57 protein-coding genes and 1 tRNA gene (2 of these 58 only partly in view) are annotated in these 54,586 nt (G+C 66.8%); 14 read left to right on the top strand and 44 right to left on the bottom strand.

The annotated features are described in order from the left end of the window. Both ABNK63_RS14300 and fdxA read right to left on the bottom strand, forming a co-directional pair. Window positions 1-1,504 carry the 5' portion of a cbb3-type cytochrome c oxidase subunit I gene (locus ABNK63_RS14300; protein ID WP_007807515.1) on the bottom strand. Its footprint begins 806 nt before the window's first position, so 1,504 of the gene's 2,310 nt are visible here — the first part of the coding sequence; its start codon is at window positions 1,502-1,504; its stop codon lies beyond the left edge, outside the window. A 195-nt stretch (window positions 1,505-1,699) separates the two neighbouring features. Further along, window positions 1,700-2,023 (bottom strand): ferredoxin FdxA, encoded by a 324-nt coding sequence (fdxA, locus tag ABNK63_RS14305; RefSeq protein WP_056713957.1) that lies wholly within the window; start codon window positions 2,021-2,023, stop codon window positions 1,700-1,702. 143 nt (window positions 2,024-2,166) lie between these two features. On the opposite strand from fdxA, the gene azu reads away from it, so the two are divergent. Next, window positions 2,167-2,613: an azurin gene (azu, locus tag ABNK63_RS14310; RefSeq protein WP_040673172.1), complete on the top strand. Its 447-nt coding sequence runs from the start codon at window positions 2,167-2,169 to the stop codon at window positions 2,611-2,613. A 101-nt stretch (window positions 2,614-2,714) separates the two neighbouring features. Beyond that, the gene (locus ABNK63_RS14315; RefSeq protein ID WP_007807510.1) at window positions 2,715-3,122 is read left to right on the top strand and encodes a group III truncated hemoglobin; all 408 of its coding nucleotides are present in this window, start codon (window positions 2,715-2,717) and stop codon (window positions 3,120-3,122) included. A 63-nt stretch (window positions 3,123-3,185) separates the two neighbouring features. Here ABNK63_RS14315 and tpx read toward each other — a convergent pair whose 3' ends face one another. From tpx to hppD, 12 genes are all read right to left on the bottom strand, one after another. Then, window positions 3,186-3,686 (bottom strand): thiol peroxidase, encoded by a 501-nt coding sequence (gene tpx, locus ABNK63_RS14320; RefSeq protein ID WP_350016000.1) that lies wholly within the window; start codon window positions 3,684-3,686, stop codon window positions 3,186-3,188. Between the two features lie 26 nt (window positions 3,687-3,712). Beyond that, window positions 3,713-4,150, bottom strand: coding sequence for a hypothetical protein (locus ABNK63_RS14325; protein WP_350016002.1), 438 nt, complete (start codon window positions 4,148-4,150; stop codon window positions 3,713-3,715). A 269-nt stretch (window positions 4,151-4,419) separates the two neighbouring features. Continuing rightward, the gene (locus tag ABNK63_RS14330; RefSeq protein WP_040673160.1) at window positions 4,420-5,004 is read right to left on the bottom strand and encodes an SCO family protein; all 585 of its coding nucleotides are present in this window, start codon (window positions 5,002-5,004) and stop codon (window positions 4,420-4,422) included. A gap of 9 nt (window positions 5,005-5,013) precedes the next feature. Next, a complete protein-coding gene (locus ABNK63_RS14335; protein ID WP_007807491.1) occupies window positions 5,014-5,775 on the bottom strand; it encodes a formylglycine-generating enzyme family protein in 762 nt (253 codons plus the stop codon). Window position 5,776: 1 nt separating this feature from the next. Further along, the gene (gene nirK, locus ABNK63_RS14340; protein WP_350016003.1) at window positions 5,777-7,288 is read right to left on the bottom strand and encodes a copper-containing nitrite reductase; all 1,512 of its coding nucleotides are present in this window, start codon (window positions 7,286-7,288) and stop codon (window positions 5,777-5,779) included. Window positions 7,289-7,442: 154 nt separating this feature from the next. Then, a complete protein-coding gene (locus ABNK63_RS14345; protein WP_007808208.1) occupies window positions 7,443-8,693 on the bottom strand; it encodes an NnrS family protein in 1,251 nt (416 codons plus the stop codon). A 149-nt stretch (window positions 8,694-8,842) separates the two neighbouring features. Then, window positions 8,843-9,613 carry a helix-turn-helix domain-containing protein gene (locus ABNK63_RS14350; protein WP_007808209.1) on the bottom strand — a complete coding sequence of 257 codons (771 nt, stop codon included), beginning with the start codon at window positions 9,611-9,613 and terminating at the stop codon, window positions 8,843-8,845. Between the two features lie 39 nt (window positions 9,614-9,652). Next, window positions 9,653-11,053: an oxygen-independent coproporphyrinogen III oxidase gene (gene hemN, locus ABNK63_RS14355; protein ID WP_350016004.1), complete on the bottom strand. Its 1,401-nt coding sequence runs from the start codon at window positions 11,051-11,053 to the stop codon at window positions 9,653-9,655. A gap of 100 nt (window positions 11,054-11,153) precedes the next feature. After that, a complete protein-coding gene (locus tag ABNK63_RS14360; RefSeq protein ID WP_007808211.1) occupies window positions 11,154-12,140 on the bottom strand; it encodes a fumarylacetoacetate hydrolase family protein in 987 nt (328 codons plus the stop codon). A gap of 81 nt (window positions 12,141-12,221) precedes the next feature. Next, window positions 12,222-12,833 (bottom strand): hypothetical protein, encoded by a 612-nt coding sequence (locus ABNK63_RS14365; RefSeq protein WP_040673314.1) that lies wholly within the window; start codon window positions 12,831-12,833, stop codon window positions 12,222-12,224. 17 nt (window positions 12,834-12,850) lie between these two features. Next, window positions 12,851-14,212 (bottom strand): homogentisate 1,2-dioxygenase, encoded by a 1,362-nt coding sequence (gene hmgA / locus ABNK63_RS14370; RefSeq protein ID WP_350016005.1) that lies wholly within the window; start codon window positions 14,210-14,212, stop codon window positions 12,851-12,853. A gap of 12 nt (window positions 14,213-14,224) precedes the next feature. Next, complete coding sequence (gene hppD, locus ABNK63_RS14375) at window positions 14,225-15,319, bottom strand: 4-hydroxyphenylpyruvate dioxygenase (RefSeq protein ID WP_350016006.1); 1,095 nt, start codon at window positions 15,317-15,319, stop codon at window positions 14,225-14,227. A 109-nt stretch (window positions 15,320-15,428) separates the two neighbouring features. On the opposite strand from hppD, the gene ABNK63_RS14380 reads away from it, so the two are divergent. Then, window positions 15,429-15,926, top strand: coding sequence for a MarR family winged helix-turn-helix transcriptional regulator (locus ABNK63_RS14380; RefSeq protein ID WP_007808226.1), 498 nt, complete (start codon window positions 15,429-15,431; stop codon window positions 15,924-15,926). A gap of 54 nt (window positions 15,927-15,980) precedes the next feature. Here the strand turns inward: ABNK63_RS14380 and ABNK63_RS14385 are convergent, their stop codons facing one another. The 3 genes from ABNK63_RS14385 to ABNK63_RS14395 form a co-directional block, all read right to left on the bottom strand. After that, window positions 15,981-17,489, bottom strand: a complete 1,509-nt coding sequence (locus tag ABNK63_RS14385; protein ID WP_350016007.1) for a peptide MFS transporter — start codon at window positions 17,487-17,489, stop codon at window positions 15,981-15,983. Between the two features lie 133 nt (window positions 17,490-17,622). Continuing rightward, the gene (locus ABNK63_RS14390; RefSeq protein ID WP_350016008.1) at window positions 17,623-19,122 is read right to left on the bottom strand and encodes a peptide MFS transporter; all 1,500 of its coding nucleotides are present in this window, start codon (window positions 19,120-19,122) and stop codon (window positions 17,623-17,625) included. 73 nt (window positions 19,123-19,195) lie between these two features. Continuing rightward, on the bottom strand, window positions 19,196-20,044 hold the full coding sequence (locus ABNK63_RS14395; protein WP_350016009.1) for a tryptophan 2,3-dioxygenase family protein: 849 nt from the start codon (window positions 20,042-20,044) through the stop codon (window positions 19,196-19,198). 323 nt (window positions 20,045-20,367) lie between these two features. On the opposite strand from ABNK63_RS14395, the gene pdhA reads away from it, so the two are divergent. The 3 genes from pdhA to ABNK63_RS14410 all read left to right on the top strand — a co-directional run bounded on the left by pdhA (window position 20,368) and on the right by ABNK63_RS14410 (window position 23,969). Then, window positions 20,368-21,453: a pyruvate dehydrogenase (acetyl-transferring) E1 component subunit alpha gene (gene pdhA / locus ABNK63_RS14400; protein WP_007808232.1), complete on the top strand. Its 1,086-nt coding sequence runs from the start codon at window positions 20,368-20,370 to the stop codon at window positions 21,451-21,453. A gap of 3 nt (window positions 21,454-21,456) precedes the next feature. Then, a complete protein-coding gene (locus tag ABNK63_RS14405) occupies window positions 21,457-22,437 on the top strand; it encodes an alpha-ketoacid dehydrogenase subunit beta (RefSeq protein WP_007808233.1) in 981 nt (326 codons plus the stop codon). Between the two features lie 149 nt (window positions 22,438-22,586). Further along, the gene (locus ABNK63_RS14410; RefSeq protein WP_350016010.1) at window positions 22,587-23,969 is read left to right on the top strand and encodes a dihydrolipoamide acetyltransferase family protein; all 1,383 of its coding nucleotides are present in this window, start codon (window positions 22,587-22,589) and stop codon (window positions 23,967-23,969) included. 130 nt (window positions 23,970-24,099) lie between these two features. On the opposite strand, the gene ABNK63_RS14415 is transcribed toward ABNK63_RS14410, so the two are convergent. From ABNK63_RS14415 to ABNK63_RS14425, 3 genes are all read right to left on the bottom strand, one after another. Further along, window positions 24,100-25,230 (bottom strand): immune inhibitor A domain-containing protein, encoded by a 1,131-nt coding sequence (locus ABNK63_RS14415; protein ID WP_350016011.1) that lies wholly within the window; start codon window positions 25,228-25,230, stop codon window positions 24,100-24,102. 196 nt (window positions 25,231-25,426) lie between these two features. Then, a complete protein-coding gene (locus ABNK63_RS14420) occupies window positions 25,427-26,071 on the bottom strand; it encodes a DUF6348 family protein (RefSeq protein WP_350016012.1) in 645 nt (214 codons plus the stop codon). Then, window positions 26,071-26,592 (bottom strand): M48 family metallopeptidase, encoded by a 522-nt coding sequence (locus tag ABNK63_RS14425; protein ID WP_007808242.1) that lies wholly within the window; start codon window positions 26,590-26,592, stop codon window positions 26,071-26,073. Before ABNK63_RS14425 ends, ABNK63_RS14420 begins: the two co-directional genes overlap by 1 nt. Window positions 26,593-26,645: 53 nt before the next feature. Here ABNK63_RS14425 and ABNK63_RS14430 point away from each other — a divergent pair, with 53 nt between their 5' ends. Beyond that, on the top strand, window positions 26,646-27,029 hold the full coding sequence (locus ABNK63_RS14430; RefSeq protein ID WP_007808243.1) for a VOC family protein: 384 nt from the start codon (window positions 26,646-26,648) through the stop codon (window positions 27,027-27,029). A gap of 7 nt (window positions 27,030-27,036) precedes the next feature. Here the strand turns inward: ABNK63_RS14430 and ABNK63_RS14435 are convergent, their stop codons facing one another. From ABNK63_RS14435 to ABNK63_RS14490, 12 genes are all read right to left on the bottom strand, one after another. Further along, window positions 27,037-29,265: a DUF5916 domain-containing protein gene (locus tag ABNK63_RS14435; RefSeq protein WP_350016013.1), complete on the bottom strand. Its 2,229-nt coding sequence runs from the start codon at window positions 29,263-29,265 to the stop codon at window positions 27,037-27,039. Window positions 29,266-29,416: 151 nt separating this feature from the next. Beyond that, window positions 29,417-29,740, bottom strand: a complete 324-nt coding sequence (locus ABNK63_RS14440; RefSeq protein ID WP_350016014.1) for a hypothetical protein — start codon at window positions 29,738-29,740, stop codon at window positions 29,417-29,419. Window positions 29,741-29,773: 33 nt separating this feature from the next. Next, a complete protein-coding gene (locus ABNK63_RS14445; protein WP_350016015.1) occupies window positions 29,774-31,138 on the bottom strand; it encodes a tryptophan--tRNA ligase in 1,365 nt (454 codons plus the stop codon). 555 nt (window positions 31,139-31,693) lie between these two features. Further along, window positions 31,694-32,626, bottom strand: coding sequence for an arginase (gene rocF, locus ABNK63_RS14450; protein WP_007808248.1), 933 nt, complete (start codon window positions 32,624-32,626; stop codon window positions 31,694-31,696). A gap of 287 nt (window positions 32,627-32,913) precedes the next feature. Next, entirely contained in the window at window positions 32,914-33,372 is a 459-nt protein-coding gene (locus tag ABNK63_RS14455; protein WP_350016016.1) for a DUF3617 family protein, read from the bottom strand. A 175-nt stretch (window positions 33,373-33,547) separates the two neighbouring features. After that, window positions 33,548-33,748 carry a hypothetical protein gene (locus ABNK63_RS14460; RefSeq protein ID WP_350016017.1) on the bottom strand — a complete coding sequence of 67 codons (201 nt, stop codon included), beginning with the start codon at window positions 33,746-33,748 and terminating at the stop codon, window positions 33,548-33,550. Between the two features lie 176 nt (window positions 33,749-33,924). Continuing rightward, entirely contained in the window at window positions 33,925-34,161 is a 237-nt protein-coding gene (locus ABNK63_RS14465; protein ID WP_007808250.1) for a hypothetical protein, read from the bottom strand. Window positions 34,162-34,332: 171 nt separating this feature from the next. Beyond that, window positions 34,333-34,584, bottom strand: a complete 252-nt coding sequence (locus tag ABNK63_RS14470) for a hypothetical protein (protein ID WP_040673304.1) — start codon at window positions 34,582-34,584, stop codon at window positions 34,333-34,335. Between the two features lie 216 nt (window positions 34,585-34,800). Next, a tRNA-Thr gene (locus tag ABNK63_RS14475) sits at window positions 34,801-34,876 on the bottom strand. A gap of 39 nt (window positions 34,877-34,915) precedes the next feature. Next, entirely contained in the window at window positions 34,916-35,581 is a 666-nt protein-coding gene (locus ABNK63_RS14480) for an SPOR domain-containing protein (protein ID WP_350016018.1), read from the bottom strand. Window positions 35,582-35,617: 36 nt separating this feature from the next. Further along, window positions 35,618-36,361, bottom strand: coding sequence for a type III pantothenate kinase (locus tag ABNK63_RS14485; protein WP_350016019.1), 744 nt, complete (start codon window positions 36,359-36,361; stop codon window positions 35,618-35,620). Further along, window positions 36,358-37,356: a biotin--[acetyl-CoA-carboxylase] ligase gene (locus ABNK63_RS14490; RefSeq protein WP_007808262.1), complete on the bottom strand. Its 999-nt coding sequence runs from the start codon at window positions 37,354-37,356 to the stop codon at window positions 36,358-36,360. The genes ABNK63_RS14485 and ABNK63_RS14490 overlap by 4 nt, the downstream gene beginning before the upstream one ends. A 215-nt stretch (window positions 37,357-37,571) precedes the next feature. On the opposite strand from ABNK63_RS14490, the gene ABNK63_RS14495 reads away from it, so the two are divergent. Together ABNK63_RS14495 and ABNK63_RS14500 are read left to right on the top strand one after the other, a co-directional pair. Next, complete coding sequence (locus ABNK63_RS14495) at window positions 37,572-37,889, top strand: hypothetical protein (protein WP_040673306.1); 318 nt, start codon at window positions 37,572-37,574, stop codon at window positions 37,887-37,889. Window positions 37,890-37,901: 12 nt separating this feature from the next. Next, window positions 37,902-38,675, top strand: a complete 774-nt coding sequence (locus tag ABNK63_RS14500; protein WP_007808264.1) for a M90 family metallopeptidase — start codon at window positions 37,902-37,904, stop codon at window positions 38,673-38,675. A gap of 10 nt (window positions 38,676-38,685) precedes the next feature. Here ABNK63_RS14500 and ABNK63_RS14505 read toward each other — a convergent pair whose 3' ends face one another. The 10 genes from ABNK63_RS14505 to ABNK63_RS14550 all read right to left on the bottom strand — a co-directional run bounded on the left by ABNK63_RS14505 (window position 38,686) and on the right by ABNK63_RS14550 (window position 49,843). After that, window positions 38,686-40,107 (bottom strand): ATP-binding protein, encoded by a 1,422-nt coding sequence (locus ABNK63_RS14505; protein ID WP_007808265.1) that lies wholly within the window; start codon window positions 40,105-40,107, stop codon window positions 38,686-38,688. Continuing rightward, the gene (locus ABNK63_RS14510) at window positions 40,073-40,765 is read right to left on the bottom strand and encodes a response regulator transcription factor (RefSeq protein WP_007808267.1); all 693 of its coding nucleotides are present in this window, start codon (window positions 40,763-40,765) and stop codon (window positions 40,073-40,075) included. The genes ABNK63_RS14505 and ABNK63_RS14510 overlap by 35 nt, the downstream gene beginning before the upstream one ends. A gap of 1 nt (window position 40,766) precedes the next feature. Continuing rightward, window positions 40,767-41,084 (bottom strand): hypothetical protein, encoded by a 318-nt coding sequence (locus ABNK63_RS14515; RefSeq protein WP_007808268.1) that lies wholly within the window; start codon window positions 41,082-41,084, stop codon window positions 40,767-40,769. A gap of 82 nt (window positions 41,085-41,166) precedes the next feature. Further along, window positions 41,167-42,147 carry a tRNA dihydrouridine(20/20a) synthase DusA gene (gene dusA, locus ABNK63_RS14520; RefSeq protein WP_040673307.1) on the bottom strand — a complete coding sequence of 327 codons (981 nt, stop codon included), beginning with the start codon at window positions 42,145-42,147 and terminating at the stop codon, window positions 41,167-41,169. A 62-nt stretch (window positions 42,148-42,209) separates the two neighbouring features. After that, complete coding sequence (locus ABNK63_RS14525; RefSeq protein WP_007808272.1) at window positions 42,210-42,458, bottom strand: hypothetical protein; 249 nt, start codon at window positions 42,456-42,458, stop codon at window positions 42,210-42,212. A 6-nt stretch (window positions 42,459-42,464) separates the two neighbouring features. Continuing rightward, window positions 42,465-43,790 carry a C2 family cysteine protease gene (locus ABNK63_RS14530; protein WP_007808273.1) on the bottom strand — a complete coding sequence of 442 codons (1,326 nt, stop codon included), beginning with the start codon at window positions 43,788-43,790 and terminating at the stop codon, window positions 42,465-42,467. A 224-nt stretch (window positions 43,791-44,014) separates the two neighbouring features. Next, window positions 44,015-46,204: a hypothetical protein gene (locus ABNK63_RS14535; protein ID WP_007808274.1), complete on the bottom strand. Its 2,190-nt coding sequence runs from the start codon at window positions 46,202-46,204 to the stop codon at window positions 44,015-44,017. 177 nt (window positions 46,205-46,381) lie between these two features. Beyond that, window positions 46,382-47,716 (bottom strand): hypothetical protein, encoded by a 1,335-nt coding sequence (locus tag ABNK63_RS14540; RefSeq protein WP_007808275.1) that lies wholly within the window; start codon window positions 47,714-47,716, stop codon window positions 46,382-46,384. Window positions 47,717-47,962: 246 nt separating this feature from the next. Further along, window positions 47,963-48,940 carry a sigma-54 dependent transcriptional regulator gene (locus tag ABNK63_RS14545; RefSeq protein ID WP_157582168.1) on the bottom strand — a complete coding sequence of 326 codons (978 nt, stop codon included), beginning with the start codon at window positions 48,938-48,940 and terminating at the stop codon, window positions 47,963-47,965. Window positions 48,941-49,210: 270 nt separating this feature from the next. Then, entirely contained in the window at window positions 49,211-49,843 is a 633-nt protein-coding gene (locus ABNK63_RS14550; RefSeq protein ID WP_350016020.1) for a TMEM175 family protein, read from the bottom strand. Between the two features lie 240 nt (window positions 49,844-50,083). Here ABNK63_RS14550 and ABNK63_RS14555 point away from each other — a divergent pair, with 240 nt between their 5' ends. After that, window positions 50,084-50,860, top strand: coding sequence for a ferredoxin--NADP reductase (locus ABNK63_RS14555; protein ID WP_350016021.1), 777 nt, complete (start codon window positions 50,084-50,086; stop codon window positions 50,858-50,860). A gap of 84 nt (window positions 50,861-50,944) precedes the next feature. Further along, window positions 50,945-51,427, top strand: a complete 483-nt coding sequence (locus ABNK63_RS14560; protein WP_007808279.1) for a DUF456 domain-containing protein — start codon at window positions 50,945-50,947, stop codon at window positions 51,425-51,427. A 22-nt stretch (window positions 51,428-51,449) separates the two neighbouring features. Here the strand turns inward: ABNK63_RS14560 and ABNK63_RS14565 are convergent, their stop codons facing one another. Both ABNK63_RS14565 and ABNK63_RS14570 read right to left on the bottom strand, forming a co-directional pair. Next, window positions 51,450-52,118 (bottom strand): hemolysin III family protein, encoded by a 669-nt coding sequence (locus tag ABNK63_RS14565; RefSeq protein WP_007808280.1) that lies wholly within the window; start codon window positions 52,116-52,118, stop codon window positions 51,450-51,452. Between the two features lie 90 nt (window positions 52,119-52,208). After that, window positions 52,209-52,592, bottom strand: coding sequence for a hypothetical protein (locus ABNK63_RS14570; RefSeq protein ID WP_238530929.1), 384 nt, complete (start codon window positions 52,590-52,592; stop codon window positions 52,209-52,211). Window positions 52,593-52,933: 341 nt separating this feature from the next. On the opposite strand from ABNK63_RS14570, the gene ABNK63_RS14575 reads away from it, so the two are divergent. The 3 genes from ABNK63_RS14575 to ABNK63_RS14585 all read left to right on the top strand — a co-directional run. Continuing rightward, window positions 52,934-53,602, top strand: coding sequence for an energy transducer TonB (locus ABNK63_RS14575; RefSeq protein WP_007808282.1), 669 nt, complete (start codon window positions 52,934-52,936; stop codon window positions 53,600-53,602). 132 nt (window positions 53,603-53,734) lie between these two features. Continuing rightward, window positions 53,735-54,307, top strand: coding sequence for a cysteine dioxygenase (locus ABNK63_RS14580; protein WP_007808283.1), 573 nt, complete (start codon window positions 53,735-53,737; stop codon window positions 54,305-54,307). Between the two features lie 25 nt (window positions 54,308-54,332). Next, window positions 54,333-54,586 carry the 5' end (the start) of an FAD/NAD(P)-binding protein gene (locus tag ABNK63_RS14585; RefSeq protein ID WP_350016022.1) on the top strand. 1,111 nt of this gene lie beyond the right edge of the window, so the window shows 254 of its 1,365 coding nt (coding positions 1-254); the start codon lies at window positions 54,333-54,335; its stop codon lies off the right edge, out of view.

A 54,586-nucleotide genomic window follows, 5' to 3' on the forward strand; every position in this document is an offset into this window, starting at 1 on the left:
AGAACTCGAAGAAGCCCTCGACCCACAGATGGATGATCCAGAAGCGCCAGGTATCGACCACCGTGTAATTGGTCTTGGCGCCAAAAAACAACGCCGGCACGTAGAACACCGGAATGGCGACCGCGGCGAACATGAACATTTTCGCCAGCGGTCGGGCGGCCACGTTGGCCACTGCGCGCGGTCGCGCCAGCACCCACAGGATGGCGAACCAGACCAGCAGACCAACCACCAGCAGGTATTGCCATACGCGTCCGAGCTCGAGGTACTCCCAGCCCTGGTCGCCAAGCCAGAACCACAGATTGCCCAGCTTCTGCTCGATGCCGGCCCAGACCCCGAGCAGGCTGCCGCCGATGACCACCACGAAGGCCGCAAACAGCACGTGCACCCAGCCGGCCAGCCAGCGCGGCTCGTCATCCGGCGCGCGCAACGAGCGGCCAAGGAACAGGGCGGCAGCCACATATGCCGTGGCGATCCAGAAGATCGCGGTTTGCAGATGCCAGGTGCGCAGCAGGTTGCTGGGGAAGATGTTCTCCAGCTGGAAACCGTAGAAGCTGCCCGGATCGGCACGGAAATGCGCCACGCCGCCGCCGACCAGGGTCTGCATCAGGAACAGCAGCGCCACCACCACGAAGAACTTCACCAGCGCACGCTGCCCCCGGCTGGACTGACCCGGCAGCAGCTGCGGGTGCACGTGATGGCCGCGACTGATCCAGCCGAGGTAGTCGAACTTGCCGAATGCCAGCAGCACGGTCGCGATGCCCGCCAGCAGCACCAGCAGGCTCAGCGCGCTCCACAGCAGTGCGCTGCCGGTGGCCACGTTGCCCACGCTCGGGTCGTAGGGAAAGTTGTTGGTATACGACGCATCCGTGCCGGGCCGCGTCGCCACCGAAGCCCACGCCGCCCAGGTCACGAAGGCGGTGAACTGGTGCAGCTCCGCGGGGTCGGTGATCAGGTTCGGCTTGAGCCCGCCATTCTTCGTCGAGTCCCTGAAGTAATCCGTCCAGTAGGCAACCTGCCGCCGGTAGGCGACGGCCTCGGGTTCGATCAGCCGCAGCACGCCGCTCTGCGCGTCGTAGCGGTTGGCTTTCAGGGTCACCGCCGTTTCGGCATGCACCGCGGCCTGCTGCCGGGCATCCAGCGCAGCCACCGGTTTCCCGTACTGCGTGCCGGCAATCGCCGCGGCGGTGTCTTCGCCCAGCCGATGCAACGCCTCGGCAGAGTAGTCGGGCCCCAGGTAGGCGCCGTGTCCCCAGATGCTGCCGTTGTCCATCAGCCCGTACTTGAGGAACACCGCCTGGCCATCGCCGATGTCGTCGCCGCTGAACAGCACCCCGCCCTGGGCGTCGACCACCTGTGTGGGAATCGGTGGCGCATTGCGGTAGGCGAGCAAGGTGACGGCAAGCAATCCGGCGAAACCGATCACCATCACCAGCGCCACCGTTCGCAGCCACCACGGCGACAACTCGGTATCGTCTTCGGTCAAGGGTTGTGCGGCTTCATTCATCGCTACTTTCTCCGGCAAGGCGAGAGAATGCGGGCCGATGCGACGAAAGATCGCATGATCATGAGCATGACCATGCCGGTTGGGCCCGCGCGCAAGCATCGATGCGACGACCCCACTCCCCTGCCGTCGCGCCGAGCCGTCCCACCATAAACCTTTTCTTTTCGCGTCGCCCGTATCGGCGCGGAGCCAATGAGGTCAGCGTTGCAGCAGCGGCAGCTTGTCCGGCACGCCGTCCCACTTCGCGGCGTCCTCCATCGCCGGGATCTTGCTGGTCAGCACCGGCCATTCGCGCGCCAGCTCGGCGTTGATCGACATGAAGATCTCCTGCCCCGCCGGCACGTCGAGCTCGGGGAAGATCGCGCCGACCGGGCACTCCTCCACGCACAGCGTGCAGTCGATGCATTCGTCGGGATCAATCACCAGGAAATTGGGACCGGCGTGGAAGCAGTCCACCGGACATACCTCGACGCAATCGGTGTGCTTGCAGTTGATGCAGTTTTCGGTGACGACGTGCGTCATCTTGCCTCCTTCCGACGCCTGCCGGTGTGTCGCTAGAGTGTCCGGGACGGATAGTGCGAAAGCCATGATCCAGGTCAGTGCCGATGACGCACCGCCATCGCAGAATTCACCCGATTCCCAACTTCCCCAAGGAGCAACCCATGATGCGCAAATTGATTGCCATTGCCCTGCTCGGCCTGCTGTCCACTCCGCTGATGGCCGCCGAATGCGCGACCACGGTCGAGGCGAACGACGCCATGCAGTACAACACCAAGACGATCACCGTACCCAAGACCTGCAAGTCGTTCAAGGTCACCCTGAAGCACACCGGCAAGCTGCCGGCCACCGCGATGGGGCACAACTGGGTGCTGTCGCACGCCAGCGACGAAGCGGGCGTGATTTCCGACGGCATGAAGGCCGGCGCGGGCAGCAGCTACGAAAAGCCGGGTGACGCGCGCATCATCGCGCACACCAAGCTGATCGGCGGCGGCGAATCCGATGTCGCCACCATCGACGTGGCCAAGCTGAAGGCCGGCGAGCAGTACGCGTTCTTCTGCACCTTCCCCGGCCATGCCGCGCTGATGAAGGGCACCTTGAGCCTGGGCCAGTAAGCTCCTTGGACCAGCGACGCATCCGGCCGCCATGGCCGGGTGCGTTTTTTGTTGGTGCCGGCATCACGCAGCGCTCCACGCACGGATCTACCATGTCCCGCATGAACCCGCAGTCGACCCTCGATGAAACCGCCCTGGCCAGGCTGGTCGACCACTTCTACGAGAAGGTGCGGCGCGATGCGCAGATCGGCCCGATCTTCAACGCGGCCGTGCATGACTGGAACGAGCACAAGCGCCTGCTCACCTCGTTCTGGGCCTCGGTGGCGCTGCGTGCCGGCAGCTATCGCGGCAACCCGATGGGCGCACACCGGCCCCACCCGATCCGCGCCGAACACTTCGACCGCTGGCTGGCGCTGTGGCGAGAAACCTGCGCGGAAGAACTGGACGAAACCGCCGCCGCCACGATGCTGGAATACGCCGAGCGCATCGGCCGCAGCCTGAAATACGGGCTGGGCCTCCCTCCCCAGGCTCAGCCGTTCGGCGTGCCGATCGTCGGCATCGAGCGTTGAAGCAAACCCGGGTTGCCACAGGGTGGGCGCTGCCCGTCCTGCGACAACCCCGTGCGACCTGGCTCAGGCCAGCGCTTTCAACGCCGCGTCGTAGTCCGGTTCGTGGCCGATCTCGCTGACCAGCTCGGCGTGGATGACCTTGTTGCGTTCGTCCAGCACCACCACCGCACGCGCGGCCAATCCCGCCAGCGGTCCGCTGGCGATCGCCACGCCGTAGTCGTTGAGGAACTGGCGGCCGCGCATCAGCGACAGGTTGATCACCTTGTCCAGTCCTTCGGCGCCGCAGAAGCGCGCCTGCGCAAACGGCAGGTCGGCCGAGATGCACAGCACCACGGTGTTGTCGAGCTGGCCGGCCAGCTCGTTGAAGCGGCGCACCGAGGTGGCGCACACGCCGGTGTCGATGCTGGGGAAGATGTTCAGCACCTTGCGCTTGCCGGCATGGCTCGACAGCGTCACGTCGGACAGGTCGCCGCCGACCAGGCTGAAGGCCGGCGCGGTCGAACCTGGCGCTGGAAACTGGCCGTCGACGCTGATCGGCTGGCCCTTGAATGTGACTGCGGACATCGTGCACCTCGTTGCTGGATGGATGGCTACAAGTAGAACATGGTCTTGGCCAGGAACACGATGCCGACCATCAAGCCCAGCACGATGCGATGGGTATGCCTGAAGCGACAGACGTCCATCTTGCCGCTGCGCATCGCCCACATCGCGTTGACGAACACTCCCAGCACGCCGAACGCCAGCAGCACCTTGAGCAGCAGCCAGTTGCCGAAGCGGCTGCCGACGCACTCCAGCCCGCCGCAGCGGATATCGAACAGGACGCCGCCGCTGACGAACAGCAGGATCACCACCACCGGCATGAAACGGCGCACCCGCGCCATCACCGCCTTCTCGATGCGCTGCATGGTGGCGATGTCGAAATGCCGATGCAGCGCTTCGAGCACCACCACCTCGAAGGTCACCGCGCCGACGAAGACGATCGCGCAGGACAGATGCAACAGCACGATCCACGGATACCAGGCACTCATGCGCACTCTCCGGAAACATGCGCCCGAGTCTGCGCGTGAGCGCCGCAAGTCGCGCTGACATGGATCAACCCGCGTTGCCGCCCTGCGCTCAGAGCCTTTGGTTTTCTTCTATCGCACGTCCGGTACATGCCCGGACGTGCTCACGTGAATCAGTCACTTGCGTGACCGATCCACGTCCGGCCATCGGGCAACTGCTCCTGCGTTGCCTCAATTCGGGCATCCATGCCCTCGCCATGGCCGGGCTTCGAGGTTGGAAAAATCACAACCTCTCAGCCCTGCGGCGTGGCCGCCACCAGCTTGCGGATCGCCTCGACGAAGGCCGGGTCAAGCTTGCCGATGCGGGTGGTGCGCGCGGCGATGCGGCCGTCGCTGTCCAGCAGGATCAGTTCGCTGCTGTGGTTGAATTCCTTGTCCGGCAGCTGCCGGTACTGCAGGCCCAGCACGCCGGACAGCTGGCGCACCTGTGCCGGCTCGGCCCGCGCCAGGGTCCAGATGCGCGAATCCAGCTTGCGCTTGTCGGCGTAGTTGCGCAGCGTGGCCACGTCGTCACGCGCGGGGTCGAAGCTCACCGCCAGCAGGTCGATCCGGGCACGGGTGGCCGGGTCCAGTGCATTGCGGGTCAGCCGCATGCTGTCGATGATCATCGGGCAGACCATCTGGCACGAGGTGTAGAACATGGTGACCAGTTGCGGCCGGCCGCGTCGCTCGGCCAGATTCTGTCGATGGCCGTCCTGATCGGTCAGCTGCACCGAGAGGTTGTAGACCGAATCGCCGGGCAGCGGCGCGGCGGCATCGGTGGCGTTCGCGGCGCCGATCAGCAGCCACATCGCAAGCAGGGACAACAGACGTTTCATGTGCAGGCCTCATTCGGACTTCGCGCAGCGGAAGCCCATGTTGTTGGTGGTGTTGGCGGCCTTGAGCGCGGACAGCATCGCAATGCGCATCAGCACCGCGTAGTTTTCCTTTTCCTGCAGGCTGATCGCGCCCGCGCCGCAGAACTTCAGCAGGTCCGGATCGCCCTGGTCGCGGCTGTCGCTGGCAACCATCAAGGCGTTGAAGTCGTCCACCCACTCCCACACCAGCCCGTTGATGTCCCGCACGCCATAGACGTTGGCGATCCCGCCCACGTCGGGCAGGGCCGAGTTGGACGGCCGCGCATACCAGCCCAGGATGCTTTCGCGCCAGGCCGGATCGGCGCGGGCATCGCGGCGGGTGGCGTCGGCCGCCGCCGCGTATTCCCATTCGTACCAGCTGGGCAGGCGCGCGTTCTCGCTCTCGCAATAGGCTTGCGCCGCAAACCAGCTGACCCGGGTCACCGGCTGGCGCGGCAGCGCCGTGTCACCCAATGCATCGGCGCTGCCCCACTGGGTGAGGTAGCGGGCATCGGCGAGGATGCTCGCCACCTTGTCACGTCGCCACTCGGGGTGTTTCTTCACGAAGGCCAGGAACTCGCCGTTGGTGACCAGTTCGGTGCGCAGGCGAAACGGTGCCACCTGCGCCGGCGCCGCCTTGCCATCGGCCGGCAATACGCTGGTGAAGGTACCGCCAGGCAGGGCGACGTAGTCCGCCGCCGCTGCCGGCAGTGCCAGCATCAGGCCCAGGACGAACAGCAGGCCTGCGCGCATCTCAGTGCTCCGGAGCCGCCGTTGCGGGAGCCGCGGCACGTGCCTTGGCCACCTCTTCCTTGCTGATCTGGCCACCCGGGTTGCCCCAGCTGTTCAGCACGTAGGTCAGGATGTTCGCCACCTCGTCGTCGTTGAGCTGGCTCATCGGCGGCATCACCGAGTCGTACTCGTGCCCGTTCACCGTGACCTTGCCGGTCAGGCCGTGGGTGACGATGGTCATCGCCCGCTTCGGATCGGCCGCCAGGAAGTCCGACTTCGCCAGCGGCGGGAACACGTTGGCCAAGCCTTCGCCGTTGGCCTGGTGGCAGACCGAGCAGGTGCCGGTGAACAGCTGCTTGCCCGCGGCGATCTGCTCTTCCTTGGTCAGCGTGCCGGCCGCATGCGCCTTGGCTGCCGTGGTCACCGCCTTCAGGTTCGGCTCCGAGCGGTCGCCCAGGTAGACCGAGTCCACTTCCTTGCCCGAGTAGATCGACTTGTCTTCCGGGCCATCCACCTTGAGGATGCCCAGCGCGCCCTTGTTGAAGGCGCGGAAGATCGAGTGGTCGACCAGCACGTAGCTGCCCGGCACGTCGGTGTGGAATTCCACGATCGCCGCGCCGCCGGACGGGATCAGCGTGGTCTGCACGTTGTGCTGCGCCACCGTGCCGCCTTCGGGCTGCACCTTGTCGAAGATCTCGCCGATCACGTGGAAGCTCGACACCAGGTTCGGACCGCCGTTGCCCACGAACAGGCGCACCGTCTCGTTGGTCTTGGCGGTCAGCGCGTTGTCGCCGGTGAGCGCGCCTTCCTTGCCGTTGAACAGCACATAGGTCGGGTTCTCGTCGATCGCCTTCTCCATGTCGAACGGCTGCAGGCCCTTCTGCCGGTACTTGCCGGTGGTATAGAAGTCGCCCTGCATCACGTAATACTCGTGGTCGACCGGGCTCAGGCCCTCCGGCGGCTCGACCAGGATCAGGCCGTACATGCCGTTGGCGATGTGCATGCCCACCGGCGCGGTGGCGCAGTGGTAGACGAAGATGCCCTGGTTCAGCGCCTTGAAGGTGAACTGCGATTCGTGGCCCGGCGCGGTGAAGCTGGAGGCCGCACCGCCGCCCGGACCGGTCACCCCGTGCAGGTCGATGTTGTGCGGCATCTTGCTGTCCGGCGCGTTCTTCAAGTGGAACTCCACCGTATCGCCCTGGCGCACCCGGATGAAGCTGCCCGGCACGGTGCCACCGAAGGTCCAGAAGGTGTAGCTGACGCCTTCGGAAATCGGCATCTCCTTCTCGACCACTTCCAGCTCGACGATGACTTTCGCCGGATGGTTGCGATGGATCGGTGGCGGCACGTGCGGCGGGCTGGTCAGCACCGCGTGGATCGGCTCGCCCTGGGGCGGACCGAAGTCGCCGTGAATCGAGGCGGCAGGGGCCGCAGCGGCCGGAGCAGCACCGGCGGTGGCCTGCGGCTTGCCGGAGCAGGCCGCCAGCGTGAACAGCGCCGCCGTGGCGAGAAGGAATAGACCTGGACGTGACATGGACGCTCTCCGTTGGTTCTTGCGATTGCAAGCCTAGGCTATCTGACGGACGCCCATGTGACGTGAGTCAATTGTCGGGTCTTCTCGACCCGACTGCGTCACCCCGCCACGGCGGAGCCTGGCCCGCCCAGGCCAGCCTGCCAGGCGAGCGCGCTCAACCGGGCTTGCCGTCCGCCCGCGGCGTCAGGTAGATCCACGCCGAACGCAGCACCCACGGCAGGAAGGCCAGCAGCCAGCCGTAGGCGGCCATCACCAGCCACAGGTAGACGTCGCCACCCAGTTCGGCACGAATGCGCAGCAGGGTCACCACCTGCAACAGGGCGAAGCACAGCCACGCGACCTTGCCCATCTGCATCGGTCGACCGGAGTGGCCCTGGGTGACCCGGGTGACCATCGCCACCAGCATCGAGCCGAAGAAACCGATGCCCAGCGCATGCAGCGGGGCGCGACCCAGGATCAGCTGCCCGCTCAGGGCGTGCACCACGTCCTGGATGGCGAACAGCGCGAACGCCACCGGCAACCAGGCAAACGCCAGGTGCAACACCGCGAGAATGCCCGGGTGCATCGCCTTCCATGGCCGCCAACGCAGCGAGTGCCAGGCAAACACCAGCGCCAGCGGAATGTCGACCACCCACAGCCAGTCCAGCACGCCACGCCAGTCCAGCAGCAGGTGGGCCAGCAACAGCACCCACACCACCGGCATGCTCCAGTCCGGCCGGATCACGTCATATCCCTTCACCATGTTGCCGGTGAAGAACGGCAGCATGCGGTGCATCACCGAGAAATAGATCGGCAGCAGCAGGCCGAAGGTGCCCAGCTTGATCGCCAGCAGCGCGCATTCGGCCGGTGCGCCGAACAGATACGCCAGGAAGATCGCCAGCCCCAGCGTGCCCAGGCACAGCGCCGCGAGGCAGGAGCGCGCGTGGCCCTTGCGCTCGGCCACCGAAGCACGCAACACGCCGGCCAGCGTCACGACGCCGAGCAGATAGCCCGCCAGCATCACCGCGATGCCCAGCTTGAGCAGCCATCCCAGGTCGAGCAGGCCCGCATTCGCCAGCACGTAACCGCCGAAGACCGCGCCGGCGACCGGCAGGAAGCGCGTGCGCGGCAGATCGGGGCGGCCCAGCCACTTGGGAAACGTGGTCATCAGGAAGCCGAACATGAACAGCGGAAACAGGCCGTACTGGATCAGCATCGCGTGCGCCCAGCCCGGCGGGATCGTGGGCTGCGGCCAGCCGGCCAGGCCGAAGCGCATCCAGGTCAGCTCCACCGCCCACCACGCCATGCTCAGCAGCACCGCGACCGTGCCGGCCAGGAACAGCGGCCGATGCGGCGCGGTGGCCAGCAGGCGGGCGGCTTCGGCGAACGCCGGCGGCGTGTTGCCGGCAGATGGCGAATCAGACATGGCGTGTCCACACGAATGCGAATGATTCCCCATGCTGCCACAGCGCCTTCGCCGGCAACCATGACATGCATCAACCACGCCCCGCGGCATGGCCGGCGCTTCAGCGAATCATCGGGTCGGGCCATGCCCGGACGGCATCCCGCTCGAGCTCAATCCGGCAACAGGGCTTCGCCGATCTTGCGCAGCGCCGCCACATTCAGCAGCTCCAGCTCGCGTCCCTCGATCGCGATCAGCTTCTGCGCGCGGAAGCGGCTCAGCACGCGGCTGACGGTTTCCGCTGCCAGCCGCAGGTAGTTGGCGATGTCGCCACGCGACATGCTCAAGTGGAACTGGGCGCCGGAGAAACCCCGCACCGCGTAGCGGTTGCCCAGGTCGAGCAGGAAAGCGGCGACGCGCTCGTCGGCGCTGTGGTCGCCGGCCAGCAGGCTGGCCGTGCCCAGTTCCTTGCTCAGCATGCGGAACAGGTGCTGCTGCACGGCCGGCACGCGCGAGGCCAGCGCGCTCATCGCGGGGAACGAGAAACGGCAGAAATACGCCGTGTCCAGCGCCACCGCGTCACAGGGGAAATGCTCGGGATAGATCGCATTGAGGCCGATCACCTCCCCCGGCAGATAGAAGCCCAGCACCTGCTCGCGGCCTTCCTTGTCGACCATGCGCGTCTTCACCGTGCCCGAACGCACCGCGAAGATCGCCCGGAACGGATCGCCGGTACGGAAGATGTGCTCGCCGACGCGGAACGGCCCGACGTGCTCGACCAGGCATTGCAGCTCGGCCAGCTCGGGCTTGTCGTAGCCGGCGGCGATGCACGCGCTGGAAAACGCGCAGGTACCGCAGAAGCGCGTTTCATCGCCGTCGTCGGCAATCGGGCTACGCGGCTCGGGCAGGCGACCTGGCCGGCCTGGCGTGGGCTTGAATTGCATGATTGTGATGAGGCCGGGTTGGGGCTGCGTCGTCGTCGATCAGATCACGCGCGAGAAACGCGGTGCCTGTGCCGCTTCGTCCAGATAGGCGTCGAAGCACATGGCGATGATACGCAACAGCAACCTTCCCCGCGAGGTGACCCGGATCTCGCGGTCACTTTCCAGCACCAGGCCATCGGCGACCAGCGCCTGCAGCCGCTGGCGTTCACGCATGAAATATTCGTCGAACACCAGCCGGTGACGCGCCCCGAAGCCGTGCTTGTCCAGCACGCCGTGGCACATCAGTTCGTTGATCAGCTCGCGGCGGATCAGGTCGTCCTCGTCCAGTTGCAGGCCGCGCATCAGCGGCAGGCGGCCCGCATCCAGCGCCGCGTAGTAGCCGACCAGATCACGCGCGTTCTGCGTGTAGCTGTCGCCGATGCGGCCGATCGCACTGACGCCCAGGCCCACGATGTCGCAGTCGCCGTGGGTGGAGTAGCCCTGGAAATTGCGCTGCAGGGTGCCCGCGCGCTGCGCCAGCACCAGCTCGTCGCTGGCCTTGGCGAAGTGGTCCATGCCGACGTAGACGTAGCCGGCGGCGGACAGGTGCTCCAGCGCGCGGCCGAACAGCGCCAGCCGGGTCGCGGCATCGGGCAGGTCGGCGGCGTCGATCTGCCGCTGCGCCTTGAACATCTCCGGCAGGTGGGCGTAACCGTAGACCGCCACCCGGTCGGGGTTGAGCGCCACGATCTGGTCCAGCGTGCGGCTGAAGCCGGCCACGGTCTGGAACGGCAGGCCGTAGATCAGGTCGACGCTGGACGAGCGGAACGACGATTCGCGCGCGGCGTCCAGCACCTCGCGGGTCTGCTCGAAACTCTGGATGCGGTTGACCGCCTGCTGCACCACCGGGTCGAAATCCTGGATGCCGACCGAGATCCGGTTGAAACCCAGCTGGCCCAGGTTGCGGATGTAGTCGCCGTCGGCGAAGCGCGGATCGATTTCGATGCCGTACTCGCGATCCGCCTCGTGGCTGAAGCTGAAATGCCGCGCCAGCGACTCCAGCAGCTCGCTCATGTGCGCGGTATCGAGGAAGTTCGGCGTACCGCCTCCGAAGTGCAGCTGGCGAACCGGGCGGTCGCGGTCGAACAGCGGCGCGATCAGCTCGATCTCGCGATACAGTCGTTCGAGGTAGCGATCGGCCTGGGTCACGTCGCGGGTGATCACCCGGTTGCAACCGCAGTAGAAGCACGGGCTCATGCAGAACGGCACGTGCACGTAGAGCGACAGCGGCCGCGGGATCGGCTCCTCGTTGGAGGCACGGATCACGCCGCGCAACACCGTTTCGTCGAAGTCGGGCTTGAACTGCGGCGCGGTCGGGTAGCTGGTGTAGCGCGGACCGGCCACGTCGTAACGGGCGATCAGCGCCGGGTCGAATTCGGGAGTGCTTATGGGAATGGCCATGGAGCGAGTCTGTCCCCGCGCCCATCCGGCTGCCTTGATCCGGATCAATTGCGCCATCGGCCGCGACGCCACGCCGCAGCCGCCAGCGCTGCCCGACAACTCACGCCTTGTGCGGTTCGACCTGCTGTTCGATCGAGCCGAAGATCGAGGCGCCGCCCGCATCGGTGACGTCGATCTTCAGGCGGTCTCCGAACTTCAGGAACGGCGTGCTGGGATGGCCGTCGCGCAGGGTTTCCACCGTGCGCTGTTCGGCCAGGCACGACGCACCCTTGCCGGTGTCCTCGTTGGCGATGGTGCCGGAGCCCACGATGGTGCCGGCGGTCAGCGGCCGCGTCTTCGCCACGTGGGCGACCAGCTCGGCGAAGCTGAACTGCATGTCCACGCCGCACTCGGCCTCGCCGAACCATGCGCCGTTCAACCACGTGCGCATCGGCAGGTGCAGCTTGTCGCCCTGCCATGCGTCGCCCAGCTCGTCGGGCGTCACCAGCACCGGCGACAGCGCCGAGCGCGGCTTGCTCTGCAGGAAACCGAAGCCCTTGGCCAGCTCGCCCGGGATCAGTCCGCGCAGGCTGACATCGTTGATCAGGCCGACCAGCTGGATGTGCTCCGACGCCTGCGCCGGCGTGGCCGCCATGGGCACGTCATCGGTGACCACCACCACCTCGGCTTCCAGATCGATGCCGAAATCCTCGCTGGGCACCACCACCGGATCGCGCGGACCCAGGAAGCCGGCGCTGGTCGCCTGGTACATCAGCGGGTCGGTGTAGAACGACTTCGGCACCTCGGCGCCGCGGGCGCGGCGCACGCGCTCGACATGCGGCAGGTAGGCCGAGCCGTCGACGAATTCATAGGCGCGCGGCAGCGGCGAGGCCAGCGCGTGCATGTCCAGCGCGAAGGCATCGGCGGCGTTGCCGGCGTTCAGATCCTCCGACAGCGCATTGAGTCGCGGCGCGGCGTTCGACCAGTCGTCCAGCGCCGCCTGCAGCGTCGGCGCGATGGCGCTTGCCTTCACGGCGCGGGCGAGGTCGCGACTGACCACGATCAGCGTGCCGTCGCGGCCGCCTTCCTTGAGACTTGCGAGTTTCATGGGTTATTCCGCTCTTCTGAAGAGTCCGCCATGGATGGCGGTTTTGTTCTTTGCCGTCAAGGAGGACGGCACCAGTCAATATCAACTACAGCCTTCCACGTAATCGACCTGCGGCGGCACACCCACGCGCCATCGCGTCACCTTGCCATGTTCGTCGGTTTCAAACAGCAACACGCCGTCACCTTGCGGCGCGGCGATGCGCAGGTACTTTGCGCCATCGACATACTTGTGCGGCTGCGCCGCGACATGCGTTCCGTACAGCGCGCGGATCTGCGCCTCGTCCATGCCGACCTTGCCACCGCCGGGCGCGAGCTCTTTCGCGCTGCCGACGTCGTAGCGCACGAAATGGCCGGCTTCGAACATGAAGGCAACATCCCGCGGCGACTTCGCCCCGGTCGGGGTCTTGTAGAAGCACGTTGAACCCTGCTCCTGCACACCTTTCAGCTCACCGCCCCAAGCGGTATTCGAGCTGGCCTTATTGGAGCTGGCCTTGTCGAAGCTGGCCTCGTCCATGCCGAAACGCAGGTCGCCGTAACCGTCGTAGCGGGCCATCGTTTCGGCGGCGCTCGTTGCCGGCACGCTCGTGGCAATGGCCGGGCGGACGCTCGACGCGGCGACAGGCGGGGCCTCCGCTGTCGACGGCGCCGCCGGGTCCGCCTGGCCGCACCCGGCCAGCGCCAGCACCGCGGCCACGGTCAGCGCATGGCATTTCACGCCTTGCAGCCTGCATCGAAGTGTTTCGCGATGCCCTGCCAGCACTCGTGGTAATTCTTCTGCAATTGCGGCGCGTCCAGCGCCTGTTGCGTGGGACGGATCACCTTGCGCGTCTCGAACATGAAGGCCATGGTGCCGCCGATCACGTCGGGCCTGGACAGGTCGGCGTTCGAGGCCTTCTCGAACGTGGCCGCATCCGGGCCGTGCCCGCTCATGCAGTTGTGCAGCGAGGCGCCGCCCGGCACGAAGCCCTCGGCCTTGGCGTCGTACACGCCGGTGATCAGGCCCATGAACTCGCTGGCCACGTTGCGATGGAACCAGGGCGGACGGAACGTGTGCTGCGCCACCAACCAGCGCGGCGGAAAGATCGCGAAGTCGATGTTCGCCGTGCCGACGGTGTCGCTGGGCGAGGTCAGCACGGTGAAGATCGATGGATCGGGATGGTCGACGCTGATCGAGCCGATCGTGTTGAAGCGGCGCAGGTCGTACTTGTACGGCGCGTAGTTGCCGTGCCAGCCGACCACGTCCAGCGGCGAATGACCGATCTTCGCCGACCACAGCCCGCCCTGGAATTTCGCCACCAGCTCGAATGCGCCCTCGACGTCCTCGTACGCCGCCTCCGGGGTGAGGAAATCGCGGGCGTTGGCCAGGCAGTTCGAACCGATCGGGCCGAGGTCCGGCAGGCGCAGCAGCGCGCCGAAGTTCTCGCATACGTAACCGCGGGCCACTCCTGCGCTTCCTGCGCCCGTGGCACTCGCACTTCCATGTGCGTCGGCGTCGCCGTCGGGCAGGTCGACGCGGAAACGCACGCCGCGCGGAATCACCGCGACCTCCTGCGGCTCCAGCTCGATCACGCCCAGCTCGGTGGCCAGCCGCAGCCGGCCCTGCTGCGGCACGATCAGCAGCTCGCCGTCGGCGTCGTAGAAGAAACGCCCCTGCATCGAACGATTGGCCGCATAGACGTGGATACCGATACCCGCCTGCTCGGCCGGGCCGCCGTTGCCGGCCAGGGTCACCAGGCCGTCGATGAAATCCGTCGGCTGCGTCGGCAGCGGCAGCGGGTCCCAGCGCAACTGGTTCGGCGTGGCCGGCGCCTCGTCGAAGCGGTTGTGGAACGTGGCATGCGCCAGCGGCTGGAACGGCTGATGCACCGCCGCCGGGCGAATCCGGTACAGCCAGCTGCGCCGGTTGCTGTGGCGCGGCGCGGTGAATGCGGTGCCCGACAACTGCTCCGCGTACAGGCCATGCGCCACGCGCTGCGGCGAATTCTGGCCGACCGGCAAGGTGCCGGCGATCGCCTCGCTGGCAAACTCGTTGCCGAAACCCGACTGGTAGCCCTTGCTGACATCGATCGCCATGAGGAGAGACCCTTAGAGGAAACCGCGCTTCATCTGGTCGCGCTCGATGCTCTCGAACAGCGCCTGGAAATTGCCTTCGCCGAAACCTTCGTTGCCCTTGCGCTGGATGATCTCGAAGAAGATCGGGCCGATGTTGTTCTGGGTGAAGATCTGCAGCAGCTTGCGCTGCTTGGTTTCCATGTCGGCGTCGATCAGGATCTTGTTCTTCGCCAGCCGCGCCACGTCTTCGCCATGGTTCGGCACGCGCACGTCGATCACCTCGAAGTAGGAGTCCGGGGTGTCGAGGAATTCCACGCCGGCGGCGCGCATCTTTTCCACCGTGTCGTAGATGTCGTCGGTGAAGCAGGCGATGTGCTGGATGCCTTCGCCGTGGTAGGCGTCGAGGTATTCGTTGATCTGGCTCTTCGGGTCATTCGACTCGTTGAGCGGAATGCGCACGATGCCGTCCGGCGCGGTCATCGCCTTGGACACCAGGCCGGTCTTGGCGCCCTTGATGTCGAAGTAGCGGATCTCGCGGAAGTTAAACAGGCGCTCGTAGTAGTCCGACCACTTCTGCATGTTGCCGAAGTACAGGTTGTGGGTCAGGTGGTCGATGAAGGTGAGTCCGAAGCCGGCCGGGTTCTGTTCGGCACCGGGAATCGGCTCGTAGTCGGCGTCGTAGATGCTGCCGGCGCTGCCGTAGCGATCGACCAGGTACAGCATGCAGTCGCCGATGCCCTTGATCACCGGCGCGCCGACCGCCCTGCTGTCGACCTTGTCGGTCACCGCCTCGCCGCCGTTGCCGAGCACCGTGGCGAGCACTTCGGCCGCGGGCTTCCTGAAACGGATCGCGAAGCCGCATGCGCTGGGGCCGTGCTTGTCGGCGAAGTCGGCAGCGAACGAATCGGGGTCTTCGTTGACCAGGAAGTTCACGCCGTTCTGGCGGTACACGGTGATCGGCCGCGACTTGTGCTTCAGCGCGGCGCTGAAACCCATCCGCTTGAACAGGTCGTGCAGTTCGTCGGCGCGACCGGCCGGGGCGGCGAATTCGACGAATTCGAAACCGTCGATACCCATCGGGTTTTCGAACGTGGTGACCTGCATGCCAAGGTTCGGCTGGGCGTTCATGGCGCTCTCCTGTGTGTCGGTGCACGATGGCAGCGCGTGAGCGTGCCACCATCGTCGGTAACCCCACGTTATAGTTTCATGTGTAACCATTTGCAAGGATTGTCGCCGCATGCCCGTCAAACGCAAGTCAGCCCCTGCCACCGCCGAGCACGCCCCGCTGCAGCTGGAGCATTTCCTGCCGTACCGGCTGTCGATCCTGTCCAACACGATCAGCCAGGCGATCGCCGACGACTACCAGCGTCGCTACGACATCTCGGTGACGGAGTGGCGGGTGATGGCGGTGCTGGCGCGCTTCGAGGGTTTGTCGGCACGCGAGGTGGCCGAGCGCACGGCGATGGACAAGGTGGCGGTAAGCCGTGCGCTGGCCCGGCTGGTCGAGGCCGGCCGGGTCGACCGGGCCACCCACGACAACGACAAGCGCCGCTCGGTGCTGAGCCTCACCGAAGCGGGCTGGGCCATGCACGACGAAGTGGCGCCGATGGCACGTGCCCGCGAACGCGAGGTGCTGGCGAAGCTCGATGTCGAGGAGCAGCGCTGGCTGACCCGGATACTGGACAAGCTGCAGGAGGCGGGGAACGGGGAACGGGGCGCGGGGAACGGGAGCTGAAAAGCCGGGCCCCGACGCGCGAAGCTCTTGCTGTTCCCCGTTCCCGCTTTCGCCCTACCTCACCCCGTGCATCAGCTTGTTGATCAGCGGGGCGATCAGGAACAGCAGCACGCCGCCGCCCAGCAAGATCCAGAAGCCGGAGGTGTAGCCGGACAACGCCGAGTCCACGGTCATGCCGCTGTCGCCGCTGACGTGGGCGGCGAACAGGCCGGCCAGGTTGTTGCCGATCGCGGTGGACAGGAACCAGCCGCCCATGCCCAGCCCGACCAGGCGCACCGGCGCCAGCTTGGTCACCATCGACAGGCCGATCGGCGACAGGCACAGCTCGCCGGCCGTCTGCAGCACGTAGCACAGCACCAGGGTCCACAGCGGGATCATGCCGTCGCCACCGACCAGCCGCGACAGCGCATACATCAGCACCGCGAAGCCCAGCGCGTTGCCGATCAGCCCCAGCCCGAACTTGCGCGGGATCGAGGGTTCGATGCGCCGCTTGTCCAGCCAGCCCCACGTCATCGCCACCAGCGGCGCCAGCAGCACGATCGCCACCGGGTTCACCGACTGGAACCAGCCGACCGGGAACTCCCAGCCCGCCAGGTTGCGATCCACGATGTGCTGGGCCAGGAAGTTGAACGAACTGCCGGCCTGTTCGAAGAACATCCAGAACAGCACGTTGAAGGTGAAGATGATCAGCATCGCGATCACCCGCTGGATCTGCACGCGTCCGGTGCGGATCGCCTCGATCACCAGCATCACGCCCACGCCGACGAACAGCGCGGTCAGCAGCCACTGGATCGCCACCGCACCGGCCCGGTCCATCAGCAGGTAGACCAGCGGAATGGCCACCACCACGCCGAGGGCCACATACACCACGCGCATCGGGTTGGCGATTTCCGGTGCCGGCTGGCCGACCGGGCCGAGCTGGCGACGACCGAACCAGAACCACACGAGGCTGATCAGCATGCCCACGCCCGACGCGGCGAAGACCACGTGGTAGTTGTCGTGTTGCGGCGTGCCGAAGACGCGTTCGGCCAGGTAGCTGGTCAGGATCGGCGCAATCAGCGCACCCGCGTTGATGCCCATGTAGAACAGCGTGAAGCCGCGGTCGCGGCGCGAGTCACCGGTGGCGTACAGCTGGCCCACCATCGAGGAGATGTTCGGCTTGAACAGGCCGTTGCCCACGATGACGGTAGCCAGGCCCAGCATGAAGATCTCGTGCTGGGGCACCATCACCATGAACAGGCCCGCAGCCATCACCACCGCACCCAGCAGGATCGAGCGCTGGTAGCCAATGATCTTGTCCGCCACGTAGCCGCCGAACACCGCGGTGGCATAGACCAGCGCCAGGTAGGCGCCATAGGTGCGGCTGGCCGAAGCCTGGCCGGCTTCGTCGCCGTTGAAGAACTGCGCCACGATGTACAGCGTGAGCGCCCAGCGCATGCCGTAGAACGCGAAGCGCTCCCAGAACTCCGACATGAACAGCATCCACAACGGACGCGGGTGCCCCAGCATTTGCGGATAGTCGGGTACCGGCTTCGCGTCGCCGGCGAGTGTGCTGTTGCTCATGCCTTGCCCCTGTGCCCATCGGTGGTTCGCAGGTTATTGCGAACGGCCAGATGTAACCGGCGGCTCCGCATCCGTCAAATGCGCTGCAGCACGCGGCCCGGGGAAAACCGCGAGCCGCCGGGGCCGGACGGCTTCAGCGCACGCCGTGCATCAGCCGGTTGATCAAGGGCGAAATCAGCAGCAACAACACGCCGGCACCGGCCAGCAGCCAGAAGCTGAAGGTGAAGCCGCCCAGTGCGGAGGCGGCGGTCATCCCGTTGTCGCCGCTGATCCTGCCGGCCAGCAGGCCGGACAGGTTGCCGCCCACCGCCAGCGACAGGAACCAGCCGCCCATCGCCAGGCCGACCAGTCGCGGCGGCGCCAGCTTGGTCACCATCGACAGGCCGATCGGCGACAGGCACAGCTCGCCCACCGTCTGCAGCACGTAGCACAGCACCAGCGGCCAGAACGGAATCAGCCCCTGCACATCGAGCAGGCGCGACAGCGCGTACATCAGCACCGCAAAACCCAGGCCGTTGAAGATCAGGCCCAGGCCGAACTTGCGCGGGATCGACGGCTCGCTCCTGCGCGACGCCAGGAAAGCCCAGACCACGGTGACCACGGGCGCCAGCACGATGATCGCCAGCGGACTGACCGACTGGAACCAGCCCACCGGGAAGATCAAGCCACCGAACATCTGCCGGTCGACCAGGTTCTCGGCGAGGAAATTGAACGAGGTGCCCAGCTGGAAGTAGAACATCCAGAACAGGATGTTGAAGGCGAAGATGATCAGCATCGCCACCACCCGGTCGACCTGCACCCGATCGTGCCTGACCGCCTCGACCAGCAGCATCACCGCCACCGCGACGAACAATGCGCCGAGCATCCAGGACAAGCCGGTGGTGACGAAGGCCAGCAGCAGGTACACCAGCGGCACCGCGACGACCATGCCCAGCAGCACCCACACCACGCGCATGCGGCCGGCCGCTTCCGGCGCCGGTCGGCCCACGCCCTTCAGGCCGCGCCGGCCGAACCAGAACCACAGCAGGCTGAGCAGCATGCCCACGCCGGCCGCGCCGAACACGATGCGGTAGTTCTGCTGCATCGGCGTGTCGGTGAAATGGCCGGCCATCCAGCCGGTCAGCAGCGGCGCCAGCAGCGCGCCGCCGTTGATGCCCATGTAGAACAGGGTGAAGCCGCGATCGCGGCGCGGATCGTCGCGCCCGTACAACTGCCCGACCATGGTGGAGATGTTCGGCTTGAACAGCCCGTTGCCCACGATCACCATCGCCAGGCCGAGCAGGAAGACACCGCGGCTGGGCAGCATCACCACGAACAGGCCCAGCGCCATCATCAGCGCGCCCAGCAGGATCGAGCGCTGATAGCCGATCACCCGATCCGCCACGTAGCCGCCGAAGATGCTGGAGGCGTAGATCAGCGCCGTGTATGCACCGAAGATGCTGGCGGCCCACGCCTGGCCGGAGGCATCGCCGTGGTAGAAGTGCGCCACGATGTACAACGCCAGCGCCCAGCTCACGCTGTAGAACGCGAAGCGCTCCCAGAACTCGGTCATGAACAGCATCCACAGCGGGCGCGGATGCCCCAGCGTCTGCGGGTACTCGGGTGTGGCGCTGGGCTGGACGGCTTCGTTCATGGGTGCTCCCGGATTTCAGGTGGCACATCATGACGGGATTCAGGCCGGGCTGCGCAAGCGGCAGGCGATTCGCTCAGCTGCCCAGCACGGTACGCACGTCCAGCAGTTCCGGGAAGAATTCCAGATCGAGCGCCTTCTTCAGGAAGCTCACCCCGGACGAACCGCCGGTGCCGCGGCGATGGCCGATGATGCGCTCCACCGTCTTCATGTGGCGGAAACGCCAGAGCTGGAAGCTCTCCTCCACGTCCACCAGCTGTTCGCACATGTGGTATTCGGGCCAGAACTCCGCGCGGTCCTCGTAGATGCGCTTGAGCACCGGCAGCAGCGCCTCGTTGCGACGGTACGCCCGCGTCCAGTCGCGCTCCAGCAACTCGGCCGGCACCGCGTGGCCACGCCGCGCCAAGTAGCGCAGGAACTCGTCATACAGGCTGGGCGCCTCCAGTACCGCGCGCAACTCTGCCTGCGCAGCCGGATCGTGCGCGAACACCTTGAGCATGTCGGCGTTCTTGTTGCCCAGCAGGAATTCGATCTGGCGATACTGCAACGACTGGAACCCGGACGACGGGCCCAGCACGCCGCGGAACTCCAGGTACTCCGCCGGCGTCAGCGTCTCCAGCACCGCCCACTGCTCGAACAGCTGGCGCTGCACCTGCTTCACCCGCGCCAGGATCTTCAGGCAGGCATCGATGTCATCGGCCTGCAGGTGCAGCACCGCTGCCTTCAGCTCGTGGATCAGCAGCTTCATCCACAACTCGGAGACGTGGTGCTGCACGATGAACAGCATCTCGTCGTGATGCGGCGGCTGGCTCAGCGGCTGCTGTGCCGACAGCAAGGTGTCCAGATGCAGATAGCCGCCGTAGGTGATCTGTCCGTTGAGATCGGTCTGGATGCCGGCTTCGAGATCGCGCTGGTTGTCGGTCATGGTGTTCCGTCACGTTTCCGGAAAATGGCCATGGTAACGGCTGCCGCCCGGTCAGTCCCTGACCCGGGACATGGGGCGCGTCCTGGACACCTCGAATACTTGGCAACAGTCGCGGGGGACCCGCTTTACGGCGCGTTTGACGTTCCGGGAAGCCGCGCGACAAGCCCGTCCGTACGCCCACGAATGCTGCGCTGTACCTTGCAGCGCAACATGCCCGCCTGTTATCAAGCGCGGTCTTGTTCGGTCGTTTGTGTGCCCGAGGATGCGTCGAGGGCACGCCATCAACCAGGTTTTTCCCTCTCTTCCTCACCCCGGAGCGAGTCGTGACCATCGCCGCCAAGTTTGAAATCGAATACCTGCAATACCTCGACGCCGAGGGCAAGCAGGTCCGTGACGATCTGCCCGAGTTCGCCAAGGACCTCGAGCACATGGTCAAGCTGTACAAGCTGATGCTGTCGACCCGCGTGTTCGACGCCAAGTCGATCGCGCTGCAGCGCACCGGCAAGCTGGGCACCTACGCCAGCTGCCTGGGCCATGAAGCGGCGCACGTCGGCATCGGCAGCGCGATGCGTCCCGAGGACGTCTACGCGCCGAGCTACCGCGAGTACGGCGCGCAGCTGTATCGCGGCGTGCAGCCGCGCGAGGTCTACATGTACTGGGGCGGCGACGAGCGCGGCAACGATTACCAGCAGGAACCGGCGCGGCACGACTTCGCCTGGTCGGTGCCGATCGCCACGCAGTGCCTGCATGCGGCCGGCACCGCGCTGGCGTTCAAGATCCGCGGCGAGAAGCGCGTGGCGGTGTGCACCATCGGCGACGGCGGTTCGTCCAAGGGCGACTTCTACGGCGCCATCAACATCGCCGGCGCGCAGAACCTGCCGCTGGTCGCGGTGATCGTCAACAACCAGTGGGCGATCTCGGTGCCGCGCAAGATCCAGTCCGGCGCGCCGACGCTGGCGCAGAAGGGCATCGCCGCGGGCCTGTTCTCGATCCAGGTCGACGGCAACGACATCATCGCGGTGCGCAAGGCGATGGAAGACGCGCTGGAGCGCGCGCGCAACGGCGAAGGCGGCAGCGTGCTGGAACTGGTCACCTATCGTCTGGGCGACCACACCACCGCCGACGACGCCCGTCGCTATCGCGGCGAGCAGGAAGTGAAGGACGGCTGGGAAAAGGAGCCGATGAAGCGCCTGCGCCACTGGCTGGTGGCCAAGGGCGTGTGGGACGACGCGAAGGAAGAAGCCTGGAAGGCCGAGTGCGACGACTGGATGGACAACGAGGTGAATGCCTACCTCGAGACCAAGACCCAGCCGGTCTCGGCGATGTTCGACTACATCTTCGCCGAAATCCCCGCCGATCTCGCCAAGCAGCGCGATTACGTCCTGTCGCTTGAAAACAAGGGTCATTGAGTCATGGCACAAATCACTCTCATCGAAGCCGTCACCCAGGCGCTCGCCTATGAAATGGCGCACGACGATTCCGTCGTGGTGCTGGGCGAAGACGTCGGCGTCAACGGCGGCGTGTTCCGCGCCACCCAGGGCCTGCAGGAGAAGTTCGGCGAACTGCGCGTGCTGGACACGCCGCTGGACGAAACCACCATCGCCGGCGTCACCGTGGGCCTCGCCGTGGCCGGCATGAAGCCGGTCGCCGAGGCGCAGTTCGAAGGCTTCATCTACCCGATGATGGAGCAGATCGCCTGCCATGCCGCGCGCATGCGCAACCGCACCCGCGGCCGCCTCACCGTGCCGGCCGTGTGGCGCGCGCCGTGGGGCGGCGGCATCCGCGCACCGGAGCATCACTCCGAGGCGAACGAGCACCTGTTCACCAACATCCCCGGGCTGCGCGTGGTGATGCCGTCCTCGCCCGCGCGTGCCTACGGCCTGCTGCTGGCGGCGATCCGCGATCCCGATCCGGTGATGTTCTTCGAGCCCAAGCGCATCTATCGCCAGTACAAGGAAGAAGTGCCGGACGACGGCGAGGCGCTGCCGCTGGACGTGTGCTTCGTGCTGCGCGACGGCACCGACGTGACCCTGGTGAGCTGGGGCGCACAGGTGAAGGAAGCGCTGGAAGCGGCCGACGCACTGGCCGCCGAAGGCATCAGCGCCGAAGTGATCGACGTGGCCACGCTGACCCCGCTGGACTTCGACACCATCGCCGAATCGGTGCAGAAGACCGGCCGCTGCGTGATCGTGCACGAAGCCCCGAAGACCGCCGGCTTCGGCGCCGAGATCGCCGCCCGCCTGGCCGAGGAATGCATGTACGACCTGCTCGCCCCGGTCGAACGCGTCACCGGCTTCGACACCCACATCCCGCTGTTCCGCCTGGAAATGAAATACCTGCCGAACGTGGAACGCGTCGTCGACGCGGCGAAGCGTACGTTGGCGGCAAGCTGACGCCCTTGCTCCTCCCCCTGCTTGCAGGGGGAGGCTGGGAGGGGGTAAAGCTCTTGATCTGAAGCCCGGATCAAGAGCACCCCACCCCAACCCTCCCCTGCAAGCAGGGGAGGGAGCAAACCGGAAAACTCATACCTGGAAATCCGCTCATGGCTGACATCAAGACGTTCTACCTCCCCGACCTCGGCGAAGGCCTGCCCGACGCGACCGTGGTCGAGTGGCACGTGAAGGTGGGCGACACCATCAAGCTGGACGCCCCGCTGTGCTCGATGGAAACCGCCAAGGCGGTCGTCGACGTGCCCTCGCCGTACACCGGAAAGGTCACCAGGCTGCATGGCGCGCCAGGCGACATCATCGAAACCGGTGCCGCACTGGCCGAGTTCGAACCCGACCCGAACGCCAAGCAGCGCGCCGAGTCGCAGGACACCGGCCACCAGCATGGCCCGAAGAAGAGTGTCGGCAGCCCGGCCGCGGATGACAGCAGCAAGGTCGTCGTCTCCGACGAGGGTGGCGAAGTCGAGACCGGCGGCAAGGATCGCGAGGACGAAGGCACCGTGGTCGGTGCCATGGTCAGCGGCAACACCGTCCACGTCGAACAGGCCGCCAGCATCGGCGGCGTCAAGGCCGTGCCGGCCGTGCGTGCGCTGGCGAAGAAGCTCAAGGTCGACCTCGCCCGCGTGCGCCCCAGCGGTGCGGACGGCGTGGTCACCATGAAGGACGTCAAGGACGCCGCCGCGAACGGTTCGGCCGCACTCGGCGCCGCCCCCGCCCGCGCGGTGCCCGCGTCGGCCGGCCGTCACCTGGCGCCCGAGCTGCCGCAGCCGGAGCCGCAGCGCGGCCCGGTCTCGCTGGCCGGCAAGCCGGTGCGCACCGCGCCGCCGTCGCAGGCCGCCAGCGGCCAGCCGGAACAGTTGAAGGGCGTACGCCGCAACATGGCCCGCGTGATGGCCGACGCCCACGCCCAGGTCGTGCCGACCACGCTCGTGGATGACGCCGACCTGCACGCCTGGATCGGCAAGCAGGACATCACCGCGCGCCTGATCCGCGCCATCGTGTTCGCCTGCAAGTCGGTGCCGGCATTGAACGCCTGGTTCGACGGCAAGAACCTCACCCGCACGCTGCACCCGCAGGTCGACATCGGCATCGCGGTCGACACCGACGACGGCCTGTTCGTGCCGGCCCTGCGCAACGCCGACATGCTCGACGGCGCCGGCATCCGCACCGCGATCAAGCGCCTGCGCACGCAGGTCGAGGACCGCACCATTCCGGCCTCGGAGCTGTCCGGCTACACCATCAGCCTCAGCAATTTCGGCATGTTCGCCGGCCGCTACGCCACGCCCGTGGTGGTGCCACCCACGGTCGCCATCGTCGGCGCCGGCAAGCTCAGCCACGACGTGGTCGCGGTGATCGGCGGCATCGAAGTGCACCGCCGCATGCCGCTGTCGCTGACCTTCGACCACCGCGCCGCCACCGGCGGCGAAGCCGCGCGCTTCCTCAAGGCGATGCTGGACGATCTGTCCTTGCCGAACTGAGCAGGCGGATCATCGTCAAACAGACAGGGCGCCCTCGGGCGCCCTGTCTGTTCGTGCCCGGGACAGGCACTCCACCGGCTCCAGGCGTGGCGATGGAGGCGCAGGTTCCCGCCCGACGTGCCGGCTCGCGTCAACCGACAGTCCAGCCTTCCTCGTTGGTGATGCGAATGATGGCTTCGAGCGCGGGCAGCATGTGGCAGGGCAGGATGTCGCGCCCCTTGCACATGATGCTGGTGGTCATCATGCCCATGGGAGGTTTTGCCGCCTTGTGCACATCGCACATCGCGCAAAACCGATTGATGGCGATGGCCTTGGAGGAGCGGTCCGTGGGAGCCGGCGGCGCGTCATATTCATCCGGCAGGCCCAGCATGTGGCCATATTCGTGGGCGAAGATATTCATCCACATGTCGTCATCGAAGCGGGTTTCGAAGGTCAGGTCGCACTCCAGTTCGATGAATCCGGCATTGGACAAGCCCAGATCATTGACTGGCAATGGATCGACGCTGACCGGGTTGCGCACGCCGAAGGCGATCAACTGATCGCGCACGGCGCGCATCTGCTTGACCACCTTTCCTGCCGACGCGCCCATGCCGGTGTTGTAGCGCGCCTTCACGATCAGCGGCACCAGTGGACGCGACGGTGTCCCGGTCTTGATGCGCAGGCTCAGGTTGGCCAGCGCCACCTTCAGCTGCGGTGTCAGGGTGCCGTACGGGTCCAGCGCGATCGCATTGAGGCCCAGCGGCAGGAACAGCGCGCTGATCCGGCAGCGCTCGTCGCGCGACACGTTGCCGGCCTCGGTCAACTTGACGTTGATCAGGCCAGTCGATTCGCTGTGGACCATGGCGCTCGATTGCGCGGCAATGTTACCGGTGTCGATCTGGCTCAGGCCCACATAGGAATCACAACGCGCCAGCCCTCCCGGGCCGTAAGCCGACGAGTAGCGCGGTACATTCATGATGACGGTCGCCTCGCTCCTGGTCGTCACGAAATGCACGTTGAACAGGACCGAGACACGTGGGGTGGGATTCTTCTTGCGATTGACAAGAAAGAACTTCCCGTCCCAGTGCTCCCTGACCGCCGCCTTGGCTCCCGCTTCAAACCGCATGATGTCCTGCCGGTTCCAGGACACGCCCTCGACGGGGCGATTTTCGTAGTTCGCGAAGACCTTGACCGTGATGGTCATGAAACCGGTTCCATCCACATGGGTGACGTCAAAGGCGCCACGCCCTGTCATCGGAACAAACGACTTGAGATCTGCCATGACACACATCCTCCCCTTGGCTATCCAGCACTGCACTCTTCCCGTGGGCACATCCTGGAACATCCACGCCACGCCCGCCGACCTGACGAGGAAACCGCGTCGCCATTGATCAAGCGGGCAGCGAGTGCGCTCCACCTTGAACTTGCCGACCGCTGCCACCCGATCGACGAGTCACCTGCCGGCGCGGCGTTCGCGCTCAGTAATCGCGCACGTCCAGCAGCATGAAGCAGCGGGCGCTGTAATCGCCGCCGCGAGGCCAGGCCACTTCGTTGAGGGCCAGCGTGCCGGCCGTCCACAGTTCGTTGTCGAGCAGGGCCTCGCAGCGCGAGTCGCCGTCTTCGGCGTGGCTGTGCACCAGCCGCAACCAGTGCAGTTCGGGACTCAGCGCCTCGCGTTTCAAAGCAGCCTCGATCGATGCCAGTGCGTCGAGCGGCATGTCGGCGACCGCCGCACCACGCACATTGAACGGCCCGATGAAGACGTCCCAGCTGCGCACGCCGATCTCCCACGCGGTGATCTGCATGCGGCGGTCGTCGGTGACGTACCAGCAGGCGGCCAGCAGCAGGTGGAACACGTTCTGCTCGAAGGTCTTCAGCGCATCGCGACAGCCCGCCTCGCCGCCACCGATGCCGGCGAAGCTCTCCTCGATGCGCCGTTCCTCGCCCAGCACCACGTCGACATCGAGCCGGCCCGGTTCGCCCGCCGCGCCCTCGTGCCAATCGGCGCGGATCGCGGGGAAGTCGCCGTCGGTGACCAGCCAGCCGTCTTCATCGGCCTCGAGGTCGACGTCGTGCCGCTCGAACAGGCGGAGCAGGTATTTCTGCAGTGCTGCACTATCCATCATCGTTCCCGCATGTCGGTGTGGTCGGTCGAGGGCAATTCGCGCCAGGTCAGGTACACGCGCAGGTCGAACTCCAGCTGGTGGTAGTCCGGCAGCATGTAGGTGCACAGCTGGTAGAACGCCTTGTTGTGGTCCAGCTCCTTCAGGTGCGCCAGTTCGTGCACCACGATCATCTGCAGGAATTCCGGCGCGGCGGCCTTGAACAGGCTGGCCACGCGGATCTCCTTCTTCGCCTTCAGCCGGCCGCCCTGCACGCGCGAGATCGCGGTGTGCAGGCCCAGCGCATTGCGCAACACGTCGAGCCTGGCGTCGTACAGCACCTTGTCGATGCCCGGCGCGTTCTTCAGGTGCTGCTGTTTCAGCGCGGCCACGTACGCATACAGCGCCTTGTCGCTCTGCACCTCGTGGCGATCGGGATAACGCTTCGCCAGGTGCTCGCCCAGGCGCTCCTGCGCGATCAGTTCGCGCACCTTGTCCTGCAAGGTGACGGGATAAGCCTGGAGGTACTTGAGCGGCGCCATGCCGCGTATTCTCGCACTGCGCCGCACCGCGCGCCGTCCAGCGGAGACGATCCATGCACCACAGCCGACTCAGCACCCTCGTCATCGACTGCCAGGTCGACGACCTGGCCACCGCCACCGCGTTCTGGAGCAAAGCCCTGGGCAAGCCGGTCGCCAGCCCCGATCAGGACGGCGACGGCAGGTACGCGGAACTGCGCACGGCCGCGGACGAGCCGATCATCCTGCTGCAGAAGGTGGAGCACGCCAGCCGCGTGCACCTGGACATCGAAACCGACGACCTCGACGCCGAAGTGGCCCGGCTGGAGCGCCTGGGCGCCCGCCGCATCGCCTTCGTGCGCGAGCGCTGGTGGGTGATGGAGGCGCCCGGCGGCCACCGCTTCTGCGTGGTGAAGCCGCAGCGCGAAACGTTCGGGCCGCACCTCAACCGCTGGGACTGAGCGGCTGCTACATGTCGAAGCGGTAGCTCAGCTTGACCAGCAGCTGTTCGTCGTCGCGCAAGGCGAAGCTGTTGCCGAACGCGTCGGCGGTGTTGCGGGCGTAGCCGTCCAGCGCGTAGCCGCCACGGCCATAGACCACGTACAGGTACGACAGCGGGGCCAGCTCGTAGCGGTAACGGATCTGCAGGCCGAGGTTGCGCACGCTGAAATCGTCGACCGGCTCGTCGCTGGCCACCGCGCGGCCGTTGGCGCCGACGCGATAGCCGCCGCGCAGGCGTGCATCCAGGCCGATCGCCTGCAGCTTCACGCGCAATTCCTGGCGCGGATTGATGGCCCAGTCGAAACCGGCATCGAGCTGCAGCGTGTGTTCGTCGAACCGGCCGATCAGGTTGTCGTGCTGCCACACCAGCCAGTCCGGCAGATGCTCGTAGTAGGGGCCGGCGTAGACGCTGAACGCGTCGCTGATGAAGTAGGTGGGAATGAACTTGATGTCGTAGCCGAACTGGCGGTTGCCGCCAAGGCCGCCACTGACCACCTCCGCGTCCAGCTTGAACGCCCAGTCGCCGTGGCGCGGGCTGATCCGCTCATAGGCCAGATCGATGCTGGGCGGCAGGAACAGCGCGCCATGGCCCCGCGTCAGCAGGTCGTCCCAGCCCGCGCTGTTGACGTTGAGCTGCACCACTTCGGTGGCGCCGTTGCGCAGGTTGCTGTTGCGGCTGACGCGGAACTGGCGACGCAGGCGCAGGCCGTGATCGTTGTCCAGTGCGTCGATGCGGTAGCGCCATTCCTTGGAGCTGTAGGCCGAGTCGGCCGGCAGGGCCGTGTAGCGCTTGCGCACTTCCCAATGGGCGTAGTTGAAATTGTTGCGGTCGAGGTAGCCGAAATCGTTGATCTGCAACTGGTCGCCGAAGTGCATGCCCAGCCACTGCTGGCGCCAGCCGCCGCCCATCTCGTAGTCGGCAATGATGGTGCCGCCGCTGTCGCGGGTATGCGTGCCCGACTGCAGGATGTCGCTGCCGACCACGTTGGTGGCAATGGTCAGTTGCGGCGTCGGCCGCCAGTGGTGATCGACACCGAGCACGGTGGCCTCGCGATCCAGCCACGGCCGGTCGACCCGGGTCAGCAGCATGCCCAGGCTCTGGTCGCCGAAATCGTGGGTCAGCCGCGCGGCGCCGAAGAAGCGCCCCGCCTCGCCATCCTCGTCGGCGGCCAGCACGCCGTAGCTGGTGGAGCCGAAACTGCCGTTGAGCTTGACCGCCGCATTGATGTCGGCAGCGCCGTGGCCATCATCCGACGGACCGCCCACGCGGCGCGTATAGACCAGCTGGCTGTTGTCGTCGAGCAGGCTGAAGTCGAAGATGCCCTGGTTCTCGGTGAAGAACGGACGCTTGTCGCTGACATAGGTTTCGGTGGCGCCGAAATTGACCACCAGGTCGTCGCTCTCGACCTGGCCGAAATCCGGATTCAACGCCGCGGTGAGCTGGAACTGGCCGTTCGGCTTCCACAGGATGTCGGCGCCTTCCTGGAACTGGCTGCGGCCGCGCACGTTGTCATACAGCCCGGACAGGTAAGGCGTGACGGCGAACAGCGACTGGCTGTAGTGCGGCACCTCGATCCGCCGGAATTCGGACAGGAAGCGCGGCAGCGTGAAACTGGCCACCGGCCAGCCGTCGCGTTCGCCGGTCGAGCCGGTCACCCGGTCCAGATAGATTCCCAGCTTGCGCTGGCCGTCTGTCGCCGCATGCATGGGCGCGGTGTACCAGGGGATCAGGATCTCGACACTCCAGCCGGCAGCATCCTCGCTCACCGCGTGCTTCCAGTTGCCGTCCCAGTCCTTGTTGAACTGGGTTTCGTTGGTGATCACCGCGTCGTTGATGCCGTCGGTGGAACTGACCACGAAGTCGTAGCCGGTGCGTCCGTCACCGTTGAAGTCGACCATCACGTTGACCCGATCCACCTGGTCCTCGAAGTCGCGCTGCACGCGCTGATGCGTGCGCGGCACGCCAGGCGGCTGGTCGCAGCGGAAGGCCACTGCCAGGCCCTTCGGCGTGGCCAGTATCCAGGCCTCGGTGTGCAGCGAACCGGGCTTGCCGCTGAGCGGCTGCACCTGGCGGAAATCGGTGATGTGCCGCGCACCTTTCCATTCGTCCGGCTGGATATGTCCATCGATATCGACGGCCAGTGCCGGCGCGGAAACTGCGGCCAGCGAAAACAGCAACAGGCATGCCACGCGCATGTGGGAACTTCCATGAGGTCTGGCGCAGGATCGCGCCTGGGCGAACGAGGCACTCGTCACCCGGAGATAGATGCACAGCTTGCCGTCAGCGTTTAAACGGGTCGACGGCCATTGGTCATTGCATGACTTGTGGCAGGTCGTCCGCGGTGGATCAGCGCCGGCGTCCCCACAGCGCATGCCGCAACAGCATCGCCAGCAGCAGCACGACGGTGAACGCAGCGTAGCCATACAGCGCCGGCAGCACCTGCTGCCAGATCGCGCCACTGGGGCGGCCGAAGCCGTCGACCGTGGGCAGCTCCACCCGATCGAAGCCGATCACCGCGCACTGCGCCGCGGCGATCAGCGCCAGCACGACGGCGGCGACGTCGAAGAAGCGTCGCGCGGCCACGCGCGGCAGACTCTTCGGATAAGCCCAGTAGCCCCAGCACAGGATCAGCAGCCATGGGGTCAACAGCAGGATGGCGAGGTAACGCATGGTTCGATCTCCGTGGGCCTGGATTGCCGCGCTTCAGTCCTGCGCGGCGAGCTGATCCAGCGCCTCGCGCAACGACGCCAGCGCTTCGTCACGTGCCTGCTCGTCGCGGTAATCCGGCGTGCTGGCCACCGTCGTGCCGTCGAGCTCCAGGCTCACCCCCAGCGAACGGACCTGCAGCAGGGCGGCACCGGCGCCGAGCGCTCTGATCTGCTTCTGCAGCGCACCGGCCGCCTTCGGATCGGCGAACGATCTCGACAGCAGCAGCTCCTCGCCTTCCGCGGAAAACAGACGGAAGCGGAAGCCGCCATCGGCATCGCGGAAACTGGCGAAGCGGGGCATTTTCCCCTGCTTCGGCGTGGCTTTCGATCCGATGGCCGGCGCAGGCACGGTGGTCATGGCACGCAGACCAAGCACCTCGCGCAGTGCAGCCAGTTTCGGCGTGGCGATCGCCCGCGCCTTCTGCGCGCCCTGTTGCAGGATCGTCTCGATCGCGCCCGGGTCGGCCATCAGCGCCTCGTAGCGTTCGCGCATCGGCGCGACCTCGGCTTCGATGCGCTCGTACAGCAGCTGCTTTGCCTCGCCCCAGCCGATGCCGTCCAGCAGGGACTGGCGGAACGCGGCGGTTTCGGTCTCGCTGCCAAAGGCGCGGAAGATGGTGAACAGCGCGCAGTCATCCGGGTCCTTCGGTTCGCCGGGCAGGCGCGAGTCGGTGACGATGCGCATGATCGCCTCGCGCAATTGCTTCTTGCCGCCGGCAAACAGCGGGATCGTGTTGTCGTAGCTCTTCGACATCTTGCGGCCATCCAGGCCCGGCAAGGTCGCCACCTGCTCCTCGATCAGCGCCTCGGGCAGCACGAAGAACTCATGGCCATGCAGATGATTGAAGCGCTGACCCAGATCGCGCGCCATCTCGATGTGCTGGATCTGGTCGCGGCCCACCGGCACCTGATTCGCGTCGAACGCCAGGATGTCCGCCGCCATCAGCACCGGATACATGTACAGGCCCGCGGTGACACCCGCGTCGACGTCCTCGCCCGCGGCCGTGTTCTTGTCCACCGCGGCCTTGTAGGCATGCGCGCGATTGAGCATGCCCTTGGAGGCGATGCAGGTGAGGAACCAGGTCAGCTCGGGGATTTCCGGGATGTCCGACTGGCGATAGAAGGTGACCCGCGCCGGGTCGAGCCCCGCCGCCAGCCATGTCGCGGCGATCTCCAGCCGCGAACGCTCGATCCGCCCCGCATCGTCGCTCTTGATCAGCGCGTGGTAGTCGGCCATGAAGTAGAACGCATCCACATCATCGCGCCGGCTGGCCGCCACCGCGGGGCGGATCGCCCCCACGTAATTGCCGAGATGCGGCGTGCCGCTGGTGGTGATGCCGGTAAGGACTCGGGTATTCATTCTGCGTCGCGCAAGTAAAACGCCAGTCTACGACATCCGGCAAGTCGCCTCGACCGGCCGAAGCGACCTTGGTCGTGCGCGGAGGCATTCTGCGGGGCCGCGTCGAGGCCATGGACACCCAGGGCATCCAGCGGATGCCATGGCACCGCGCGCCGGTGCCATCCAGACGCGCCTCCCGGCTCGATGTCTTTCAGCTCGAGCTGGCCATACGCCTGCGGACGATGCATCAGCGCCGTTCGATCTGTGCACCGCAGAAAATGGCCATCGGATACGCGCTATCGCTTGAGCGAAGTCCCGCCGCATCTGCCGCAGGATTTCGCTCCCGTGCAGGACGAGGCCAGTGGTTCCCAGTCCTTCGAAAATGACGCGTAGTGGCCACATGGCGACGCGATGACGGCATCGGTTCGCGACATTCCGCCAGCCGCCGCGCGCCCTTGGCGACCCCATCCATGGCTTCGCGTTCCGCCGCATCGGACGAACGATCCGGCCGCCAGCAGCAGGCTGCATCGCTGGCCGCTTTTCAGCGGCTCGAGCACCGCCGCGTGGCACGCACGCTCAGCGGATCAGCGTGGACTTGCCGAACAGCGACTCGACCAGGTCCACGGCCAGCTTGGCGGTGGCGTTGCGCTTGTCGAACGCGGGGTTCAGTTCGACGATGTCCAGCGACGCCATCCGCCCGGTGTCGGCGATCATCTCCATGCACAGCTGCGCCTCGCGGTAGTCCGGCCCGCCGCGTACGGTGGTGCCGACGCCGGGCGCGATGCTGGGGTCGAGGAAGTCGACGTCGAAGCTGACGTGGAGATGGGTGTTCTCGTCCATGCCGGACAGGGCTTCCTCCATCACCCGCTTCATGCCCACTTCATCGATGTGCCGCATGTCGTGGACCTGCATGTTGGCACCGCGCACCAGCCGCTTCTCGCCTTCATCGACCGAACGGATGCCGATGTAGCGGAACACGTCCGGCGTGGTCGACGGCACGACTCCGCCCAGGCCGGTCAGCTCGGCCGGGCCGGTGCCGCACAGGCAGGCCACCGGCATGCCGTGGATGTTGCCGGTGGGGGTGGCTTCGGCAGTGTTGAAGTCGGTGTGCGCATCCAGCCACAGCACCCGCAACTGCTTGCCTTCGTCATGGCAGTGACGCGCCACGGCCGAGATCGAACCGATCGCCAAGCAATGGTCGCCGCCGAGCATGATCGGCAGGCGGCCCGCCTGCAGTTCCTGATGAACGGCCGTATGGACGGCCGTATTCCAGGCCACCACTTCGTCCAGATGGCGATAGCCCTGCTCGGGCGGAAGCCATGGGTTGATTGGCCCCTGCAAGTTGCCGCGATCGATGACCTTCAGCCCGCGACGTTCCAGCCGGCTGGCCAGATTGGCCACACGCAGCGCTTCGGGTCCCATTCCGGCACCGCGATGGCCGGCGCCGATGTCGGTCGGCACGCCAATCAATGAAACGGTCTGCTTGTCCACGTTCGCCTGCTCCTGCATGCCTGGGGGCCACTGCGCCGTTGTCCCGGCACACGCCATTGATGTGGGTGAGGCGGAGAACGGACGGGCCTGCAGCAGCCGTCCCGGATGTGCCGCCGGCATCCTGCGTGCAGGACTTTCGCGGCGATTAAGACTCCACCTGTCCGGCGAAGTTTACCGGAATGGGTGGAGCGGCGTCGCCGCCCGGGCCGCGAAGCGACCTGCGAAGACGCATACGCCGTCACGGCAGCACGCCGTGGCCTTGCTTGATGACGCAGCCGCCTGGCGGCGAGGCGCAGGAACCCGGCTCAGTGCTTCTGCCGGCTCGCGGTGTAATCGCAACTGCCGGTGCGCTGACCGGCATAGGTCATGTCCATGACCATGGCTTGACCGTTCATGTTGCTGTCGGCGTGCATGCTGCCCTTGATGTCGCCACCGGGCAGCAGCTCGAATTGCGCGTCACCGGTCATCCGTGGCGGATTGCCGCCGCAGACCACGTGATAGCTGATCACGTTGCCCTGCTGGCGGTAGTTGCTCACGACGCAGTCCTTCTGCTGCTGGAGCATCGAGCGCATGTCGTGATCCTTCGACGTGCATACATTCTGGTTGACCGTGCGGGCCGGCATGTCGCCCAGGCCGGCCATCTGCATCTTCATGGTGATGCTCATCTTCATCATGTTGCCGGAGTCGGACTGGGCCGCCGTCGTCGGGGCAATCACGCAGAACACGCAAAGGGCAGCGAACCGCAGCATCGGAAAAGTCGACATCGGAATTCTCCGGCAAGGGATGAAGAGACGCACTACGACAATGGATGCCGTCATGTTCGTTGTGGTCACATGGCGCTCGACGCGTCGGCCAGCGCAAGGCCGGTTTCCGTACCCTTCACGACGAACAACCCGTTACCACCCTTCGAGTCCAGCCAAGCCTGGAACGAATGTCGGATCAGCCCGCCTGGGCTTGGCGGCTGCGCGCCAGTTCATCTTCGCGACGTGATCGCGCCGATGAGCACCAGCACACCAGGTCTGCACCCTCACGCGCCACCAGAACCCGGTGGCGGGAATCGTGCACGACTTTCCCCATCAGCATCCCTGCAAACAGCGACACTCCACGCCAGAAGGCGGAATGTACGATCAGCGCTTGCATTTGATTGTCCTGGACTGCCCCTGTGCAGCCTCGGGTCAGATCCTAGCAAGATTTCACGCTGCGTGCACATTCGAACGAACGCTGATTTCTATCCGGAAATTGGCACGAAACGTGCCTGAAATCATGACGCCAAGCATATGCCGTGCCCGTCGGATTCGCCGCGATCGCCTTGTCGATCAGGCCGCCTGCTGCAATGCCTTCGGGCGAGCGTAATGGACCAGCGAGATGGTGAATTCGGAGCAGGCCATCTCCACGCTTGCCGGCTGCCCGGAGTTGGCGTGCTTCTCCCTGGCCAGCCCCCGCGCCAGCCGAATCGCGTGCGCCAGACGCAACCTGTCGTAGAGCACCGCCTCGCCGCTGCAAATGCGCCACAGGCCATGGCTGGCCTCCCTGATCGTCAACACGGTCCGCATCGCCTCACCCTCCCGCCAGGCCGGCTCAGCGCAGTCACTGTCTCCCCCGCGACAGTGGTGATGTGCTTCCGGCAGGCGACCAGTGTGGGCAAGTTGCCAGGGGCAAGATGTCGGCGCCGGCCTACGGACGGTGTGCGCCGCCGACGCGCCGGAACAGCGCCGATCGCCGCATCACCCGGACGCACGCAGACCCTCTTCCTCCGCCACGGGAACGCGACCATAGCTGGCAAGGATCACCGGCTCGGAATATTCGCCCCGATCGACATCGGCACTCTGCGCATAGACGAGGACGCCTTCACATTCGCCGGCCAGCTGTTCGCCACGGCTCAGCGCCAGTTGCTGCAGTCCGTGGAGAATCGGCTTGTCTGCCACGATCTCGCCACTGGCGTCGTGATAGCCCTGCACCACATAAAGCATTCCCATTGTGCTGTCCTCGCATGCTCCTCGAACGTGCAGCGTGGGGAAGGGCGGGTGGAGGAATCGCGATGATCGCGTCAAGCCGATGTCGAAGGTTCGGCAGGCCGCCCGCTGGGCAATGGCCGAAGCGGAAGGCACCACTGCGACCTGCCTTGCCGAGGCATGGCCAGGTCGCAATGAACAGGGCCGCCCCGAAGGAGCGGCCCTGTTCATTGCGTTTGCTGGTGCCGGCAGCAGGAGTCGAACCCGCGACCTACTGATTACAAATCAGTTGCTCTACCAACTGAGCTATGCCGGCGAAGCGCGGGATTCTAGCAGGCTGCGCCGCGTGGCGCGTTCAGAAACAGCCGGTGCTGTGCGAGGCGATGCCACTGGCGGTGACCCGGCTGCGCCAGTCGAAGCTGCCGCCATCGGCAACGACCAGGTCCAGCCAGTATTCCGGCACGCTTTCGCTGCGCTCGGTCATGCGCGGCGAGAAACCGGCCGCGGTGACTTCGTCGCGACGCTTGCGGGCATTCGCCGGGTCCTTGAACAGGCCCAGCGAGATGGTATTGGGCTGGTCGCCGGAGCTGACCACGAAGTAGTCATTGATGTTGCGGGCGGACAGCTGTCGCGCCACCGCCAACGCCTGGGCACGGCTGCCGGCTGCCGGCAGGTAGACCCACCAGCCACTGGTCTGGCTGGCCTGCTCCTGGCGGGAACGCATGCGCGTTGCCTGGTCAGCCAGCGCCTGGCGCGCATTGCGCAGATCCTGGGGGGTCGCGAACGGACCCAGCGCCACGCAGCTGTAGCTGAGATTCCGGGAGGGCGGCCCGCCGCCAGGGGCCGCGGTCGCCGGCGTCACCATGGGTACGGTGGCGGGCATTTCCGACAACAGACGCAACTCGGTCACGCCCGGCTCGGCCGGCAGGCCACCGCGGGCATACGGCTGCCCCAGCAGCAACCAGGCGCCCACCGCGATATTGAGCGCGGTCAGCAGTACGAACAGCAATCGCAGGAACATCCAGCCTCCATCAACGGCAACCCGACACGGCTCGGTTCATTGTTGCGCAGCAGCCCAGATCGCCAGCCCGCGCAGCACGCCATCCTGGCTGAGCCGGGCCGGCAGCGACAGCAGCGGCAGCAGGATCGGCGCGTCCCCGCCGCCCAGGACAAGTTCGGGTACGGTACCAAGCCGCGCCGTCGCGCGCGAAGCAAACCGTTCCACCAGCGCAGCGGCAGCCTGCCAGCAACCGGAAGCGACCGCGTCGGCGGTATTGTCGGCCAGCTCGACGATGGCACCGGGGTGCTCCGGCCTGATCCGTGCAGTGGCCTCGAACAGCGATTGCTGCATCAACTGCGGGCCCGGTGCGATCAGGCCACCCAGATGCTGCCCCTCGGCGTCGAGCGCATCCAGCGTCAGTGCGGTACCCACGCTGGCCAGTACATGCGGCCCGTGACCCGCCGCGCGCGCGGCCACCATCACCAGGAAGCGATCCACCCCCAGGCGTTGCGGTTCGGCGTACGCGTTGCGTACACCGCAGGCCAGGGACGGCGTGCGCATCCAGTTCACGGAAAGCCCGGACAGCCGCCGGATCACCGCAGCCACCTGTTCCTCGCGGGAAGCGTCGACCACCGAGGCGCCGACCACCTGGCTCGGCGCGGGCAGCGACGCCCACGCCTTCATCAGGGTGGCGGCGACATCCGCGCGCCAGTCCACGGCGCCCTCCGCCAGCCACTCGCCAGACGGAGCCTGCCACGCCCATTTCAGCCGCGTATTGCCCAGATCCAGCAGCAGCGTCATGCGCGACGCACCGTGACATCGGCGCTGTCGACCCGCCTCATGCTGCCGTCTTCGAGGCGAACCTGCAGTGCGCCGCGTGAGTCCACGCCCGCACCGACGCCACGAAACGCCTCCAGCGCGCCACTGAGTTGCAGCGGCTGGTCGCGCAGCAGGTCGTATCGCGCATAGTCCGCCCCGAACGCGGCGAAGCCGTCGCGCTCGAATTCCCGCAGGCCCTCGACCAGGGCCGTGATCAGGGTCGCCACCAGCAGGTTGCGATCCGGCGGCGCGCCGCCGCCGAGCCCGGCCAGGTCCGCCACTGGCTGGCCGGCCTGCTCGCGCAGGGCCGGGGTCAGGCGCAGGTTGAGGCCGATCCCGATGATCGCCGCGCAAGGCCCCTGGTATTCGCCACTGAGCTCGATCAGGATGCCGCCCAGCTTGCCGCCAGGCCCGTCGTGGCGCCTGGCAGGAGCCACCAGCAGATCATTGGGCCATTTCAGGCCGGCGCCGTCGATGCCGAGTACTTCCAGCGCACGCAGCGCGATCACGCCGACGGCCAGCGACAGCCCGGTGAGCGCGGCAAAACCTGCGTCGAAACGCTTGAGGCAGGACAGGTAGATGTTCATGCCCGGCGGGGAGAGCCACTCCCGGCCGCGCCGACCCCGACCGGCGTGCTGGGTCTCGGCCAGCACCACGCTGAAGTCCCCCGCCGCCGCACCGCGGCGTTGCAGCTCGCTGGAGGTCGAATCGAGCTCCCAATACACGTCCAGCGCAGTCAGCGCCGACGCGGCGCTCGCGGGCAGCAGGGTCCGGATGCGCGCCGCATCCAGCATCTGCAGCGGCCAGGGCAGGCAATACCCCGCGGCGCCACGCGCCTCGACCGGAACGCCGCGGCGACGCAAGGCCTCCACCTGCTTCCAGATCGCCGCACGGGTGACGCCGGCCGTCACGGCCAGCGCTTCGCCGGACAGCGGTTCCCCGGCGGCAAGCAGGGCCAGCAGTTGCGCAGGCTGCATCAGCGCACCCCTGCAAAGAGGGTGATGCGTCGGGGACGGGTATGGCGGGACAGGCGGCGGAACAGGTTTGGCATCGGCGGATTCTAGCCCGGGCGGACCGCCGTACGGGCCCGCCGGCCAGCCGGCCGCCGTCGAGCGATCCACAGCACTGGCACGGGCGCAGCGTTTCTGAGACGATCCGGGGTCTTCGCTGCGAGTCAGGGAGTTTGATCGCCATGCGTGCCGTTCACTGGTTGGTTGGTTGCGCCTTGTGCATTGCCGGGATCGGCGGTGCCAGTGCGGCGAGTATGGATTCCCAGGACCTCGACAGTTCCTCGCGCACCCTGGTCGACAGCGCCTCCGCACACGATGGCAATGCCGCCAGTGGCGGCGATGCGGCGGGCCTGAACCACGACTGCCCCTCGACGAGCAGCAGCGACAATGCCGAACCGGCGTCCGGCAATGGGCGTTCCGGCGGCTCATCGTCAGCGCCGACACCCTCCCGCCGGCCGCATCTGGGCTGGCAATCGCTGCTGCCTGGGTCGATCCAGTAAGCGCTCGGCGTCATGCCGGGACATTGGCTGCAGACACTGTGGGCGCGTTTCGAGCCCGCTCCGATCGCAGATCCGCTGTGGCGACGCGGATTGAGTGGCTGCCCGCTGGCCCGTGGACTTGATCCGGAACGGCAGCAAAGGCTGCGCCAGCTGTCCACCCTGTTCCTTGCGCGCAAGCGGTTCCATGCCCTGGCGGGAGCGGTGCTGGACGATTACTGGCGCCTGCTGATTGCCATGCAGGCTTGCCTGCCTGCCCTGCAGCAGGGAACAGGCAGCCTGCGCGGCTGGCGCGAAGTGCTGATCTATCCCGGCGAGTTCAAGGTGCGCCGGAATCACCACGACGATCGCAACGGGATCGCCGGCAACGGCGGCGAGGCCCATGCCGGCGAAGCTTGGGAACGTGGCCCGCTGGTGCTGTCGCTGGCCGACGTGCAGCTGGACCTGGAGCAACCCTGGGACGGCTACAACGTCGTCGTGCACGAGATGGCGCACAAGCTGGACATGCTGGACGGGCCGCCCGATGGCGTCCCCCCGCTGGTGGAGATTCCCCGGCGGCGCTGGATCCAGCAATTCCAGCTGGCCTACGATCGCCTGGTCGCCATGCCGCCGGACAGTTGCGACAGCCCGATCGACCACTACGCAACCGAAAGCGTCGCCGAATATTTCGCCGTGGTCAGCGAGATGCACTACTCGCGCCCGGCCCTGCTGCGCGAAGCCGAACCCGCGATCGCCGAACTGCTGCAGGCCTACTACGGCCGCTCGCCCGCCGAAGGCAGCGGACGCTGAACCGGGCCGCTCAGGTCGCGGCCAGGCTCACGCTGAAACGGGCACCGCCGAACTCCGGCGAACGATCGACCACCAGCTCGCCCTGATAGGCATGGACGATGTCCTGCACGATGGACAAGCCGATACCGTGGCCCTGCACCCGTTCGTCGCCCCGCACGCCGCGCTGGAGCACCTTCTCGATGTTGTCCGCGGCGATGCCGGGACCGTCGTCTTCCACGCTGAGCAGCAGGCCCGAGCGCTGCCGTCCCGCCTCGTGGCGCATCCTGACCACCAGCAACACGCGATGGCCGGCCCACTTGAATGCGTTTTCCAGCAGGTTGCCCATCAGCTCCAGCAGGTCGCCCTGCTCGCCGTAGAACACCGCGCCGTCCTCGATGTCGAATTCGCACAGGACATTTTTCGCTGCGTAGACCTTCTCCAGACCCTGCACCAGATCCTCGGCGTGGCCGGCGATCGGCACCGCACTGGCGAAGGTCTGCCGGCCCGAGGTGGCCGCGCGCGACAGCTGGTAGGCGACCAGCTCGTTCATCCGCCGCACCTGGTCGAGCACGCTGTTGCGCCGTGCCGCATCGTCCTCGCCGTTGGCCGATTCCAGTTGCGATCGGATCACCGCCAGCGGCGTCTTCAGGCTGTGCGCCAGGTCGGCCAAGGTGTGGCGATAGCGCGTGCGCTGTTCGCGCTCGTTGGTGATGAACGCGTTGATGCGCTCGGTCAGGCCGGTCAGCTCCAGCGGGTACTGGCTGTCCAGCTGCTCGCTGTCGCCGCGCTCGACCCGGCTCATGTCGCTGGCCACCTTGCGCAGCGGGGTGAGGCTCCAGCGCAGCAGCAGCAACTGCAGCACGATCAGCATCACGCCCAGGATCGACAGCCAGATCACCAGGGTGTGGCGGAACACCGCGTTCTCGCCTTCCAGCTGGTCTTCGGTCTGCGCCACCATCACGGTGAGCCGCACCGATTTCTTGTCCAGCGTGTCGAATGCCACGCCGTAGCTGTAGTAATACAGCCGCCCCATGCGGGTATCGATCGGACCGACGAACACGCTCTGCCCGGGCTCCAGCGGCTTCAGGAAGTTGAAGTCCCGTCCGATCGCCGAGGAGGATTCCCAGTGGTAGCCGTTGTCGCCCAGCGCCACCGCATACAGTCCCGAACCCGGCCGGGAGAAATTGGGATTGGGTGCGGTTTCCGGCGGCAACAGCTTGCCGTACCGGTTGACGTCGGTATTGGTGATGTAGGCAATCGCGAAATTCTCGAGCCGATCCTGCAGGCCACGCAGCGCGCGCGCCTTAGTGGTCTGGGTCAGGGTCAGCCCGACCAGACCGAGGAAGCCGGCCAGCACGAAACTGGTGGCGATCGCCGCACGTGCTGCCAGTGACAGCGGCCCGTGCGACGACCCACGCTCATTCGTCGTCGCCGTCGGTGCGCGGGATGGCAAAGCGGTATCCGCGTCCACGTACCGTCTCGATGGGTTTGAGGGTGCCTTCCGGATCGAGCTTGCGCCGCAGCCGGCCGATGAACACTTCGAGCACGTTGGAGTCGCGGTCGAAGTCCTGCTGGTAGATGTGCTCGGTGAGGTCGGCCTTGGAGACCAGCTCGCCTGCATGCAGCATCAGATATTCCAGCACCTTGTATTCGTAGCTGGTGAGGTCGACCAGCTTGCCTTCCACGGTTACCGTCTGCGCGGTGGTGTCCAGCTTGATCATGCCGCAGGCCAGGATCGGCTTGGACCAGCCGCTGGCACGACGCACCAGCGCGTTGATGCGCGCCAGCAGCTCCTCGACGTGGAACGGCTTGACCAGGTAATCGTCGGCACCGTGCTTGAGCCCCTCGACCTTGTCCTGCCAGCTGCCCCGCGCGGTCAGGATCAGGATCGGATAGCGCTGGCCGTGTTCGCGCAGCGCCTTGACCAGGTCCATGCCGGACATCTTGGGCAGGCCCAGGTCGATGATCGCCAGATCAAACGGCACCTCGCGGCCGAGGTAGATGCCCTCCTCGCCATCCTGCGCCGCATCGACGGCAAAACCGTCCCGCTTCAGGCGTGCCGCCAGCGTTTCGCGCAACGGCGCCTCGTCCTCTACCAACAGGATGCGCATATCAGCGTTTCTCCTTGCGACCCGCATTCTTGGCGGGCGGATTCTTGATTGACTGGGCCGATGGGGGATTCTTGCCCGATTCGGACGAGACCACCACCACCTTGACGTGTCCCTGCGGCGTGAGCACCTTGATCCGGTACTCCTGACGACGCCCGACCCCGCGCTGCTCGGCCGACAGGATCTTGCCACCCGTATCCTGTTGCACCTTGAGCACCGCCTGATCCAGCGTCACCGCCGCCGACTGGGCCGCAGCCACACCGGCCGCACCCACGCACAGCGATATCAGCAGAGCGATGATGAAGTTTTTGTGCCCCGTCATGCGCGAAATTCCCGTCTGGTTGCTGCCTGGACGCCCAGACTAGGCAATCAGGGCTGAATACTGACCGGATGGACGGCGACTGTCACGCCGCCGCACACGGCAGCGCAGCGCGCTCCAGCAGTTCCCAGCCCGCACCCGGCAGATGGGCGCCTTCGCTGATCGTGCGACGGAACGCGCGCGCGCCAGGCTCCCCCTGATACAGGCCGAGCAGGTGCCGGCTGATGTGCTTCAACGCGGTGCCCCGGGCCAGCTCGGCCTCGACGTAGGGACGCAGGTGCTCCAGCACGCTCTCGCGGCTGGGCAAGGGCTCGCCGTGCAGCTCGTGCTCGATCTGCGCCAGCAGGTAGGGGTCGTGATAGGCAGCCCGGCCCAGCATCACCCCGTCCAGCTGCGCCAGGTGTCCGCGCACCTGCGCCACGCTGGTGATGCCGCCGTTGATCACCACCACCAGCTGGGGGAACTCGCGCTTGAGCCGATACACCCGCTCGTAGTCCAGCGGCGGTATCTCGCGGTTTTCCTTCGGCGACAGGCCTTTCAGCCAGGCCTTGCGCGCATGCACCACCAGCACCTCGACGCCGGCGCCCAGCATCTGTTCGGTGAAGTGCTGCAGGCCGGCGTAGTCGTCCTGGTCGTCCACCCCGATGCGGCACTTCACCGTCACCGGAATGCCGACCGCATCACGCATCGCCCTGACGCAATCGGCGACCAGCGCCGGTTCGTACATCAGACAGGCGCCGAAGCGGCCGGACTGCACCCGGTCCGAGGGACAACCGACGTTGAGGTTGATCTCGTCGTAGCCCGCCTCGGCGCCGAAGCGGGCGGCCTGCGCCAGCTCCCCGGGATCGCTGCCACCCAGCTGCAGGGCCACCGGGTGCTCCTGCTGGCTGTGCTCCAGCAGGCGCAACTGGCGGCCACGGACCAGCGCCGCGCTGGTCACCATCTCGGTATACAGCCGCGAACGCGGCGACAGCAGCCGGTGGAAATAGCGGCAGTGCCGATCGGTCCAGTCCATCATCGGCGCCACGCAGAGGCGCCATGGCAGGGCAAAAGCAGGGTCATTCATGCGCCTAGTGTACGTGCTGGCGACGGCCGGCCCGGCGTGGCCGGCACGTCGCCTGCCTGACGTCAGCGCTGGCGCGAAGTACCGGCCCGTCGTTCGAGGCCGTACAGCGCCTCGCCGTCGGGCAGGGGATCGCGGCGCAGCAGTCCCTCGCTCACCAGCGCATCGAGCACCTGCCCGATGCGCTGGTGGCCGGTTTCCAGCCGTTGCCGCGGCAGCCACCAGCTGACGATGCCGCGCAGGGTATCCGCCGCCTGCGGGTGTGAGCGCAGGTAGGCGAGTACCTCGCGCCTCACCTCGGCATCGTCCGGCATCGCCGTTCAATGTGCCGTGCCGAAACCGGCGAAGTATTTCTTGAACGCCCCGATCTCCATCGCGAACACGCCGTCGTTGTCCTTCAGCGTGATCGGTCGCCACCAGCTCACGTCGTACATGGAAATCGTGGCGTCCAGCACGCTGCTGGTCGCCTCGGTATTGCCCCAGGGATTGCGCAGCACGATCCAGCGCCGGCAGTCGCGATAGGCCCAGCCCAGCACCGTGTAGCAGTGCGAGCCGACGATGTGCGCGCTGGAATAGTCCACGTGGTCGGGGGCGGCATCGCCGGTCGAGTAGGTCCACGCCGTCATCGGATTGAAGGTGCGATACGACAGGCAGTTGGACCGCAGCAGGTGCCACAGGTCGTCGGCGCTGCGGCTGGCCGTGTCGTAGTAATGGCGGGCGCCGCCATTGAGCTGGGCGGTGGCCCACACGCAGTCGCCCCAGGCGGTCTGCGTGATGTCGGGCATGTCGCTGGAGGTCCCCGTCTTCAGCTTGGCGTAGGCCTTCTCGTAGACGGCCGGCCATGACTCGCCCGCTTCCCTGGAACGGCAGTAGATCGGGTAGCCGGACGCGGTCAGCGGCACCGCCTCGGTGACCTCGATCGACTTGTCCGGCGCACCGCCCGAGTCGGGCTTGCAGAAGTTGATCTGGTCATTGAACTGGGTCTGGCTGGTTCCGGTTGCCCGGGTCAGGTGCGCGATCCGGAACGGCGTTGCCCAGGCGATCGCCGAAAGCGCCGCGATGTAATAGCAGTTGGCCACCGCACCCTGGACCGGGTCGAAGAACTCGGCGGTCTCGTGGAAGAACTCGCCCGAGGTGGCCCAGTGCGCACCCGGTGGCGTCCAGCCCTGGATCGCGTTGAGCACGATTTTCGGATCGAAGGTGATCGAGCGGACGACGTCCGCCGACAGGGAGCGTCCCAGCACCAGCGCGCGCATTGCCGGCGGCAGGCTCAGCGAAACGCGCAGGCGCGAATAGCGTGACAGGTCGCCGCACAGGATCGGCCAGTCGAGGATGGACTTGAGCTCGGGCACCCGCGCCATCTCGGCCAGGGTCGTGTACTGGTCGAGGCTGGCCAGCCCGCCCGCCTCGGCGTCGCTGCCGTCCCGGGGCAGCTGCACATCGAGCAGCGGCGAGCGCTCGCGCACCAGGTTGAGCTGCTTGTCCAACGCCACGCCCACGTAGAGCGGGCCGCCGTACTTGGGATCGAACAGCTCCTCGTACGGCGTGGCCAGCACCTGCTCCAGCACGCTGGCGGGGTCGGGTACGGCATTCCAAGGAATCGGCTGGCCGGAAACCAGGTCGGCCAGCGCATACGGATTGATCACCGCGCAGTTCTGGCCCTGCGCTCCCGTCGACGCAGCTGCCCGTGATGCGGCGTCCTTCGCGGCCGCCGGTTTCGGCGCCGACGATTTCGGGCTCGATGTTTTCGCTGTGGAAGTTCTTGACGTGGCCATGTCCCTCTCCTTTCGGTGGTTGCCGACGCATCCGCGTCGCGATTCATTCGCCAGCCGCATCCCGGTGGCCGACCGGCTCACCGGGAACCGGCGGATCACGGGTGCACGACGCCACGCTCGGCGAGCGCAAAGGCGATCAGCCGGCTGTCGTCGATGCCCAGGCGCTGGTAGCCGTCGGTGGCCTTGCCATAGACCCGCAGCGATCCGGCGAAGGCCGCATTGACGCAACTGCCGACCAGACTCGCGGGCGTGAAGTCCCGCTGGTAGTAGCCGGCCACCTTCACATAGGGCGCGGAAACCGTCGCCGCGCTGGATGCCGCCACCTCGACGTACGGCGTCAGCGTGGAGCCCTCCGGCAGTACGTGCGATCCACGCGTGACGTCGAAGTCGAACACCGCATGCTGGTTGGGATGCGCCGCGAGATAGCGCAGGCGCACCAGGTCACCGGGGTGATAGCGCAGGAAACCGCAGTCGTCGCTGGCCGACACGCCGCCGATGCTCGGCTGCGGCAGATCCGCCTGCACCCGGTTGTTGTCCACATGCACGCGCATGACATAGGCGCCGCCGGCTTCCTCGGCGGCCGTGGACAGGCGGGTCGTGCTGCCGTCGGCATTGCGCGCCAGGAAGCGGAAGCTGCCCGCGCCCGGCATGACCTGATGGCCGGCGGGATCGAACACCTCGATCTTCACCTCGAAGACACCGGCATCGTCGGTGAGGTTGTCCGGGGACAACGGCGGCGCGGCCAGCATCGTGTTCCACCCCGCCCCCACCTCGCCCAGGTTGCCCTCGGTCCATTCGCGCACCAGCACGGTGGCCGGATCGGTGCCGCGCGCCGGCGGCGTCTGCGGCTTGAACTCGAACAGGCCGCTGTGACTGCCCACCGTCACCGGACCGACGGGATAGCTTTCGTAGGTCGGCAGCCGGTCCGAATATTCCATCCGGTAGCCGCGCGCCAGCGGTGCGCTGATCGGCGTCCAGCTCGGATCGTCCGCACCGGTGTTTGGCGAGGCACCGAGGTGACGCCACGAATAGCGGTAGTACCTGATCCCGCTGGACGGAATGAAGTACGAGTCGTCGTGGATGAAGTTCAGCGTGCCGCCGAACGGAGCGTTGTAGAGCCAGCCCAGCGAGGTCCCGGTCTGGTAGTCGAGCATGCCGTCGGGCCGCACCCATCCGGCCGGCGCCGGCGGCGCGCCGGGCGGAATGCCCCAGATCGGCGCGTTGGCGATCGCGTACGGCAGCATGAACAGGGTGACCCCGGGTGGAACGTCATACGGCGGTTCCTCGCAGGCCACGGCGCCCGGCAGGTTGATCACGACTTCCGAGCCGCAGGGATAATTCCAGTGCGTGCCGCAACCGATCGACGGGCGGTACACCGTGGTCCAGACACCGCCCTGGAACTGCTCGACCCAGAAGTACAGGTCGGGCTGGTCGGCACAGTCGTGGAAGATCAGCGCCGCAAAGCGCCCGTCGCTGTCGGCATCGATCGTGGTCAGCGCATCGACCCGGAAGTAGCCCCACAGGTAGGTGAGGTCGCACAGGTGGATGGCGATGATGCTGGCCAGCCCGAGCAGCTGACGGCGGGCCTGTCCGGCCGACTGTGCTGCGGTCAGTGCCGCCGCGTGCAGGGCCAGGGTCTCCGCGCCGGTCGATGCCGGCGCCTGCGGCAGCGGCGATTCCGCGGCGGCGGGCAACATGGCACTGCGCGTCATGATCGGCCCGGCCAGCGGGCCGGGATCGGGGATCGGCGGAAACGGCAGCGGTCGCAACTGCAGCTTGTGCAGCAGGTCGTCGCGCAGGCGCAGGATGTCCAGGTCGGGCAGCTTCTCGATCACCAGCCGGATGCGATCGACCTCGCAGACATGCACGCGCGCGTGACAGACCGGCAATTCCCTGGCGCTGCCGTCGGGCAGGTTGAAGCGCTTGACCAGCCGGCCCCGCACGTAGCACAGGCACCAGTGCGGAAAGATGTAGGTCGGCAGCTTCAGCTGCAGCACCGGCTTGTCCAGCAGCAGGCGCGTGGCCTTGGCGTAACCGCCCATCCGCTTCAGGGCCGCCGCGGTCGGCACCGGCTGGCCTTTCTCCGTGGGTGGACCGAGGATCAGCTCGACCATCTGGCCGTCCATTGCGGCGGGCAGCTCGATCACGGCAGCGCCATCGTTCAACGGCGCCTGGCCCAGCGCGACTCCCTGGCGGTTGAAGGCATAGGCCTGCAGCGCGGGCACTTCGCCCTGGTCGCTGAATTCGACCTTGATCTGCAGGCGGGCGGACTTTTCTGATTTCATGGCAAGACTCCTGAATTGAGGGGTGGCTTGATGGTCGATATCCGCGACGAACCACCGCTCCGGCACGCACGCCCGGCTGCCATGCAAGCGGATGCCGGCGGGGTGCGTGTTGCGACTGGGGTGGTTGTCCGTTGCGACAGCGGGCGTTGGAAGCCGGCCCGAAGAACCGTTTCGTGATTACGCGGTGCCGCTTTCGGCAACCGGACAGCAGCGGTATTCCTGCGCCTTGTCCAGCAACTCGATCTGCCGCTGGAGCAACTGGTTCTGCAGGTCGAGCCGGACGATTTCGAGCTGGGTCTTCTTCTGCAGCTCGGGCTCGCAGATGTTGCAGTCGTCGAAGCAGCCCTTGACGATGACGCCGGCGGTCGGCAACGAGGTGTCACGCGTGTACTCGAACTGCGTGCGCGCATCGGCGGCGAACCCGCCGGTCCTGGGATCGAGCAGCTTGCGTTCGACCAGTTGCTTGTCCACCTCGGCCAGCGCGGCCTTGCGCACATCGTCCGGCAAGGGGGTCTGCACATTCACCGGCACCGAAAGTGCCACCAGGTTGAAGCGCGACTGCAGCGTCGCCGGGGCAGCGCCGGCCTGCGCTTGCAACGCCTCGCTTTGCAGCCCGCGGCTCTCGATATCGAGTCGCTTGGCATTCATCGCCGGCACTTCCTGCGGCATCACCGCCACCGCACCCCTGGCGCGGATGGGGTTGGCCAGCAACGGCGCCGGCGCCACCGGATCAAGCACCCGACGCTCGATCGCCACCAGCTCGAACGACAGCGTCTCGATCTTGTTGATGCGGTAGAACAGGAAGGTCAGCGCGTGGCAGGCATTGGGATTGGCGAACTCGCGCGACGAGGCCTCGTACTGGTCCTCCGTCTCGCCCTGCTGATGGGCGCGCGTGGACACCTCGCCCACGGACATCGAGTGCGCCTTGCGCGTGGATTCCACCGACAGGTTGTCGGCCATGCGGGCCTGCGCCGAATGCTGCTGGAGATATTCGAAGGTCGATTCGGCGTTGTGGCTGCCGTGGGCGTTGGCATCGGCGCTGGCGGACATGAAGCCGATCGAGCCGCTGGCGTCGCCGTGGAAATCCCACGATCCCTGGTCGGTGTTGCGCGTCGAACCATTGTCCTGGCTGTTCTGGTCCGACATGAACGAGCGCAGCGAAGACATGCGGTATTGCTCCTCCGACATCTGCTCGCTGCGGTAGCTGAGGTTCGACTCGCTGTCGAAGCTGAAGCGACTGCGCCGGTCGGTGGTGGCCAGCCTTACCTTCTCGCCCGGGAGCAAGGTGGTGGTGTAGACGACATCGCCCAGGGCCATGGGCCCGGAACAGCGCTTGAAGCGCGTATGCAGGATGACTTCGACGTTGACCTGCTGGCCGCTGCGCGTGCGTATCGTGGTGGGAAACAGCAGGCGACGACGCATGTCCATCACGTCGCACACCGGCTGGGTGTCGAGGTTCGGGCAGCAGGGAATGTCCTTGTACTTGGTCAACGGGGTGGCGGGGGTGGCCATGACGATCTCCTTTCGTTCCGGATGGCAGGTTCGCGTCGGAACACCGGCTGTTTCGCCGCCGGTTCCGTGCTCGAGGGGAAGCTACGCAACGAACATGCCAATGGCAGGAGGTCGCCAAACGGGCTGCCGCAACGGATCGGAGCCGTCGTGCCGGGACGACCGGGTCGGGATGAACCCGTTTCGACAACGCACCCGGGGAAAACTTGACCCGGGCAGGAATGCGAAGGTGCGCGCCGCGCGTGCCGCTCAGTCCGGGCGGAACTGCCTGGTCTCGATGCCGTTCTTCAGCAGCAGCTTGCCGAGCTGGCGACGCTCGGTGCCGGACAGGCGGGCGGCGGCACTGATGTTGCCGCAGGCCTGCTGCATCAACCGGGTGAGGTAGTCCAGTTCGAACTGGCGGATGGCATGCAGCTTGGCCGCGGCGAATGCCAGGTCCGGTTCATGGGCACGCCGGCGCGGGGCGGCCGCGATACCCGCGAATGCCGGTTCGACCGCGCGCAACCGGGCCAGTCCGATGACCGCCTCTTCGCTGCCCAGGTAGGCTCGCAGCGCCACGTGGTCCAGTTCGCGCACATTGCCCGGCCACGCATGCGCCATCATTGCCTCGATGGCGTCGTCGCCCCAGCGCCTGGCCGGGCCCTGCAGCCGCCGCGCCACGGCGTCGAGGAAATGCCGGGCCAGCAGGGCGACATCGTCGCCACGCTCGCGCAGGGGAGGCAGCCGCAGGTACAGCGCGTTGAGCCGGTAATGCAGGTCGCGGCGGAAGCGTCCGGCTGCCACCTGCCGTTCCAGGCTGGCGTTGGTGGCGGCGATGATGCGCGCATCGGAGACGCGCGCCGCGCCACCGCCGACCGGACGGTATTCGTTGTCCTGCAGGAAGCGCAGCAGGGTCACCTGGCCCTTGTCCGACAGCGCGTCGACCTCGTCCAGGAACAGGGTGCCGCCACGCGCGTGATCGACCAGCCCGGGCTGGGCCTGCTTGGCGTCGGTGAAAGCGCCGCGACCATGCCCGAACAGTTCGTTCTCGATCAGGCTGTCGGGGATCGCGCCGCAGTTGACCGGCACGAAGGGGTGGTCGCGGCGGGCACCGGCATAGTGGATTTCACGAGCCGCCAGCTCCTTGCCGGTGCCGGTCTCGCCCTCGATCAACACCTGCACGTCGCAGCCGGCGTAACGCTGCAGCTGCGCCCGCACGGCCTGGATTGCCATGGATTGGCCGAGCATCACCGGCATCACCCGCCCCCGCATTCACCCAAAAGAACCCTGGCACGCCATGCCGGCATGCCGCGAAATCCCCCTGGTATCCATCATGGTCCGGCCCTGGCCCACGACCAGCAGCGACGATGCGACAAGCGGGCCGTTGCCGCTGCCGTCCCGGGAGGCCGTTGTCTGTAGTACCTGCGCCCTGGACGCTGTAGTACATCGCCTTGTTCCGGCCTGGCCCCGGCAAACCGCCGCTGTCCTTGCCGTGTCGGGTGTTCAGCGCGGCCGGCGTCAGCTCCGATCGCGCCCACGCAAAACCCGCAACCGCTTGGCCGACAGCAGCGCCAGCGCCAGCAGGGTCACCACCACCGACGCCCAGCGCAGATGTGCCTCGTGCAGGGCAAGCGCAGCGAAAATCAGCGCCCCGGCGAACAGTTCCAGCAGCCACTGGCGTGCCTTCTGCCGGGGCAGATCGGGCGCCAGCCCGGCAAGGAATGCGACATGCAGCCACAGCACCGCCATGCAGGCGTAGGTAGCGCCCAGCGCTATCCCGTAGACCAGCAGGCCCTGGCCCTGCTGAAAGCCCTCGAACACGAAGCGGATCACCACCGGCATCAGCGCCACCAGGCTGAGCAGCAGCAGGTTGATCGCCGTGCCCACCGGGTCGATGTCGCGCAGATGGGCCACGATGCGCCGATGGAAGGCCCACACCGTGCCGATCAGGAAGAAGCTCAGGAAATAGATCAGCAGGGGCGTCGCCCAGGCCTCCCACAGCGTCTTACCCGGCAACGCCTCGGGCTTGATCTCGATCGCCGACAGCGTGATGGCGATGGCGAACACGCCATCGGAAAGCATGACCAGTCGGTCCAGGTGACGCTGGCCGACGTGATGATCCGAAACCGCCTGCGTGACGCGATGATCCATCGTCTCCTTCCCCTTCGTTCGCCTGTGGCCGAATGCCGCATGATGCCGCAGATCACCGCGCGGGTCTGCGACAGGCAGGCGGTGGATCGCGTATCCTTGGCAGCCACGTCGCCGCGCTCATTCCGGCGCTCGCAAGGCACCGTGGCCACACTGGCACCCTCCCCGCGAGTCCCCAGCTCCGCCCCGCCGGAGGGCCCGGCGCGCGACTCCCCGAACCAGCGACGACGCGAGACAACCGACATGGTGGCAATGGCAACCGAGCACGTGATCGACGTGCAGCACTGGAACGACAGCCTGTTCTCGTTCCGCACCACGCGCGATCCCGGCTTCCGCTTCGACAGCGGCCAGTTCGTGATGATCGGCCTGGAAACGGACGGCCGTCCGCTGATGCGCGCGTACTCGATCGCCAGCGCCAGCTGGGAGGAGCACCTGGAGTTCTTCTCGATCAAGGTCGCCGACGGCCCACTGACCTCGCGCCTGCAGCACCTGAAGCCCGGCGATCCGCTGATCGTCACGCGCAAACCCACCGGCACCCTGGTGCTGACCGACCTCAAGCCCGGGAAGAACCTGTACCTGCTGGGCACCGGCACCGGGCTGGCGCCGTTCATGAGCATCATCCGCGACCCCGACACCTATGAGCGCTTCGACCGGATCGTGCTGGCCCACGGCGTGCGCCGGATCGAGGACCTTGCCTACGCGCACTATCTCGAACACGAGCTGCCGCAGCACGAATACCTGGGCGAGCTGGTGCGCGAGAAACTGATCTACTACCCCACCGTGACCCGGGAACCGTTCCGTCACCGCGGCCGCATCACCGACGCGATCGTCGATGGCGTGATGAGCGAGGCGGTCGGCCTGCCGCCGCTGAGCCCGGTCACCGACCGCGTGATGCTGTGCGGCAGTCCGGCGATGCTGGACGACCTGTGCGCCCTGCTCGACGGCCGCGGCTTCCAGGCCTCGCCGCGCACCCGCGCGCCGGGCGACTACGTGATCGAGCGGGCCTTCGTGGAGAAGTAGCCGGGCGGGCGAGCGGTGGTGTTCCCGCCGCGCCGCCTTGTTTCTGCTTCAATGCAGGCATCGCCACGCGGGAAACACCAGCCGATGGATATCGCCCTGTACGTGCTCGCCGCCCTGCTGATCGTCGGCGGCCTCGCCGGGTCGGTGCTGCCGGCCCTGCCGGGCATCCCGATGGTTTTCGGCGGGATCTGGCTGGTCGCCGCCGTGGACGATTACCGGCACCTGGGCCTGTGGTGGCTGCTGATCATCGGGGCGCTGGGCACGCTCGGCGTCATCGTCGACTTCATCGCCGGCACGCTGGGCGCCAAACGGGTCGGCGCCAGCCAACGCGCGTTGTGGGGCGCCACCATCGGCACCTTTGTCGGCATGTTCTTCGGCATCCCGGGCCTGCTGCTCGGGCCGTTCGCGGGCGCGCTGGTCGGCGAGCTCGCCTCCGGCACCAGCGTGCTGCGTTCGGCGCACGTGGGTGCGGCGACGTGGCTTGGACTGTTGCTGGGCACCCTGTTCAAGCTGGTGCTGTCGTTCCTGATGGTGGGCCTGTTCGGCCTGGCGATGCTGTTCGGCTGAACCGCTCGGCGACGCGGCGGACTCACACGGGCCCGTCGGGAATCACGTACAGCAGCACGGCGAGGAAGTGCAGCACGCTGCCGGCCAGCACGAACACATGCCACAGCGCGTGGTGATACGGCAGTCGTCGCCACAGGTAGAACGGCACGCCCAGGGTATAGGCCAGGCCGCCGGCCAGCAGCAGCGCGGTGCCGCCGCCCTGCAGGTGCTTGCTGAGCGGCTCGAAAGCCACCATGCCGATCCAGCCCATCCCCACGTACAGCAACACCGCCAGCTTGTGGTAGCGCTTGAGCAAGCCGAGCTCGAGCGCGCTGCCCGCCAGGGCCAGCGTCCACACCGCGGCAAACAGGCTCCAGCCCCACACCCCGGGCAGCGCGATCAGGGTGAACGGGGTGTAGGTGCCGGCGATCAGCACATAGATCGCGATGTGATCGAGCGCGCGCAGCGTCGGCTTGGCGGCGACCAGGGGGATCGAGTGATACAGCGTGGAGGCGGTGTAGAGCAGCACCAGCGAGGTGCCGAACACGGCGCAGGCCACCACCGTCAGCGCATTGCCATGCAGCGCCGCGAAGGCCACCAGGGTTGCCAGCCCGGCGATGCTCAGCACGATGCCCAGGCCGTGGATGATGCTGCTGGCAAGTTCGTCGCCGAAGCTGTAGCTCGGCATGGCGGTGCCGGACAAGGCGGTCATGGGTTTCTCCGGGGAACGCGGGGACGCGCAGCTCTACCTTAACCGCGCGCCCGCCTTGTGCATACCGCGGCGCATGGTCGCGCCGTCACACTATTCGATGATGAAGGCACCGAAGGCCACGCCCAGGTTCCAGCCCTCGCCCTTGCCGCTGAGCGCCAGCGAGACGCTGCCCTTGGTCAGCACCTGCGCAGCGGCGGATTTCGACGCGCCCGCATGTGCCTCGGCATCGGCATAGCTGCCCAGCACGTCGCGCACGCCGGTCACGCCGCTGAACTTGCCGATGCCGTTGCTGATCTTCGTCTTGCCGAAGGTCAGGCCACCGCCCTTGGCCCGCAGCTTCACGTTGAGGCTCTGGCCGTTGCTGCAGCGGACCGTGCCGGTGCCCTTGGCGGTCTTGTAGAACACCGACCAGCCGGACAGCTGGAAAGTCATCTTGCACGAAATGTCGCCCGCCCGCGCCGGCGCACCCAGCATCAGTCCGCTGCACGCCAGCACGACCACGCCCGCCCATTTGATCACGTTCATCCTGTTGCCTCGTCGCCTGCCGGCCGGTTGCCGTCGCCTGATTGTTGCAGGACAGCTGCGCGCTTCGCGAGCGCCAGTGTCCGCACGGCGGCGGGGACTGATGGTCGGGGGCGCAGCCGCAGAAAAAATCCCCGGCGGACGACCGCACCCGGCAAACCCGCATTTGGCCATCCAGACGTCCTGTTGCGCAAGTGCGGTTTGGCGGCATAGGCTCGGGTCGCGGCAGCACGATCCCCCTGCTCACGCAGCGTGACCGCCGCAACATCCCCACCGATGTCAGGAGGTTGACCATGTCTCCCGCAAGCCTGGCTGTTGCTCACCGTACCCATCCCGACCCCGCGCGCATCGCGGCCATCAGCGCCGCCATCGCACTCAACCTGGCGGTGATCATGATCGCGACGAGGCCTTCGGGCCCGGCGTTCTTCCACGCGATCCAGCGGCTCAACCCGATACCCACGATCAGCTTCATTCCGCCACCGGAGCCGGTGATACCGCCACCACCGGTCGAGGTGCTGCCGCTGCCGCATCCACCCGTGGCGCCACCGGTGGTCCACCACCTGACGCCGATCAGCCCGCCGGTGGCGACACCCGTCGCCGACGGCAACGTGCCGGTGGCGCCGGTCACCACGCCCACCCTGCTGCCGGCGGGCACGACCACCGGACCCGCGGTGGACACCGCACCGGTCGAAGCCAGCCTGGCCTATCGTTCGGCCCCGCTGCACTTCCCCACCCGCGCGTTGCAGCAACGCATGCACGGCACCGTGCTGCTGCGCGTGCTGGTGGATGAGACCGGCAAACCGGTGCAGGTGACGGTGGAGCGCGGCAGTGGTTACCTGCTGCTGGATCGCAGCGCCATCCAGCAGGTGCTGGACGGCTGGCGCTTCCAGCCCGCCATGGTCGACGGACGGGCGGTGCGTGCGCTGGCGCGGGTGCCGGTGACGTTCAATCTGCGCGAATGAAGGGCGCCGCGACACGGCGCCCGGGCCGTTCCGGCGGCACGCCGGGCGCCGTCGTCACGGCTGTCCAGCTCAACAACCTGTTAACGATGCGCATGATCCACTTGCGTCCATTCACCCTGCCAGGTTCCACGCATGGGCACGCATCGACACCTCCTGAAAACCCTGCGCAGCATCGCGATCGAACACGCCGGCTCCGCCCAACCCGACCTTGCCTCGATGGCCCGCGAACTGGGCCGCGTGGTGCACCAGGACGCCTCGTCCATCGCCACCCGGCTGGCCTCGCTGCGGCGGCGGCAGCGCGGCTTCGAGCAGATCCTGCTGACCCGGCGCAACAAGCCGCCACTGAGCCTGTGGATCGTCGCCTGGCCGGCGAACCACGTTTCCCCGCTGCGCGAACATGGCGCGTGGGGGCTGGAGATGGCCCTGGTCGGCGCACTGGAAGTGCAATCCTGCCGGCGCGAAGCCGCCTCGAACGAACTGACGGTGCAGGATCGCCAATGGCTTGGCCCGGGTGACGGCGCCTGGTTCGACGGCGAGGCCCGCCAGCTGCGCCGCTGCCGCAACCTGTCGCGCTACGAGACAGCCCTTTCGCTACACGTCTACGGCGATGACATGGCCGACTACGCCACGGCCGGGCGGGTCGGGCCGGCCGGGCAGCTGATGGTCGCGCCACGCCGCATCACCGCCAGCCGCATGCACGGCTGATCTGCAACCCGACGAAAGAAGCGCCATGTTTCGACGCCTTGCCATCATCGGCGGTGGTGCCGCGGCCGCCAGTTTGCTCAGCGAACTGCTGGAACGCGACGCCACCCCGCCCTTGCAACTGGACTGGTTCACCGGCGGTGGCCATCCCGCCCGCGGCGTGGCGTACGCCACCACGTCCGAGCAGCACCTGCTGAACGTGCGGGCGGCATCGATGAGCATGTTCGCCGGCAAGCCGCGCGGCTTCCTCGACTTCGTGCAGCGCAGCGATCCGGCCGTCAA

The organism is Rhodanobacter sp. IGA1.0 (genome assembly GCF_040208325.1).
In the GTDB taxonomy this organism is placed as follows: domain Bacteria; phylum Pseudomonadota; class Gammaproteobacteria; order Xanthomonadales; family Rhodanobacteraceae; genus Rhodanobacter; species Rhodanobacter spathiphylli.

What these genes read in the sequence shown, in the direction of transcription:
- ABNK63_RS14560 (WP_007808279.1), top strand. Translation starts at nt 50,945, where the DNA reads ATGGATATCGCCCTGTACGTGCTCGCCGCCCTGCTGATCGTCGGCGGC.
- tpx (WP_350016000.1), bottom strand. Translation starts at nt 3,686, where the DNA reads ATGTCCGCAGTCACATTCAAGGGCCAGCCGATCAGCGTCGACGGCCAG.
- ABNK63_RS14435 (WP_350016013.1), bottom strand. Translation starts at nt 29,265, where the DNA reads ATGCGCGTGGCATGCCTGTTGCTGTTTTCGCTGGCCGCAGTTTCCGCG.
- ABNK63_RS14440 (WP_350016014.1), bottom strand. Translation starts at nt 29,740, where the DNA reads ATGCGTTACCTCGCCATCCTGCTGTTGACCCCATGGCTGCTGATCCTG.
- ABNK63_RS14525 (WP_007808272.1), bottom strand. Translation starts at nt 42,458, where the DNA reads ATGCCGGACGATGCCGAGGTGAGGCGCGAGGTACTCGCCTACCTGCGC.
- ABNK63_RS14410 (WP_350016010.1), top strand. Translation starts at nt 22,587, where the DNA reads ATGGCTGACATCAAGACGTTCTACCTCCCCGACCTCGGCGAAGGCCTG.
- ABNK63_RS14330 (WP_040673160.1), bottom strand. Translation starts at nt 5,004, where the DNA reads ATGAAACGTCTGTTGTCCCTGCTTGCGATGTGGCTGCTGATCGGCGCC.
- ABNK63_RS14385 (WP_350016007.1), bottom strand. Translation starts at nt 17,489, where the DNA reads ATGAGCAACAGCACACTCGCCGGCGACGCGAAGCCGGTACCCGACTAT.
- ABNK63_RS14555 (WP_350016021.1), top strand. Translation starts at nt 50,084, where the DNA reads ATGGTGGCAATGGCAACCGAGCACGTGATCGACGTGCAGCACTGGAAC.
- hppD (WP_350016006.1), bottom strand. Translation starts at nt 15,319, where the DNA reads ATGAACGCCCAGCCGAACCTTGGCATGCAGGTCACCACGTTCGAAAAC.
- azu (WP_040673172.1), top strand. Translation starts at nt 2,167, where the DNA reads ATGCGCAAATTGATTGCCATTGCCCTGCTCGGCCTGCTGTCCACTCCG.
- ABNK63_RS14550 (WP_350016020.1), bottom strand. Translation starts at nt 49,843, where the DNA reads ATGGATCATCGCGTCACGCAGGCGGTTTCGGATCATCACGTCGGCCAG.
- ABNK63_RS14380 (WP_007808226.1), top strand. Translation starts at nt 15,429, where the DNA reads ATGCCCGTCAAACGCAAGTCAGCCCCTGCCACCGCCGAGCACGCCCCG.
- ABNK63_RS14390 (WP_350016008.1), bottom strand. Translation starts at nt 19,122, where the DNA reads ATGAACGAAGCCGTCCAGCCCAGCGCCACACCCGAGTACCCGCAGACG.
- hemN (WP_350016004.1), bottom strand. Translation starts at nt 11,053, where the DNA reads ATGGCCATTCCCATAAGCACTCCCGAATTCGACCCGGCGCTGATCGCC.
- ABNK63_RS14455 (WP_350016016.1), bottom strand. Translation starts at nt 33,372, where the DNA reads ATGTCGACTTTTCCGATGCTGCGGTTCGCTGCCCTTTGCGTGTTCTGC.
- ABNK63_RS14565 (WP_007808280.1), bottom strand. Translation starts at nt 52,118, where the DNA reads ATGACCGCCTTGTCCGGCACCGCCATGCCGAGCTACAGCTTCGGCGAC.
- ABNK63_RS14425 (WP_007808242.1), bottom strand. Translation starts at nt 26,592, where the DNA reads ATGGCGCCGCTCAAGTACCTCCAGGCTTATCCCGTCACCTTGCAGGAC.
- ABNK63_RS14395 (WP_350016009.1), bottom strand. Translation starts at nt 20,044, where the DNA reads ATGACCGACAACCAGCGCGATCTCGAAGCCGGCATCCAGACCGATCTC.
- ABNK63_RS14325 (WP_350016002.1), bottom strand. Translation starts at nt 4,150, where the DNA reads ATGAGTGCCTGGTATCCGTGGATCGTGCTGTTGCATCTGTCCTGCGCG.
- ABNK63_RS14570 (WP_238530929.1), bottom strand. Translation starts at nt 52,592, where the DNA reads ATGCTGGGTGCGCCGGCGCGGGCGGGCGACATTTCGTGCAAGATGACT.
- ABNK63_RS14580 (WP_007808283.1), top strand. Translation starts at nt 53,735, where the DNA reads ATGGGCACGCATCGACACCTCCTGAAAACCCTGCGCAGCATCGCGATC.
- rocF (WP_007808248.1), bottom strand. Translation starts at nt 32,626, where the DNA reads ATGCAGGAGCAGGCGAACGTGGACAAGCAGACCGTTTCATTGATTGGC.
- ABNK63_RS14575 (WP_007808282.1), top strand. Translation starts at nt 52,934, where the DNA reads ATGTCTCCCGCAAGCCTGGCTGTTGCTCACCGTACCCATCCCGACCCC.
- dusA (WP_040673307.1), bottom strand. Translation starts at nt 42,147, where the DNA reads ATGAATGACCCTGCTTTTGCCCTGCCATGGCGCCTCTGCGTGGCGCCG.
- ABNK63_RS14535 (WP_007808274.1), bottom strand. Translation starts at nt 46,204, where the DNA reads ATGAAATCAGAAAAGTCCGCCCGCCTGCAGATCAAGGTCGAATTCAGC.
- ABNK63_RS14315 (WP_007807510.1), top strand. Translation starts at nt 2,715, where the DNA reads ATGAACCCGCAGTCGACCCTCGATGAAACCGCCCTGGCCAGGCTGGTC.
- ABNK63_RS14335 (WP_007807491.1), bottom strand. Translation starts at nt 5,775, where the DNA reads ATGCGCGCAGGCCTGCTGTTCGTCCTGGGCCTGATGCTGGCACTGCCG.
- ABNK63_RS14540 (WP_007808275.1), bottom strand. Translation starts at nt 47,716, where the DNA reads ATGGCCACCCCCGCCACCCCGTTGACCAAGTACAAGGACATTCCCTGC.
- ABNK63_RS14465 (WP_007808250.1), bottom strand. Translation starts at nt 34,161, where the DNA reads ATGCGGACCGTGTTGACGATCAGGGAGGCCAGCCATGGCCTGTGGCGC.
- ABNK63_RS14495 (WP_040673306.1), top strand. Translation starts at nt 37,572, where the DNA reads ATGCGTGCCGTTCACTGGTTGGTTGGTTGCGCCTTGTGCATTGCCGGG.
- ABNK63_RS14360 (WP_007808211.1), bottom strand. Translation starts at nt 12,140, where the DNA reads ATGAAACTCGCAAGTCTCAAGGAAGGCGGCCGCGACGGCACGCTGATC.
- ABNK63_RS14415 (WP_350016011.1), bottom strand. Translation starts at nt 25,230, where the DNA reads ATGGCAGATCTCAAGTCGTTTGTTCCGATGACAGGGCGTGGCGCCTTT.
- ABNK63_RS14510 (WP_007808267.1), bottom strand. Translation starts at nt 40,765, where the DNA reads ATGCGCATCCTGTTGGTAGAGGACGAGGCGCCGTTGCGCGAAACGCTG.
- fdxA (WP_056713957.1), bottom strand. Translation starts at nt 2,023, where the DNA reads ATGACGCACGTCGTCACCGAAAACTGCATCAACTGCAAGCACACCGAT.
- ABNK63_RS14545 (WP_157582168.1), bottom strand. Translation starts at nt 48,940, where the DNA reads ATGCTCGGCCAATCCATGGCAATCCAGGCCGTGCGGGCGCAGCTGCAG.
- ABNK63_RS14515 (WP_007808268.1), bottom strand. Translation starts at nt 41,084, where the DNA reads ATGACGGGGCACAAAAACTTCATCATCGCTCTGCTGATATCGCTGTGC.
- nirK (WP_350016003.1), bottom strand. Translation starts at nt 7,288, where the DNA reads ATGTCACGTCCAGGTCTATTCCTTCTCGCCACGGCGGCGCTGTTCACG.
- ABNK63_RS14445 (WP_350016015.1), bottom strand. Translation starts at nt 31,138, where the DNA reads ATGAATACCCGAGTCCTTACCGGCATCACCACCAGCGGCACGCCGCAT.
- ABNK63_RS14490 (WP_007808262.1), bottom strand. Translation starts at nt 37,356, where the DNA reads ATGCAGCCTGCGCAACTGCTGGCCCTGCTTGCCGCCGGGGAACCGCTG.
- ABNK63_RS14350 (WP_007808209.1), bottom strand. Translation starts at nt 9,613, where the DNA reads ATGCAATTCAAGCCCACGCCAGGCCGGCCAGGTCGCCTGCCCGAGCCG.
- ABNK63_RS14480 (WP_350016018.1), bottom strand. Translation starts at nt 35,581, where the DNA reads ATGTTCCTGCGATTGCTGTTCGTACTGCTGACCGCGCTCAATATCGCG.
- ABNK63_RS14345 (WP_007808208.1), bottom strand. Translation starts at nt 8,693, where the DNA reads ATGTCTGATTCGCCATCTGCCGGCAACACGCCGCCGGCGTTCGCCGAA.
- ABNK63_RS14405 (WP_007808233.1), top strand. Translation starts at nt 21,457, where the DNA reads ATGGCACAAATCACTCTCATCGAAGCCGTCACCCAGGCGCTCGCCTAT.
- ABNK63_RS14430 (WP_007808243.1), top strand. Translation starts at nt 26,646, where the DNA reads ATGCACCACAGCCGACTCAGCACCCTCGTCATCGACTGCCAGGTCGAC.
- hmgA (WP_350016005.1), bottom strand. Translation starts at nt 14,212, where the DNA reads ATGGCGATCGATGTCAGCAAGGGCTACCAGTCGGGTTTCGGCAACGAG.
- ABNK63_RS14460 (WP_350016017.1), bottom strand. Translation starts at nt 33,748, where the DNA reads ATGCAAGCGCTGATCGTACATTCCGCCTTCTGGCGTGGAGTGTCGCTG.
- ABNK63_RS14500 (WP_007808264.1), top strand. Translation starts at nt 37,902, where the DNA reads ATGCCGGGACATTGGCTGCAGACACTGTGGGCGCGTTTCGAGCCCGCT.
- ABNK63_RS14420 (WP_350016012.1), bottom strand. Translation starts at nt 26,071, where the DNA reads ATGGATAGTGCAGCACTGCAGAAATACCTGCTCCGCCTGTTCGAGCGG.
- ABNK63_RS14470 (WP_040673304.1), bottom strand. Translation starts at nt 34,584, where the DNA reads ATGGGAATGCTTTATGTGGTGCAGGGCTATCACGACGCCAGTGGCGAG.
- ABNK63_RS14485 (WP_350016019.1), bottom strand. Translation starts at nt 36,361, where the DNA reads ATGACGCTGCTGCTGGATCTGGGCAATACGCGGCTGAAATGGGCGTGG.